The organism is Sphingomonas sp. (genome assembly GCF_036388435.1).
Lineage (GTDB): Bacteria > Pseudomonadota > Alphaproteobacteria > Sphingomonadales > Sphingomonadaceae > Sphingomonas.
This window is the reverse complement of sequence record NZ_DASVRV010000048.1, coordinates 1-55,529: the sequence shown is the minus strand read 5'-3', so window position 1 is coordinate 55,529 and position 55,529 is coordinate 1. Positions and strand designations below refer to the sequence as shown.

Genomic DNA, 55,529 nt, shown 5'->3' with positions numbered 1-55,529 from the left:
CCCGCGCGGTTGACGTGACGGAAAGCCCCGTGCGCTATAGGTCGGCCCCATGTACCGCGCCGCGTCGCCTTCCTCGCTGCTGATCGAGCCGCTCGACGACCTGACGGCGGTGTTCCACCGCGCATCGGGCATCACCCACCTGCTCGCCTCCCCGGCGCCCGAGATCCTGCGGTCGCTGCGGACAGCCGCGAGCCGCGAGCAACTTCTCGCCAGACTTGGCGACGAGTTCGACCTGGCGCAGGACGACGTTCAGGCGCTCGAGGCACGCCTCGACGAACTCGTGGCCGCCGGGCTCGTCGTGCGGGCATGAGGCATGTCCACACGGTCCGGGTCGGGCCGTACGGCTTTCGTGTCGGGTCCGACTGGCGCACGCCGATCGCTGCGCTGGAGCGGCTTTACGCCGGCTATCCGAAGCCCGACGGCATCGCCGATTTTACCGTGCGGCTGGAGGCGACGCGCCTGTGGCGTCGGTTCGTAAGGCCCGCGGTGGCGATCGCGGGCGACTGGATGCTGCCGGGCGCCGCGCCGCTGCCGCTGGCGCAGGCGCTGCTCGCGGCCGAGATGGGGATGAACCTCCAGCTCGCGCTGGGCGGGCGGCGCCACCTGCTGCTGCATGCCTCCAGCGTCGAGCGGGGCGGGCGGGCGCTGCTGATGACGGGCGAGTCGGGGGCGGGCAAGTCGACCCTGTCGGTGCTGCTGGCGGCGCGGGGCTGGCGGTTCATGGGGGACGAGTTCGCGTTGATCGACCTCGATACGGGCGAGGTACGCGCCTTTCCCCGTCCGGTCAGCCTGAAGAACGACAGCATCGGGGTCGGGCGCGCGGCCTGGCCCGGCGCGGTGGCGGGGCCGCTGCTGCGCGCGACGCCCAAGGGGGAGGTCCGGCACCTCGCGCCGGACGCGTACGCCATTGCGGCGATGGACGTGCCCGCCCGTCCGGCCCTGCTGCTATTTCCGCGTTACGGCTTCCCCGCCGAAACTCGCACCGTGCCGCCGAGCGAGACGTTCGTGCGGCTGACCCAGGCGTCGACCAACTATACGGCGCTCGGCCAGCGCGGGTTCGAGGCGCTGATCCGTCTGGTGCGCGGAGTGCCGGCGATGGCGGTCGATTACCCGGACGGCGCGGCCGGGGTCGCGGCGGTGGAGGCGTTGTGGGGCGCCCTGTGAGCCCGGCCGAGCTGCTGGTGCGCGCGCTCCGCGAGCCGGACACGGCGACCGGGCTGGACGGCGATAATTGGCAGGCGGTGATCGCGGTCGCGCGCGCGGAGCAGCTGCTGGGTACGCTGGCCTCGCGCCTCGCCGGGCTGGCGCTGCCCCTGGCGGTGCGGGCGATCCTGGCCGACGCGGCGGCGACCGCCGAGCAGGGGCGCATCGCCGCCCTGTGGGACGCGGAGATGGTCCGCCGCGCGCTGGCGCCGCTCGGCTGCGCGGTGGTGCTGCTCAAGGGCACCGCCTTCGTCGCGGCCGGGCTGGACGCGGGGCGGGGACGGTCAATCGGCGACACCGACATCCTGGTGCCGCGCGCGGCGCTGGAGGGGGTGGAGGTGGCCTTGCTCGCGGCCGGGTGGGAATGGGTGAAGCCCGACGCCTATGACGACGGTTATTACCGCCGCTGGATGCACGAGCTGCCCCCGCTGATCCACCGCGAGCGCGACCGGATGGTGGACGTGCACCACACGATCCTGCCGCCCACCGCCCGGATCACGCCGGATGCGGACGCGATGATCGCCGATGCGGTGCCGCTCGACGGCGGGCTGAGCGTTCCCGCGCCTGCCGACATGATCTGCCACGGGGCGGCGCATCTGTTCGCGGACGGCGATCTGAGCGGGGGGCTGCGCAACCTTTGGGACCTGCACTGCCTGTTGGCGGAGTTCGGCGTCGAGGGACTGCGCGCGCGCGCCGGGCGCCATGGCTTGTGGCGGGAGGTCCACCGGGCGGCGCGGCTGGCGAACGCGCTTTTCGGAACGACCATTCCCGACGCCTGGCGAGTCCGGAGCCCAGGCGACGCGCTGTTCCGCCGCCGTCTGCTGGCGCGCGACGGGTGGGGTAGGGGAACGCGGCCGGCGACGCGCTTCGGCTTCTATCTGCGTTCGCATTGGATGCGGATGCCGCCCTTGCTCCTGGCGCGGCATCTCTGGACCAAGTGGCGGCGGCGCTAGCCGCCCAGCCGTTCCAGCGCCGGGATCAGCTCGGCATAATGATCGATCACCGCGTCCGCGCCCAGCTCCTCGATCGGACCCTGGAGGAAGCCGAAGCTCACCGCGACGGTCGGCAACCCCGCCGCGCGGCCCGCCGTCACGTCGTAGATCGAATCGCCCACGAACGCCGCCCGCCCGTCGCCGCACCGCTCGACCATGAGGTGGACGAGGTCGGGCAGCGGCTTGGCGCGGCCCGGCCCGAGCGTGTCGCCGCCGACGATGCTCGCGAACCGATCGGTCAGCCCGAGCTCGCCGAGCAGGAGCCGCGCCAACCGTTCGTTCTTGTTGGTGACGATGCCGAGCGCGACCCCGCGCCGCGCGAGTTCGTCGAGCGCGTCGAGCGCGCCGGGGAAAGGCCCGGTCAGCACGGCGATGTTCGCCTCGTAGAACGCGAGCAGCCTTTGCTGGAGCAGGTCCAGCTCGGCGTCCGTGCAGCCGCCGGTCGCGGCCATGCCCTGCGCCAGCATGTGTCGCGATCCGCCGCCGATCATGGGGCGGACCCGCTCGACGGAGAGCGGCGCGCGGCCGACACTGTGGAGCGCATGATTGACCGCCGCGGCAAGGTCGCCGCTGGTGTCGAGCAGCGTGCCGTCCAGGTCGAAGCCGATGACGTCGAAGGGGAATGGGGCCATGCGCGTCCGCCTGCCAGCCCCGCTATGGCGCTGGCAAGTATCCTGTGGCAGTCGCTCGACCCCATGACGAACAGCCCGCTCGCGGCGATCGTCCTGGCCGCGGGCCAGGGCACGCGCATGAAATCCGACCTCCACAAGGTGCTCCACCCGGTCGCGGGGCGGCCGATGCTCCTTCATCTGCTGGCAAGCGTGGGCGAGCTCGCCCCGGCCCGGACCGTCGTGGTCGCGGGCGCGCGTCGCGAGCAGGTCGAGGCGGCGGTCGCGGCGATGGACGTGACGGTAGCGGTCCAGGCGGAACAGCTCGGCACGGGCCATGCGGTCGCGCAGGCGCAGGCGGCGCTGAGCGGGTTCGCGGGCGATGTGCTGATCCTGTACGGCGACGTGCCGCTGGTCGGCGCGGAGACGATGCGGCGGATGGTGGCACGGCTGCACGCCGCCGATCGGCCGGCGGCGGTGGTGCTCGGCTTCCGGCCCGCCGATCCGGGCGCCTATGGCCGCGTCATCGCCGAAGCCGACGGGTGTATCGCGCGCATGGTCGAGTTCAAGGACGCGAACCCCGCCGAGCGCGCCGAAACCTTGTGCAATTCGGGGCTGATGGCGGTCCGCTCCGCCGACCTGTTCGCGCTTCTGGCGCGCGTCGGCAACGACAACGCGGCGGGCGAATATTATTTGCCCGATATCGTCATGCTCGCCGCCGCCGACGGTCGCCATTCGGCGGTGATCGAGACCGAGGCGGGCGAGGTCGCCGGCGTCAACAGCCGCGCCGAGCTGGCGGTCGTGGAGGCCGATTGGCAGCAGCGCCGTCGTGCCCGGGCCATGGCGGACGGCGCCACGCTGCTCGCCCCGGAGACGGTGTGGTTCAGCCACGATACGGTGCTGGGCCGCGACGTGACGGTGGCGCAGAATGTCGTGTTCGGGCCCGGCGTGACGATCGCCGACGGCGTCGCCGTCCACGCCTTCAGCCACCTGGAAGGCGCGACCGTCGCGACGGGCGCCAGCATCGGCCCCTATGCCCGGCTGCGCCCCGGCGCGGTGATGGCGGAGGGGTCGCGGGTCGGCAATTTCGTCGAGATGAAGAAGGCGACGCTCGGACCCGGCGCCAAGGCCAGCCACCTGACCTATCTGGGCGACGCCGATGTGGGCGCGGACGCGAATATCGGCGCGGGGACGATCACCTGCAATTATGACGGGTTCCTGAAACACCGCACGACCATCGGCGAGGGGGCGTTCATCGGGTCCAATTCGGCGCTGGTCGCGCCCGTGACGATCGGCGCGGGGGCGATCGTGGCGGCGGGGTCGGTGATCACCGGCGATGTCGCGCCCGACGCGCTGGCGCTCGCGCGCGCCAAGCAGGAGGCGCGGCCCGACTGGGCGAAGCGCTTTCGCGATCTGATGCGGGCGCGTAAGGATGCGGCGAAGAACGGTTCGGGGACAAAAGCGTAAATGTGTGGGATCGTTGGAATATTAGGGGTCGGCCCGGTCGCCGACCGGCTGCTCGACGGGCTCAAGCGTCTCGAATATCGCGGCTATGATTCGGCGGGGATCTGCACCGTCCATCGGGGCGATTTCGATCGGCGCCGCGCGCCCGGCAAGCTCCGCAACCTCGCCGAACGGCTGCAAGAGGAACCGCTGCCGGGCGAGGGGGGCGTGGCGCATACCCGCTGGGCGACGCACGGTGCCCCGACGATCAACAACGCGCACCCGCACATCGCGGGCGACGTGGTGGTCGTCCACAACGGTATCATCGAGAATTTCAAGCTGCTTCGCGACGAGCTGACCGCGCAGGGGCGCGAACTCCAGAGCGAGACCGATACCGAGGTCGTCGCCCATCTGCTCGCGCGTGAGATCGAGGCGGGCAGGGAACCGCGCGACGCTCTGTCGGCGGTGCTGCCGCGGCTGCACGGCGCGTTCGCGCTGGCGATCATGATCCGCACTCATCCCGACCTGCTGCTCGGCGCCAGGGTCGGCTCACCGCTAGCGGTGGGGATCGGCGAGGGCGAGAATTTCCTCGGATCGGACGCGCTCGCGCTGGCGCCGTTCACCCAGCGGGTGATCTATCTGGAGGAGGGCGACCGGGTCGCGATCACGCGTGCGGGCGTCGCGGTCACCGACGCGGACGATGTCCCCGTGGAGCGTCCGATCGTCCAGTCGGGCGCGTCGGGGCAGCTGATCGACAAGGGCAATCACCGCCACTTCATGCAGAAGGAGATATACGAGCAGCCCGTCGTCGTCGCGCAGACGCTGCGCTCCTATCTCCGCCCGTTGGAGGAGCAGGTCGCGCTGCCCGACATGGCGTTCGACCTGTCGGCGATCGAGCGGGTCGCGATCGTCGCCTGCGGCACCGCATCCTATGTCGGGATGATCGGCAAATATTGGATCGAGCAGTTCGCGAGGGTGCCGGTCGAGGTCGATGTCGCCAGCGAGTTCCGCTACCGCGACCCCGTGCTGACGCCGGGGATGCTGGGCGTCGTCGTGTCGCAGTCGGGCGAGACGGCGGACACGCTGGCGGCGCTGCGCCACATGAAGCAGCACGGCGTCACTACGGCGGGGATCATCAACGTCCCCACCTCGTCCATGGCGCGCGAGGTCGACCTGCTGCTGTCGACCCATGCGGGGCCGGAGATCGGCGTGGCGTCGACCAAGGCCTTCACCTGCCAGCTCGCGGTGATGGCCGCGCTCGCGACCAACCTCGCCCGCGCCAAGGGCAAATTGTCGCGCGAGGAGGAGCGCGAGATCGTCCGCCACCTGTCCGAAGCGCCCGAGGCGATGAGCCGGGCGCTGTCCCATGACGACGAGATCGCCGCGATGGCGGGCAAGATCGCGACCGCGCGCGACGTGCTCTATCTGGGGCGCGGTCCCGATTACCCGCTGGCGCTGGAGGGCGCGCTCAAGCTGAAGGAGATCAGCTACATCCACGCCGAGGGCTATGCCTCGGGCGAGATGAAGCATGGGCCGATCGCGTTGATCGACGACCAAGTGCCGTTGATCGTGCTCGCGCCGTCGGGACCGCTGTTCGACAAGACGGTGTCCAACATGCACGAAGCCCAGGCGCGCGGCGCGCAGGTGGTGCTGATCTCCGACGCGGCGGGTATCGCCCAGGCGGGCGAGAACACGATCGCGACGATCGAGATGCCCCAGGTCCACCCGCTGATCGCGCCCCTGGTCTACGCGATCCCCGTGCAGTTGCTGGCCTATCACGTCGCGGTCGCCAAGGGCACCGATGTGGACCAGCCGCGCAACCTGGCGAAGTCGGTGACGGTGGAGTGAGGCGAACCCTCTCCCGCTTGCGCGGGAGGGGGTTACCTGGCCGCCGCTCGCTTCTGCTCGACCGGCACCACGGGCAGATGCACCGCGCTGGCGTTCGCGCCGCCGCGCTCCAGCGTCACCGTCGCCTTTTGATAATCGCCGGGCCTGGCGAAGAAGATGTTGGGCACATATTTCTGCGGGCTGCGGTCGTAAAGCGGGAACAGGGTGGACTGGACCTGGACCATGATCCGGTGCCCCGGCTGGAACACGTGGTTCACGGTGGGCAGGCGGAAGCGATAGCGCTGGACCTTGCCCGCCGGGATCGCCGCCGGCTTCTCGAAGCTGTCGCGATAGCGTCCGCGGAAGATATCCAGGCTGATCGCGAGCTGATAGCCGCCCTTTTTCGGGTCGGTCGCGACCTCGTCGGGATGGACGTCGATCAGCTTGACCACGAAATCGCCGTCGCTGCCGGTCGTGCGCGCATAGATGTCCGCGAAAGGCGCCCCCGACACGCGCACCGCCTCGGTCAGGACGGGGGTTTGATAGGTCATCACGTCGGGACGGCCGTCGACATGGCGCTGGTCGCTGACCAGCCACGCGCCCCAGCGCCCGTCGTTGAAGTTCACCGGACGCGGCAGATGCGGAACCGGCTTGGCGGGGTCCGAGACATAGGCGTCGCCGCCGGTTGCGCCCTTCGCGAAGCCGAGCCCGCCGCCCGCCTGGAGATATAGCGGCTTGAGCGGCGCGCGGCAGCCGGTCTCGCAGGCGAGCGGCCAGTCGGCGAGTTCGTCCCAGCGATTGTCGCCCGTGTTGTAGATCAGCGCCTGGGGCGGGGTGAAGGCGGGCCGGCCGGGGCGCAGATACTGGTCGAAGAAGGGGAACAGATATTCCTCGCGCCACTGGGTCGCGGTGTCCCCGCGCCATTTGAAGTCGCCCAGCGACGAGCCGTCGTAATTGGCTTGGCTGTGCCGCCAGGGCCCCATCACCAGGAAGTTGTTCGCCGCCTTGCCCTTGGCCTTGAGCGCTTCCCAGGCGACGATCGCGCCGTACATGTCCTCCTGATCCCACAAGCCCTGTTCCCACATGGTGGGGACGTTCGAGGGGTTGGCGGCGAGCAGCTTGTCGAGCGCCTGACCCTGCCAGAAGGCGTCGTAGGAGGGATGCTCGCTCATGCGGCGCCAATAGGGAAGCTGGTCGTAGCCCGACTTCTTCGCCCAATCGCCCGCGGAGCCGACCCGGCGGAACTGCTCGTAGTCGTCGTAGATGCCCGATGGTGGTTCGGTGCCCTTGCCCTTGTACCCCGTTTGCGAGCCGAGCCAGCCGATGTTCGCCAGCCGGAACGCGCCGTGATGGAACCAGTCGTCGCCCATCCACCCGTCGATCATCGGGCTTTCGGGCGCGGCGACCTTGAGCGCGGGATGGGGCTTGAGCAGTGCCATGACGACGGTGAACCCCTCATAGGACGAACCCAGCATCCCGACGCGCCCGTTCGACTCGGCCAGGTTCGCCTTATTCACCAGCCAGTCGATCGTGTCGTACGCGTCGGTCACATGGTCGGTGGTGGTGCGATTGAGCGGGCCGATCACCGGGCGGGTGACGATATAGTCGCCCTCCGACCCGTATTTGCCGCGAATGTCCTGGAACACGCGAATATAGCCGTTGCGGACGAACACCTCGTCGCCCTGGGGCAGCGCAGAGAGCATGTTGGGACCGTCGGTCCGGCTGGCGCGGCCCGCCGCGTCATAGGGGGTGCGGGTCAGCAGGATAGGGGCGGCCGTCGCCCCTTTCGGCACCATGATCACGGTGAACAGCCTGGTCCCGTCGCGCATCGGCACCATCACCTCGCGCCGGACATAGTCGCGCGCCTCGATGGGCGGCGTGAATTTCGCGGGCACGTCCCCGCCCGTGGCGCGCGTCCGCTCGTCCTTGGGCGCGCTGTCCCCGGGCAGGGTCTGCGCGGTCAGGAGGGTGAGGGCCGAGCAGAGAAGGACGAAGCGCCGCATGAACAACTCCTGATATATGATAATGCGTCATGCAGCCGGGATGGTGCTCAAGTCCAGCATGGGGGACGGCGAAATGACGAGGGGCGCGGAGCCGTTGATCGCGGGCGTCGAACTGGGCGGCACCAAATGCGTCTGTATCCTCGGCCGAGGCCCCGACGCCGTCGAGGCGGAGGTGCGACTGCCGACGGGCAGGCCCGAGGAAACGCTGGCCGCGATCGAGGCCGTGCTCGACGGGTGGAGCGGCTTCGTGGGCATCGGGATCGCGAGTTTCGGCCCGGTATCGATCGACCGGGATGCGCGCGATTGGGGGCATGTCACCGTCACCACCAAGCCCGGCTGGTCGGGAACCGACATCGCCGGTCGACTGGCGCGGCGATACGGCAAGCCCGTCGGCTTCCACACCGACGTGGTCGGGGCCGCGCTGGCGGAGGCGCGTTGGGGCGCGGCCAGGGGTTTGTCGGACATTGCCTATGTAACCGTCGGCACCGGCGTCGGCGCGGGCCTGATCGCGGACGGGCGGCCCGTGGACGGGCTGACGCACGGCGAATATGGTCATCTTCGCCCCGTCCGCCTGGCGGGCGACGACTGGGTCGGCACCTGTCCCTTTCACGGCGCGTGCATCGAGGGGCTGGCGGCCGGACCCGCCATCGCCGCGCGCGCGGGGCGAGCGGGCGACGAGGTAGCGCGGGACGATCCGCTATGGGAGGGAGTCGCCCATGCACTCGCCCAGCTCGCCCATGCGCTGGTGCTGACCGGCGTTCCGCGCCGGATCGTCTGGGGCGGCGGCGTGATGGGCGGTGGCGACCTGCTTCCCCGGATGCGCGCGCTCCTCAGGACCAGTCTGGGCGGCTATCTGCCGTTTCCGGAGATCGTGGACGGCGACACCTTCCTGGTGTCCGCCGCGTTGGGCGACCGCGCCGGGCCGTTGGGCGCGATCGTCCTGGGCGGCCAGGCGCTCGCGATCCGGTCGCGCGCCGCCGAGCCGCCCATCGGCTAAAGCGGCAGCGCCGGTTGCGCCTCCGCGCCGGGAACCACCAGCCCGGACAGCGTCAGGCCCAACAGCCTGATTCCGTTCGGCACCGGCAGCTCCCGGTCGAGCAGCAGGCGCCCCGCCGCCAGAAAAGTGTCGCGATCGCGAACAGGGTCGGCGAAGGACCGCGCGCGGGTGATCGTCGTGAAATCGGGATGGCGCAGCTTCAACGTCACCGTCCGCCCGCGCGCCTGATGACGCTCGACGCGCACCCAGGCGGCATCGGCGATCCCCGCCAGCCGATCGATAAGCTCGGCCGCGTCGGCGATGTTGGTGTCGAAGGTCCGCTCCGCGCCGATCGACTTGCTGACCCGGTGCGCGCGGACGGGCCGCTCGTCCTCGCCCCGCGCGGCGCGGTGGAGATAGCCGGCATGGGCGCCGAACCGCGCCTGGAGAAAGAGGAGGTCGCGGTCGCGCAGGTCGGCGCCGGTGCGGATGCCCAGCCGCTCCATCCTGGCCGCGGTCACCGGGCCGACCCCGTGAAAGCGCGACACGGGCAGCGACGCGACGAATGCCGCGCCCTTGTGGGGCGGGATGACGCAGAGGCCGTCGGGCTTGTTCTGGTCGGAGGCGAGCTTGGCGATGAACTTGTTGTAGCTGACGCCGGCCGACGCGGTCAGTCCCGTGACCTCGCGGATGCGCGCGCGGATCGCCTCCGCGATCGCCTGCGCCGACCCCAATCCCGCGCGATCCTCGCTCACGTCCAGATAGGCTTCGTCGAGCGACAGGGGTTCGACCAGGTCGGTATAATCGTGAAAGATCGCGCGGATCTGCCGCGAGACCTCGGCATAGACCTCGAAACGCGGGCGCACGAACAGCAGGTCGGGGCAGCGTCGCAACGCGCCGGACGACGGCATGGCGGAGCGGACGCCGAACCGGCGCGCTTCATAGCTGGCCGCCGCCACCACGCCGCGCGCGCCGCGCCCGCCGACCGCGACGGGCCTGCCCCTGAGCGCCGGATCGTCGCGCTGCTCGACCGAGGCGTAGAAGGCGTCCATGTCGATATGGATGATCTTGCGCGTCATCGCGGGCCGGAACGTAGCAGGAACGATAACTTCATACGAATCTATTTGGCAGGGTAACGTCTCGCCGTCACAAGGGCGCGGTGAAGAACGGGGTCGAAATCTGGCGGACGGCGCAGGCCGATCGCATGTCGGTGATCGTCGATGCCGACGTGTATTTCCGGACGCTTCGCCAGTCGATGCTGCTCGCGCGCAAGCGGATCATGCTGATCGGCTGGGACTTCGACGCCCGTATCGCGCTCGATCGCGGGGAAAGGCTGCCCGGCGAGCCGCGCACGGTCGGCGGCTTCGTCCGCTGGCTGGTCGACCGGTCGCCCGAACTCGAAGTCTATCTGCTCCGCTGGGATCTGGGCGCGGTCAAGTCGCTGTTCCGGGGGACCACCCTTTTCTCGCTCCTCCGCTGGATGCGGCATCCGCGCATCACGACCCTGCTCGACGGCCATCACCCGATCGGCGGATCGCATCACCAGAAGATCGTCGTGATCGACGACTGCCTGGCCTTTTGCGGCGGGATCGACGTGACTAGCGAGCGGTGGGACACCTGCGCGCATCTGGATCACCAACCCGGCCGTCGCACCGCGCTGGGCTGGCCGTACAAGCCTTGGCACGACGCGACGAGCGCGGTCGAGGGACCGCTCGCGGCGGCGCTCGGCGAGCTCGCGCGCGACCGGTGGCGGCTCGCGGGTGGGCGGACCCTGGAGCCCGTCTCGGCGACGCCCGACTGCTGGCCGCCTGACCTCCCGGTCGATTTCACGAAGGTCGAGGTCGGCATCGCGCGCACCAGCCCGGCGATGGACGATTGCGATCCGATCCACGAATCCGAGTCCCTGTTCCTGGCTCAGATCGCCGCGGCCAAGCGCCATCTTTATATCGAATCGCAATATTTCGCGTCGCGCCGCATCGCCGAGGCAATCGCCAGGCGCCTGGCGGAGCCCGACGGCCCCGAGATCGTCATCGTCAACCCGCGCCACGCGCAGGGCTGGCTCGAGCCGCTGGCGATGGACACGGCGCGTGCGCGACTGATGGCGGCCCTGTGGGAGCGCGATCCGCACAAGCGGCTGCGCCTGTATCATCCCGTCACCAGGGGCGGGAAGGACATCTATGTCCATGCCAAGATCCTGATCGCCGATACGCAGACTATCCGGCTGGGCTCGTCCAACATGAACAACCGGTCGCTCCGCCTCGACACGGAATGCGACCTGGCGCTGGAGGCCGCGGACGACGACGCCCGCCGCACGATCGCGCGCATCCGGGGCGGGCTGCTTGCCGAGCATCTGGATGTCCCGGTCGAGGAGGTCGACCGTCTGCTCGCCGAGACGGGCTCGCTGATCGAGACGGTGGAGCGGCTGCGCGGGTCGGGGAAGACGCTGGATCCCTATGAGGTGCCCGAGCTCGGCGCCGTCACCGAATGGCTGGCCGACAACGAGGTGCTCGACCCCGAAGGGCCCGACGAGATGTTCGAGTCTCTCGCCAAGCGCGGCCTGTTCCGCCGGCTGCGCTCGCCGCGCTAGCGGCGTATCCGGGCCAGCACCACGCGCAGCACCCGCGCGCAATCCGCGGGATGGGTGACGGGCAGCATGTGCCCGCCCTCGATCAGCTCGAACACGCCGCCCGCGATCATGTCGGCGGTCCTGCGTCCGTGCAGCTCGGGCTGTAGCAGCCGGTCGCCGCGCCCGAACAGGATCGATACCGGCAGCGCCAGTTCGGCATAGCGCGGCGTCATGGCGTCCAGGTCGTCGCGCGCCGCCGCGATATCGTACATTGCGGCTTCGAGCGCCGCGGGCCGCAGCGCCAACAGGCCGCCGCCGCGCGTGCCGAAATCGTCTGGCACGGGATCGGGCGCGAAGATCATCCTAAGATTGGGCTTGCTGGTTAGCCGGCCGAGCGGCACGCCGAGCGTGCGCGACACCAGCTTTCGCGACAGCGCCGAATCGCGCTGCAACTGGCGGAAGACTTCGGGGACCTGGTCCATCGGCTGGGAGAGGGGGGCGAGCAGCGACAGGCCGCCCAGCCGCCCCGGCGCAGCGAGTGCCGCCGCCAACGCCACCGCGCCGCCCAGCGAGTGGCCGACGACCAGGGGCTTGTCGAGCTTGAGCTTGTCGACGAGCCGCGCAACCAGCCGCCCTTGCGCGCGGATGTCGGGCGTCGTGCCCGCCCTGGCCTTGGAATAGCCCGAACCCGGCCGATCGACGACGATCAGCCGATATTCGCCCTCCAGCAGCTCGGACAGGGCATAGGTGAAGTTGCGGATCTGCCCGCCCAGGCCGTGCACCATGACGATCGCGGGCCCGGCGCCCCGGTCGACATAATGAAGGCGATTGCCCTCGATCTCGATGAACGTGCCGTCGGCGGGCACCTTGCGCTCCGCGTCGCGGCCGATCAGCGCCGAGGCGACGGCGAGCCCGGCGGTCGTCGCACCGACTCCGAGCGCGGCGAGCCCCGCGCGCTTCAACCAATTGGGGGAAGGGCGATGGTTACGGTCTACAGTCATGACGGTAGCAAGGTTCGGAACACGACTTTGGTTCCCCGACCGCTTCGCGGGCAAGTCGGCGGATGGTTCGGCGTCCAAAGCCCCGAACCGCCGGCGCCGATATCGGCATAGGGATGTCGCCGATAGATGTTGGTCGGGAAGAGAGGATTCGAACCTCCGGCCCCTGCCTCCCGAAGGCAGTGCTCTACCAGGCTGAGCTACTCCCCGACGGAGCTCGGCGACCGCGTGGGCGGCGGGCCGATATGCTTGGCGGGGCTATAGACACGGGCTCCGACACGCGCAAGCATCAAGCGCGCGCCGCCAGCAAAGCCGCCATGCTCACCAACTTCTCCCGCGGCGCCCCCGCGCGTGCCCCCGCGACCTCGACATCGTCGATCCGCTGCCAGTCCCGAAAGGTGACCACCTCCACTCCGCGCGCGTCGAGCAGGCGGTCGAGGCCGGCGCGACCCTGCTTGCCGCTGTCCGGCATGATATCGGCAGCGATCTGGTCGATGATCATGAAGCCGTCGGGACGGTTGGTGCCGATCGTCCCTGTCGGTCCCCGCCGCGCCCAGCCGACCGCATAGAGCCTCGGCGCGATCCGCCCATCGACGTTCGCGAAACGGCCCAGCTGCTCGTCATAAGGAACGCCGTCGATCGGCGGGGTGCGGTAGCCGATGCAGCTGACCACTAGGCTGGCGGGAACGACATAGGTCTGGCCCGTCATCGCGACCCGACCGGTGGCGTCGAGCGTCGTGCGCTCGACCACCACGCGCTGGACACGCCCTTCCCCCTCGATCCGCAGCGGGGCGGCGTGGAAGTCGAAGATGATCCGAACCGCCTTGCTCACGGCGCGCGCGGCGAAGCTGCGCAGATGGGCCACCGATTTGCGTTGACCCGGATCGAGCGCGGCGTCGGTGTCGACGGGGGGCAGATCGGCCGGATCGACTTCCGGAGCCGCGCGCGCGAGATGGCCGAGCTCGCCGAGCTCCTTGGGCGTCATCGCAATCTGGTGCGGACCGCGGCGCGCGAGGATGGTGATCGTGTCGAACCGGCCGCCGCGAAGCTGGTCGAGCGCGTGGGCGACGATATCGGAGCCGGCGAATTCCTCGTCGGTTTTGGCGAGGACGCGCGCCACGTCGAGCGCGACATTGCCCGCCCCGACGATCACCGCGCCCGCTCCCCGGAGCGGCGGAGCGAGGTCGGCATGGTCGGGATGGCCGTTATACCAGCCGACGAACGCCGCCGATCCGATCACGCCGGGCAGATCGCCGCCGGGAATGCCGACCGGCCGGTCGGACGGCGCCCCGGTGGCGAGCACGACGGCGTCGTACAGCTCGCCCAGCTCGGCGATCGTCACGTCGGGCCCGACGGTGACGTTGCCGACGAAGCGGACATTGTCCGACAACGCGGTCGCTTCGTAGCGGCGGGACACGCCCTTGATCGACTGGTGATCGGGCGCGACGCCGGTGCGGATCAGGCCATAGGGCACCGGCAGCCGATCGATGATGTCGACGCGGACCTCGTCACCCCACAGCTTCTGGGCCGCCTCGGCGGTGTAATAGCCGGCCGGCCCCGAACCGATGATGGCGATGTGGCGCATGGCGCTTCTTCTCCCGTCGCGCCCAAGTCCCTGCGCGGGCCAAGTTCGGGCGCGGGCCAAGTCTACGCACGGGAAAGTTCAAGTCCATGCCCGACATAGGCACGGGGAGCGGTCGGCCGCGGCGTCACGACATGGAGCGCCAGCCGGTCGTAAAAGGCGCAGACATCGACCAGCTGATCGGGGGAGGGCATGATCGGCGACAACAGCGGAAACAAGGCCAGCGCGTTCCCGTCGACCCCGGAAGCGGGCCAGCCGACCGTCATCCGATCGCCCCGGCCGCGATCGGGACGGTGAGCGCGGCCGTCATGGCGCCGCAGGCACAGGGTGGACCAGAATAAGGCGCGGAGTCGCTCCGCATCCGCGCCGGTCCTTCCATGCTCGGCGCACAGCGCCGCCAGCCTGACCACCGTATGGCGCGAGCGGGGCGGGAGCACGACACCTCTGTCCGACGCCGTCTCGGTAATCAGGACATAAAGAAGGCGGTCGAGTTCGGCGAGCATGTTGCCGACGACCTTGACGGAGCCGCGCCGCGCGTCGCGTCCGATCCCGGCTCTGACGAACGCGGTGCCGCGGCGGAGCGCCGCATAGGCCGATGGCGATCTCGTCCGGCCTGCGCGCGCCTCCGTCACCCCTGACGAGCGGCGCGCTCGGCCATGGCCCGTTCGACCGCGGTGAGACCCTCCGCGCTGGAGACCGCGATGTCCAGCGGACGGCCGCCAAGCGCATCGTCATGCGTGTTGAGGAACGCCATCACCGCGTCGCGGTCGCCCAACGCGGTCCAGGCGCTGCGCGCGACCTGACCTTGCCGATTCGCCTGATCGGGCGTGAGCTTCACCGCGTTGAACTTGCTGCGAAAGCGCTTGAACTCAGGCTTTTTGTTCGCGGAGGCGGTATCGTCCGGTGCGACGACGGGTTCGGTATCGGCCATCAGACGGACCGCCCCATGATCATGCCCGCGCCCAGGTCGCGTTGCAGGCAGCCGATGCGTTCCGCATAGCCCATGGCCTGCCGGTCGAAGCTATCGCGCGTCTCGTCGTCGATCGCGGCGTCGGCCCGCATCAGCGAAACCTGATGACGGTGAAAAAGACAGTTGAGGTCCAAGGACGATCCCCTCTGGCGTAAGCGGGAGCGCGTTGGTCTCTCAGTCGCCGGCGCCTACGAAAGCCGAGCCGGCGATAACGATCATATGGGGATCGGCGCCGGAATTCCTAGCCGGTCCGACCGGCCCGCTCAGGGAAGCGTGATCGGACTGATGCCGAGCCCGTCGCCGTTGCGGCCTGCCGGCAGGTGCCGCAGGACTCGCCCGCTCGCGAAATCCAGCTCCGCCACACGGTCGGTGCCCGTCTGGGCGATGTAGAGGCGCGCGCCGTCCCGCGAGAACAGCATCGTCACTTGTTGCGACGCGGGGTCGCCGACCGGGACCGTTCGGATCGGCTGCATCGTTGCGGCATCGAACACGCTGACGGTGCCCGCGCCGAAGTTCGACGTGATCGCGTAGCGGCCGTCGGGCGAGATCGCGACGCGGATCGGTGTCCTGCCCGTGGGCTGCCGCGCGACCTCGCGACCGGTCGCGAGGTCGATCACATGCACCATGTCCCCCGCCCGGTCGGCGACCCACAGGCGTCTGCCGTCCGACGTCAGCGCGATCCCTTCCGGTTGTCCGGTGGCCGCTATGTCGCGCAGCTTCCGACCCCGCGCGAGGTCGATCACCCCGACGCTGCCCGATCCCATGTTCGCGACATAGGCGAGACGCCGGTCGCCCGACACCGCGACCATATGCGACCCCTTCGCCCCGGTCGCCACGCTCACGATCCTCGGCGCCCGGCGAGGAGGCAGGGTGATGATCGCCAGCGCGCCGCGCCCCTCCATCGTCGCGACGATCCGGCCGTCGCCGAGCCATAGCAGCCCATGAGGACGCGCGTTCGCGCCCAGGTCGATCGTCCCGACGCGGCGGGCGGTCGCCAGGTCGAACATCTCGATGGTGCGGCCGCCATAGGCCACGACGGCGGCGCGGTCGCCCTTGGGCGAGATCGCGACCTCGTGCGGCATGCGCCCGGTGGGAACCCGGCGGCGTTCGCGGCCGCTGGCGAGGTCGACGAAACTCAAGCTATCCTCGCCCTTGTTCCCGACGAGCAAGGTGCCTTGCGTGCCGACCGGCGCGGCGGCCAGCATTATCGACAGGGTCAGGGCCAGAAGGCGCATCGGTCTCTCCCGCGATGAAGGCCAGTGGCTAGCACCGGGGCCATGGCTGCGCTAGGCGCGGGCGATCATGGCAACACCGCTCGACCGCATCCGTAACTTCTCCATCATCGCGCATATCGACCATGGCAAATCGACCCTGGCCGATCGGCTGATCCAGACGACGGGCGGGCTGACCGAACGCGAGATGTCGGCGCAAGTTCTTGATAACATGGACATCGAGCGCGAGCGCGGGATCACCATCAAGGCGCAGACCGTCAGGCTCGACTACAAGGGCTATGTTCTCAACCTGATGGACACGCCGGGGCATGTCGACTTCGCTTACGAGGTCTCGCGCAGCCTGGCGGCGTGCGAGGGCGCGCTGCTGGTCGTCGATGCGGCGCAGGGGGTCGAGGCGCAGACGCTGGCCAATGTCTACCAGTCGATCGAGCACGACCATGAGATCGTGCCCGTCATCAACAAGATCGATCTGCCCGCCGCCGAGCCCGAAAAGGTGCGCGCGGAGATCGAGGAGGTGATCGGCCTCGACGCGTCGGAGGCGGTGCTCGCCTCCGCCAAGTCGGGAATCGGGATCACCGAGATACTGGACGCGATCGTCCGGCGCATCCCGCCGCCCAAGGGCGACGTGACCGCGCCGCTCAAGGCGATGCTGGTCGACAGCTGGTACGACCCGTATCTGGGCGTCGTCATCCTGGTGCGCGTGATCGACGGGTCGCTGAAAAAGGGCCAGGAGATCCAGTTCATGCAGGCGGGCACGCGCCACTTGGTCGACCGGGTCGGGTGCTTCCGCCCCAAGATCGAGCAGCTTCCCGATTTGGGACCGGGCGAGATCGGCTTCATCACCGCGCAGATCAAGGACGTGGCGCAGGCGCGTGTCGGCGACACGCTGACCGACGCGAAGCGCCCGGCGAAACAGGCGCTGCCGGGCTTCAAGGAAGTCCAGCCCGTCGTGTTCTGCGGGATGTTTCCCGTCGATGCCAACGACTTCGAAAAGCTTCGCGAGTCGATCTCGAAGCTGCGGCTGAACGATGCCAGCTTCTCGTTCGAGGCGGAGTCCTCGGCCGCGCTCGGCTTCGGCTATCGGTGCGGGTTCCTGGGGCTGCTGCACCTGGAGATCATCCAGGAGCGGCTGACGCGCGAATATGACCTGGACCTGATCACGACCGCGCCGAGCGTCGTCTACCAGATCGAGCTGACGCATGGCGAGGGACATCTGGAGCTCCACAACCCCGCCGACATGCCCGACCCGAACAAGATCGCGAGCATCGCCGAGCCGTGGATCGAGGCGACCATCTATGTTCCCGACGAATATCTCGGGTCGATCCTGAAGCTTTGCCAGGACCGGCGCGGCATCCAGAAGAACCTGACCTATGTCGCGGGGCGCGCGCAGGCGGTGTACGAGCTGCCGCTCAACGAGGTGGTGTTCGACTTCTACGACCGGCTGAAGTCGATCAGCCGGGGCTATGCCTCGTTCGATTATCACCAGATCGGCTACCGCGAGGGCGACCTCGTCAAGATGGGCATCCTGGTCAATGCCGAGCCGGTCGACGCGCTGTCGATGATCGTCCACCGGGCCACCGCCGAGGTGCGGGGGCGGGGGATGTGCGAGCGGTTGAAGGACCTGATCCCGCGCCACCTGTTCAAGATCCCGATCCAGGCGGCGATCGGCGGCAAGGTGATCGCGCGCGAGACGATCGCGGCGATGAGAAAGGACGTCACCGCAAAATGCTATGGCGGGGACATCTCACGCAAGAAGAAGCTGCTCGACAAGCAGAAGGAAGGCAAGAAGCGGATGCGGGAATATGGATCGGTGCAGATCCCGCAAGAGGCCTTCATCGCCGCCCTGCGCATGGGCGACGACGCCTGAACGCCGAAAAGCACAGCGACCGATTGGCGGTCGCCGTGCTCTTGTAAGCGCAATATCCGCGCCGACGCTTACGGGCTGTCGGGCGAGTCGTCGTTATCGTCGATGATGAGATAAGCGATCAAAGCCGCAGCCGCGATGCCGGCGATGATCGCGAAGGCACCGATGCCGCCGGCGGTTGCGGTTTCGGCAGCGACCGGTGCGACGGCTTCGGGAGCCGAGACCGGCGGGGCAGGCGGAGCGCCGATCGGGAGCAGACAACCGGCCGTACCCGCCTGGCAGGTGGCGGCGTCGGCAGCGGTCGGCGCAAAGGCGAGGGTCAGACCCGTCACCGTGGCGGTCATCCCGCGCAACAACTTCGAAGATACCATGAATAGTCCTTTTTATACGATTGAGTGAAAATCGGGCCTGCCCTGCCGGACAGATTGTTCGGCAGGGCAGGCGATGATCAGCCGCGCTCGCCGGCGCGCTGCGTCTGGACGGGCGGCGGCGCGGGCTGAGCGGTCGAGACCGGGGTCCAGCGCGTGGCGGCGCCGCAATCGCTGACCAGATCGACCGGCTGGCCGGCCTGGAAGGCGGCCTGATACGGCCAGCACTCACGGGCGCTGCTGGCGGACAGGCAGATATTGCCGTTCTGTACCGCCCAGTTGGCCGCAACTTCCTGGCCGCCGGTGCCGACGATCCGGGCCGTCCCGCCCTGGTCGAAATACACGGTGTTCACGGTCCCGGCCGAGTCGACCTGAACCGAATGACCCGCCAGCTCGGAACCGGTGGGAGCGCCCGACTGCGCCAGTGCTCCGGTGAGCGGCAGAACCGCTGCGGCGACGAGCGAAAAGCCCAAACGGGCCGCCATGGACTTAGCTTTCATCAAACACTCCCTTGTTGAACAACCCATTTAACCATATTCTCACCATCGGGAAAACTGCATTTCGTGTAACGATGTCAGCACAAAACGCTAATTCGCCACAACACATATCAGTTCCCGGTCGTACCGGACCGGTCCAGCGATGCGGACTCGGCCCTGACGGCAGTCTTGTCCCGGCCGTAAACATCCGGCCGGAGCGCGAAGGTCGACCGGTCCCATCCCGCGGTGAGATAGGTCAGATAGACGGGTACGGGACGCGCAAGCGCCACGCTTTGTTCCGGCCCCGCAGACTTCGCCGATGGAATAGTCCCGAACAGCCATTTGGCCAGTCGTGGTGCATCTTCCAGCCGCACGCAGCCCGAACTCAGATTACGATCCGCTTCGGAAAACAGCGCCTTGTCGGGGGTGTCGTGAAGATAGACGCCGAAATTGTTGGGAAAAAGGAATTTCATCGCGCCCATCGCATTGTCCGCGCCGGGCAGCTGGCGGACCCTGATCGACTCACGTCCGTCGGCCACCGCCGCCCAGTCGACCGTTCCGGGGTCGATCACACGGGCGTCGGCGTCCCATCCGGACAACACCTCGAACCGGGCCTGACGAATATAGCCGACACCCTGCTGGAGCACCTTTGCCGCGACGCGCTTGCGGATGAGATCGGGCGGAACATTCCAATAGGGATTGAGCACCATGGTCCGGATCAATCCGGCGGCCATCGGGGTCTGCTCGCCGGGCTTGCCGACGACGACCTTCATGCTGCCCTGAACCACCCCATCCTCATATAAATAAAGGCGCGCGCTCGCGGCATCGACGACGATGTACTTGCCGGCACCGGCGCGAGGAAGCGCACGCAAGCGATCGAGGTTCAACCGCAACTGCGCCTCGACACTCGCCGGATCGCGGTTGAGCATCGCGAGTGTGTCGGCGTCGACCGTCGGCGCGTCGCCGAGCCCGTGCGCGACGCGGAATGCGGAAACGGTGCGGGCGGTGGTCTGATCGAACAGGTCGCCCGCGGGCAGGCCGAGCCGCGCGCGCAGCGCCCGAACGCGCGGGCCCTCGGCGCCCGATTTGAGCACCGGTCCGGCTGGCACCGTTACCTGGGGGAGACCGGCCCACTGACTCCGCCAACGCAGCAGCCCGTCACGCATCCGATCATAAAGCGGGTTGAGCGCGGCGTTCGCATCGAGATGGTCGGTGAGCGACGGCGCCGTCGCGGCAGCGGTGAGGATCGCCGCCGGAAAGGGCGCGGCGGGTCGTAGCGATGCATCGATATAGGTCATCCCGACATCGACGTCGCGCGACATGGCACGGACATGATCGATCCACGCGCTCGACAGCATGAATTCGGCACGTGCCACGTTTGACGGATCGCCGGACCCGGCGCTCGCCACCGCCCGCTCGAGCAGCTCGATCCGGCTCGGGTCGATCGTCGTGCCGTCGGCGCCCGCGTTCCGGAATATGGCGATCATTCGCCTCGCCGCAGTGCCCGGGCGACCGTCGACGAACCACAAGGGCCGATAGTCACGCTGGCGGTAGAAATTGCGAACCCCGTAATCCGCCTTCGCCGCGACCAGGTTCTGAAGAGTCTCGCCAGCCCGGGCCGGCGCCGGGCTGGCGATCACCGCGAGACCGATGATCGCTGGAACGAACGATCGACGCAGACCTTCGACGCGGAAAACCACGGTGCACACCCCTGAACTATTGGTCGGCGGGCTGGTCGGTGCCGTGGCACCCGATCCCGTCTCGTCAGCCCCAAACGTCTGTTCCAACAAGGAAGTTGCATGATCCGCGATAATTCATGACCGGTGGAGTGCTTCGCTCGGGGAAGCACCCCATGCTTGCTCGCGAGCGGGGGAGGCCCCAGCTTCGCCAGGTGCGCAGGTATCACGCCCCGTTTCAGGATCGAGCGGCGTCGGCCGTCATGTCGGGCGGCGTGGTGGCGGCGCTCGCCTGGATGCTGTTCGCCGGTCTCGGCGTGCCGATGCCGCGGGCGATGGAGCGCGGTCTGCAGACGTTCGAGGTGGCGAGTCCGCCCGCCCCTCCGAGACGGGTCATACCCGAACGCAGCCGCAGCCGACGCCCGGAGGGAGAGGCCGCCCCGCCTAATCGGCGATCGAGGGCGACGCGGGTGGCCGCGCCGGTGCCGGTCGTCTTTCTGCCCGTGACGTCGCCGTTGATCACCGCTCCGGTCGCCGGGCTGGGAAGCGACCCAAGTCAGGGCGCCGCGCCCCTGCCCGGCCCCGGAACGGGCGCCGGCGGAGTGGGTGAGGGGACGGGAAGCGGTGGCCGGGGCGATGGTGGTGGATGGGGCGACGAAACTCCGCCCCGCCGGCTTCGAGGGCGGATACGCGATTCGGATTATCCCGAGGAAGCGGCCCGAGCCGGAGCGGGTGGGGTGGTGTCGGTGCGCTACGCGGTCGAGGTGGACGGGCGCGTGTCGGGATGCCGGATCACACGGTCGAGCGGCAACGCGGCGCTCGACGCGATCACGTGCCGGCTGATCACCGAACGATTTCGGTATCGCCCGTCGCTGGACGGAAGGGGACAGCCGGTGCGATCGATGGTCGTCGTCGATCATGAGTGGATCGCGGAAGCGGCGGCTCCGATGGCTGCCCCGCCGGCCCGCTAGGCGAGCGGCATCGGGCGGGCGCTCGCCGGAAACAGGGGAAACGCGGTTCTTCATGTGCGTGGACGGGCCGGAATCATTCCCCCGCGCGGCGGAGGTCCGGACAGCCGTGAGTGGTCACGACGGCGCATTCCGGGTGGCGCGGCGCGCACGGGCGCGGCATGGCCGCGCGTGATGAAAGCGAACAGGCTTGAGGTCGGGCCGGGAGCGCCGCCGATTCCCTTTCCAGGGCAACGTCGCGTCGCGCTGGCGAACAGGGGACTGGCGCAGGCCTGGCACAGGGGATGGTCGCCGGTGCCGGTGTTGGAACCCGATGCGCTGGTCGCGGCGGCACGGGCCCGGACGGGGCTCCACGACCTGGGTGACGCGGGCGTGTGGCAGGTCAATCTGGAACGCTTGTGTGTCGCACTGGCGGACGAGGCAGCATTGTCGCCGCTCGGGCGGACGATGGCGTGGGGGCAGTTGACGGCGGCGTTGCGCGACCGGTTGCGGGCGCACGCCTTATGGACGCGGCATCCCGAGATCGCCCAGGTTCCGTTGCCCGCCCCCGTGCTGGTGTTGGGGCAGATGCGGTCGGGAACGACGCGAATGCAGCGCTTGCTGGCCTGCGATCCCCGGCTGCGCTGGACACGGTTCTTCGAGAGCTGGTGCCCGGTGCCGGCGATGCGGTCGCCGGTGGACGATCGGCGCTGGCGGGCGCGGGGGATGTTGGCGGCGATGCGGGCGCTCAACCCGCAATTCGCGGTTATCCACCCGACGGGGGTGGACGAGCCCGACGAGGAGATCGGGCTGCACGCCTTGTCCTTCCACGGATCGGTGTGGGAGGCGCAATGGTGCATCCCCAGCTTCGCGCGACATTGCGAGGCGGCGGACTTGTGGGGCGTTTACCGCGAGTTCCGGTTGATGCTTCAGACGCTCGCCTGGCTCCGGCGCGACACGGGCACACGGCCCTGGGTGCTGAAGGTGCCGCAATTGACCCAGGATCTGGAGGCGGTGCTGAGCGTGTTCCCCGATGCGCGGGTGGTGCGGGTCGAGCGCGAGCCGGTCGCGGTGGTGACGTCGGCGGCTTCGCTGGTGCGCAATCAGATGCGGGTGCAATCCGACACGGTCGACGATCGGTGGATCGGGCGGGAATGGCTGCGCAAGGTCGCGCTGCGCCGGGAACGGGTCGAGGCGGCGTTGTCGGCGCGGCCCGCCCTCGCGCAGGTCAGGGTCGGCTTCGACGCGATGAACCAGGATTGGCGCGGCGAGATGCGGCGCGTCTATGCGATGCTGGGTCTAGAGCTTGCCCAGGGGCTGGAGGATCGGATGGCGGCCTATCTCACCCGCGCGTCGCGCGGCGGGCTGGACCGGCACCGCTATACCGTCGAGGAATTCGGGTTGAGCGCCGCGGAGGTCCGCGCCGCCCTTTAGAACAGGGCGGCGACGAGTTGCTCGAAGGCGCGGGCGCGGTGGCTGACCGAATGCTTGTGGTCGGGATCGATCTCGCCAAAGCTCTCGGTCATGCCGTTCAGGACGAACATGGGATCATAGCCGAAGCCGCGCGCCCCGCGCGGGGGCCAGACGAGCGTACCGTCGACCCGACCTTCGAACCATTCGACGTGACCGTCGGGCCAGGCGAGCGCGAGCGCGCAGACGAAATGGGCGTCGCGGGACGCATCGGGGCCGGCAGCGGCGAGCGCGTCCTCGACCCGGCGCATGGCGAGGTCGAAATCCTTCTCCTCGCCGCCCCAGCGCGCGGAAAAGATGCCGGGGTCGCCGTTCAGCGCCGCGACGCACAGCCCGCTATCGTCGGCGAGCGCCGGCAGGCCGGACAGGTCGGCGGCGGCGCGCGCCTTGAGTTCGGCATTGGCGACGAAGGTCGTGCCCGTCTCCTCGGGCTCGGGCAGGTCGAGCTCGGCGGCCGAGACGGGCTCGACGCCATGGGGGCCGAGCAGCGCCCGGATCTCGCGCACCTTGCCGGGATTGTGGCTGGCGATGACGAGCCTGCCCGGCCGGAGCTTGCGGACGGCCTGGGGGCCGGGGAAGTCCAGGTTCATGTCCCCACTCACGCCAATGCGCGCGCCTGGGCGGCGAAGATGTCGGTGCATCCGATCCGCGCCAGGCGGAGCAGCCGGAGCAGCGCCTCCTCGTCATAGGTCGCGCCCTCGGCGGTCGCCTGCGCCTCGGCGATGTGACCGTTTTCGAGCAGGACGAAATTCGCATCGGCGTCGGCGGCGGAATCCTCGGGATAGTCGAGGTCGAGGACCGGGGTGCCCTGGAAGATGCCGCAGGAGACGGCGGCGACTTTCTGGCGGATGGGATCGGCCGTCAGCTTGCCGTCGCGCAGCAGGCCGTCGACCGCGAGGCGGAGCGCGACCCAGGCGCCGGAGATCGACGCGGTGCGGGTGCCGCCATCGGCCTGGAGCACGTCGCAGTCGAGCGTGATCTGCCGTTCGCCCAGCAGCTTCATATCGGTGACCGCGCGCAAGGAGCGCCCGATAAGTCGCTGGATTTCCTGGGTACGCCCGGACTGCTTGCCCTTTGCCGCCTCGCGATTGGAGCGGGTATGGGTGGCGCGCGGAAGCATTCCATATTCGGCGGTGACCCAGCCTTCGCCCTTGCCGCGCAGAAAGGGCGGCACGCGCTCCTCGACCGAGGCGGTGACGAGCACGCGGGTGTCGCCAAAGCCGATCAGCACCGACCCTTCGGCATGGCGGGTATAGCCGGCCTCGATCGTGATCGGGCGCATCTGGTCGGGCGCGCGGCCGCTGGGGCGCATATAGGGGACTCCTGTGGTTCGGTCGGGTGCCTAGCGGGGTTGGGGATGGTGGGGAAGAGCGGGCGGCGCGACTTCCGCTGGCGGGCCCGACGTCCTACACCTGGATCATGACCGCACCTCCGGTATCCGAACTGAGCGAGCGCGCGCGGGAGATCTTCCGGGCGGTGGTGGACGGCTATGTCGCCACGGGTGCGCCGGTGGGGTCCAAGACGATCGCCTCGGGCTCCGGGCTGAACCTGAGCCCCGCCTCGATCCGGAACGTGATGCAGGAGCTGGAGGAACGCGGGCTGCTGAGCTCGCCGCACGTCAGCGCGGGGCGGATGCCGACCGATCGTGGGCTGCGGCTGTTCGTCGACGGCATGATGCATGCGCTGGAGCCCTCGGCGGAGGAGCGCGCGGCGCTGGAAGTCGGGATCGGCGCGGCACGGGGCCCCGTGGAGGAGGCGCTGGCGGCGACGACCGCGGCGCTGTCGGGGCTGTCGGCGTGCGCGGGGCTGGTGATGGTGCCCAAGCGCGAGGCGCGGCTGCGGTCGATCGGCTTCGTGCCGCTGGGGCCGTCACAGGCGCTGGCCGTGCTGGTGAGCGAGGACGGATCGGTCGAGAATCGCGTGCTGGCGTTGCCCGGCGGCATGACGTCGTCGGCCTTGGTCGAAGCGGGGAATTACATGTCCGCGACGCTGTCGGGGCTGACGCTGGCTGAAGCGCGCGCACGGGTGGAGCGCGAGCTGGCCGAGGGGCAGGCGGCGATCCAGGGTGCGGCGCGCGACCTGGTCGAGCGCGGGCTGGCGGTGTGGAGCGAGGATGGCGACCGGCGGCCGGTGCTGATCGTGCGCGGCCAGTCGCGCCTGATCGACGAGGGCGCCGCGGCCGACCTGGACCGGGTGCGCGAGCTGCTCGACGATCTGGAGGGGAAGCAGGAAGTGGCGGGGTTGCTGGAGGCGGCGCGGGCGGGCGACGCGACGCGCATCTTCATCGGCGCGGAAAACAAGCTGTTCGCGTTGTCGGGCTCGTCGGTGATCGCCAGGCCGTTCCGCGGGATCGACGGCCGCGTCGTCGGTGTCGTCGGCGTGATCGGCCCGACGCGGTTGAACTATGCGCGCGTCGTGCCAATGGTGGATTTCACGGCGGCGACGCTGGCCAGATTGATGGGGTCCGCTTGATGGGGCTCCGATCCACACCTAATTGGGACGACCATGACCGAAGACACGATCGAAACCGACGCCGAAGCCCTGCGTGAGGAGACCGCGCAAGCCTCTCCCGAACTCGCCGAGCATGACCGCGCGGCCCAGCTCGAAGCCGAGCTGGCCGAAGCCAGGCAGGCGGTGCTCTATGCTCAGGCCGAGGTGCAGAATGTTCGCCGCCGCGCCGAAAAGGAGGCGGCGGACGCGCGCACCTATGCCGCGACGGCATTCGCGCGCGACATCCTGTCCGTGGCCGACAATCTGGCGCGTGGGCTCCAGGCGATCCCGGAGGAGCTGCGCGGTGACGACAAGTTCAAGGGGCTGGTCGTCGGCCTGGATGCGACCGGGCGCGAACTGGAAAGCGTGTTCCAGCGGCACGGCATCACCAAGATCGCGGCCCTGGGCGAGATGCTCGACCCCAATAAGCATCAGGCTATGCTGGAGATGCCGAGCGATCAGGCGCCGGGGACGATCGTCCAGGAGATGCAGTCGGGCTACATGATCCGCGACCGGCTGCTGCGCCCGGCGCTGGTCGGGGTGGCGAAGGCGGGGGAGTAGGGCGGCTTACCGCCCGTCCTCAAGGCGAGACGGACCGGAGGGCGTCGTTAATCCGCGATTGCCAGCCAGGCCCTGTGGCGCGGAACTTGGCCAGGATGTCCTGATCGAGGCGGAGCGTGACCTGCTGCTTCGTCGGCGCTCGCTGCGCTCCGCGACCGCGCTGTTCCCGTTCGCGAAGCGCCTGCAGCAGGACAGCCTCGGTGACATCGCGATCCTCCCCGTCGTTGGGATCAGCCGGGATGGCGATGATATGCTCGAATTTCCGCGTCATTGCTCTTCCTCACCGGGATGAACCGAGTCGACTCGCCGCGCCGGACGACGATGGCGGTCCATAATCTACCCCCGACCAGCCCGAGCGTCTTCTGCCGCTCCTCCCCGTCTTCCGCCCGTATCGTCGCAAGAACCAGATGATCCGGATCTTCGAACACATGCTCACCGAAACGCAGCGGTACGCCATGCTTTTCGCGGTTGATCGCGTCCTTGTCCGGATCGAATTCGATATCCACAACTAAGTGTAGCTACGATCTGTCACGGATCAAGTGGACGTCGGCGCGCGCGAAACGCTAGAAGCAGGCGCATGAACGAGAACCTGATCGCCGACCGCCCGACCTTCGTCTCGCACCTGGAATGCTCCATGACCGGGGAGCGGTACGAGGCCGACCGGCTGCACGGATTGTCGCGCGTGGGGCGGCCGTTGCTGGTCCGCTACGATCTGGACGCGGTGGGCGCGGCGCTGTCGCGCGACGCTTTGTCGACGCGGGCGACCGACCTGTGGCGCTGGCGCGAGCTGCTGCCGGTGCGGCGGACCGGGTCGATCGTCTCGCTGGGCGAGATCGAGACGCCGCTCGTGCCGATCCCGAGATCGGGCGGGCCGAACGTGCTGGTCAAGGACGAGGGGCGGTTGCCGACGGGATCGTTCAAGGCGCGCGGGCTGGTGATGGCGGTGGCGATGGCGCGCGAGCTGGGCGTGACGAAGATCGCGATGCCGACCAACGGCAATGCGGGCGCGGCACTGGCCGCCTATGCGACGCGCTGCGGGATCGAGACGATCGTCTTCTGCCCGGAGGAGACGCCGGAGATCAATGTGCGCGAGATCGCCGCCCAGGGCGCGCGGGTGTGGCGGGTCAACGGCCAGATCGATGATTGCGGCGCGATCGTCGGGCGCGGCGCCGCCGAGGGACGCTGGTTCGACTTCTCCACGTTGAAGGAGCCGTACCGGATCGAGGGCAAGAAGACGATGGGGCTGGAGCTGGCCGCGCAGTTCGGTTGGGACCTGCCCGACGCGATCTTCTATCCGACCGGCGGGGGCACCGGCCTGATCGGCATGTGGAAGGCGTTCGACGAGCTGGAGCGACTGGGCTGGATCGGCCCGAAACGCCCCCGCATGTATGCGGTCCAGGCGTCCGGCTGCGCGCCGATCGTGCGTGCGTTCGAGGCGGGGGAGGAACATGCGGAGCGCTGGGAGGACGCCGCGACCGTCGCTGCCGGTATTCGGGTGCCGCGCGCGGTCGGCGATTTCCTGATCCTGCGCGCGGTGCGCGAATCGGGCGGCCGGGCGCTGGGCGTGGGCGACCCGGCGATCCTGCGCGCGGTGGACGAATGCGCGCGGCGCGATGGCCTGCTGATGTGCCCGGAGGGCGGGGCGACGCTGGCCGCCTATACCCAGGCGGTGCGCGACGGGCTGGTCGACGAGGAGGAGCGGGTGGTCCTGTTCAACTGTGCGACGGGCCTGAAATATCCGCTGCCGGAAGCGCCGCAATGGCTGGACCGCCATTCCGAAATCGACTTCGGAGCCTTTTGAACCGATCGGTCGCGGAGCGGCTCAGTCCTTGGGAAAGAACCGGTCGACGACGTTGGCGGCGAGGCGGGCGGGGCGCAACGTCTGCGCGTCGAGGCAGCACCAGCTCGACTTCACCTCGGCGAGCACGTCCTCGCCGCGGCGGATGACCGTTTCGTAAAAGGCGCGGGCGCCCTGGACCTTTTCGAGGAGCACGGTGGCGATCACGTCGTCGTCGAGAAAGGTCGGCTTGCGATAGGTGATCTCGTGCTTGAGCGCGACCCAGAGGTGCGTGGCGACCGCCTCGGCGGGGGCGATGCGCTGCCAATGGCTGATCACCGCTTCCTGCACCCATTTCAAATAGCTGGCGTTATTGACATGACCCATGAAGTCGATGTCGGCCGGATCGATGCCGACCCGGTAGCTGTGCGGGATGCTCGCGCTCACGGCGAAGCCCTTAGCAGTCGCAGCATCCACTGGGAACAGCGTTGAATTCGATCTTCTCCGACGCGGTTCGGCGCGTTTCCGTTGCGCAGCAGGAACAATCCGGTCCCGCCTTTCGTTCGGGCGGTTAGCGTAACAGGAGGATTTCATGACCGATTACCGAGGCGACGGACCCAACCGGACCGACGGCGTCAATACCGACCATGGCGCGCGGCGCGTGGATGTGGGACCGGGCACCCATACCCACACCGACCATGTGGTCGAGCGCAAGAGCGGCGGGATCGGCCGGACGCTTCTCATCCTCGCGGCGATCGCGGCGATCATCGCGGCGATCCTGTTCGCCACCGGCTTCTTCCGGGCCGATGTGGGCGGGGGTCGTCTCCCCAGCGTCGACGTGAACGTCAAGGGCGGCGCGATGCCCGATGTCGACGTCGATTCGAAGGATGTCGATCTGGTCACCGAGAACACGGTGGTCGAGGTGCCCAAGCTCAAGGTCACCGAAGGCGCGGACGACAAGGACGGCGCTGACAACAACTGATCGGACGTAATGACGGGCGGGCGGGAGAACTTCCTGCCCGCCCGTTCGCGCGTCCGGGCTCAACCGGCGCGGAAGGGCAGGAGCGAGGCGTATTGCGCCGGATCGGGTGCCCCCGCGACCTGTCCGCCGCGGCGTAGCAGAAAGGCGTGACGGACGATCTCCGCCTGCTGCTCGATGCCATAGCGCGAAAAGGCTTGGCCCGGTTTCAGGCTGTAGCCGTAGCGGCAGAAGGGGTGGCGAGCGAGCGGCAGGTAGATGCCGCGCTGGTGCTGCCACACATGCACCATCTCATGGATGAACAGCCCCTGGTCGATCAGCGCGGCGGCGGCGAAATCGTCGCGCCACAGATTTCCGCCCGGGTGGAAGTGGATGCAGCCCCGCGGCGCCATGACGGTGCGCCGCGGCTGGAAGAACGCCCATTTCCGGTTGGCGAGCGCCACCTGCGCATAGTCGATCGCGTCGCCGAAGACCGAACGGGCGAGCGCGACTTCTCCGGCGGTGAGCGAGCGGCGTTCGGTCGCGCTCACTCGGGCGCCGGGGCGCCCGGCGCGATGATATAGGCCTTGCGATACAGACGCTGGCCATTCTCGAAGGTGAGCGTCAGCAACGTGCTTCCGCCCGGCTTGGCGCGCGGGTCGAGGCCGTACAGCATCAGGTGGCGACCGCCGGGTTCGAACACGACCTCTTCCCCGGCGGGGATCGCGACATCGGCGAGCGGGCGCATCGTCATGCGCCCGCCGCCCGCCATCGACTCGTGCATTTCGGCACGCAAGGCGTAATCGGCGGTGACGCGGACCAGGGTGCGCGGAGTGGCGCCGCCGTGCACGGTGAAATAGCCGGCCCCCGGACGCCCCGGTGCGGCGGGAAGCCGGACCCAGGCCTCGTCCACATCCACCTCGGTCGGCTTGGCGCAGCCGAGCAGCAGCAGCGCCGCCGATCCCGAAACGATCCATTTGAACAAGGCGCGCGCACTCCTCCGACGATCCGCCGGACCTAAGCGCCCGCAAATCTTGTCGCAAGCGCAAGCCGACCTATATCGCCGCCGTCATCAAGGAAGGTTGCGCCGCCGTAACGGGGTGCGACCATGTGTTTGTAATCGAGGGGCATCAAGGCAACATGGCTAAAGTAATCGGCATCGATCTGGGCACCACCAACAGCTGCGTCGCGGTGATGGAGGGCGGCAAGCCCAAGGTGATTGAGAATGCGGAAGGCGCGCGCACCACGCCGTCGATCGTCGCCTTCGCCAAGGACGGCGAGCGGCTGGTCGGCCAGCCGGCCAAGCGCCAGGCCGTCACCAACGGCGACAATACGATCTTCGCGGTGAAGCGGCTGATCGGGCGGCGCTTCGACGACCCGGTGACCAAGAAGGACACCGAGCTGGTCCCGTACAAGATCACCCGCGGTCAGAACGGCGACGCCTGGGTGTCGGCGGGCGGCAAGGATTATTCGCCCTCCCAGATCAGCGCCTTCACGCTTCAGAAGATGAAGGAAACCGCCGAATCCTATCTCGGCGAGACGGTGACCCAGGCGGTCATCACCGTGCCCGCTTACTTCAACGACGCGCAGCGCCAGGCAACCAAGGACGCCGGTCAGATCGCGGGTCTGGAGGTGCTGCGCATCATCAACGAGCCGACGGCGGCGGCCCTGGCCTACGGGCTGGAGAAGCAGGACGGCAAGACGATCGCGGTCTATGATCTGGGCGGCGGCACGTTCGACGTGTCGATCCTGGAGATCGGCGACGGCGTGTTCGAGGTGAAGGCCACGAACGGCGACACCTTCCTGGGCGGCGAGGATTTCGACAACAAGATCGTCGAGTTCCTGGCCGAGGGCTTCAAGAAGGACGAGGGCATCGACCTCGCCAAGGACAAGCTGGCGCTTCAGCGGCTGAAGGAGGCCGCGGAGAAGGCGAAGATCGAGCTGAGCTCGGCCGCGTCGACCGAGGTCAACCTGCCCTTCATCACCGCCGACCAGAACGGCCCCAAGCATCTCGTCAAGGCGATCACCCGCGCCGACCTGGAGCGGATGGTCGAAGACCTGATCAAGCGGACGCTGGAGCCGTGCCGCAAGGCGCTGGCCGATGCGGGCATGAAGGCCGACGAGATCTCGGAAGTGGTGCTCGTGGGCGGCATGACCCGGATGCCGCGCGTGCGCGAGGTCGTGAAGTCCTTCTTCGGCAAGGAGCCGCATACGGGCGTCAACCCGGACGAGGTCGTCGCCATGGGCGCCGCCATCCAGGCGGGCGTGCTGCAGGGCGACGTGAAGGACGTGCTGCTGCTCGACGTGACGCCGCTGTCCTTGGGCATCGAGACGCTGGGCGGCGTGTTCACCCGGATGATCGACCGCAACACGACGATCCCGACCAAGAAGTCGCAGACCTATTCGACGGCCGAGGACAATCAGGGCGCGGTGACGATCCGCGTCTTCCAGGGCGAGCGCGAGATGGCGGCGGACAACAAGATGCTGGGCCAGTTCGATCTGGTCGGCATTCCCCCCGCGCCGCGCGGCGTGCCGCAGGTCGAGGTCACCTTCGACATCGACGCCAACGGCATCGTCAACGTGTCCGCCAAGGACAAGGGCACGGGCAAGGAGCAGCAGATCCGCATCCAGGCGTCGGGCGGCCTGTCGGACGCCGACATTGACCAGATGGTCCGCGACGCCGAGCGCTTCGCCGAGGAGGACAAGAAGCGCCGCGCGGGCGCCGAGGCGAAGAACAACGCCGAATCGCTGATCCACACGACCGAGCGTCAGCTCGTCGACAATGGCGACAAGATCGACGCGTCGCTGAAAGGCGAGATCGAGGCGGCGATCGCCGATGCCAAGACCGCGGTCGAAAGCGGCGACGCCGATCGCATGACGGAGAAGAGCCAGGCGCTTGCCCAGGTGGCGATGAAGATGGGCCAGGCCATCTATGAGAAGCAGGCGCAGGACGATGCCCAGGGCGCGACCGGGGCCGCGCAGGGCGCCGAAGCCGGTGCCGGCGAGGAAGTCGTCGATGCCGAATTCTCCGAAGTCGACGACGAGCGCAAGGCGTAACTCCTTCTCCCTCTCCCCGCCTGCGGGGAGAGGGTCGGGAGAGGGAAGGGTCGAGACCGCGGTCCGCCGAGGCCCGGCTCCCCGACCTTCTTTCCACGGGGGAGAGGGAGTAAGGGCGTATGACCACAGATATCGATTTCTACGAACTGCTCGAATGCGAACGAACCGCGGATGCTGGGACGATCAAGTCGTCCTACCGCAAGCTCGCGATGAAGTTTCACCCCGACAAGAATGCGGGTTGCAAGGAGTCGGAGGCCAAGTTCAAGGCCGTCAGCGAAGCCTATGACGTGCTGAAGGACCCGCAAAAGCGCGCCGCCTATGACCGGTTCGGCCATGCGGCGTTCCGCCAGGCGGCAGGCGGCGGTGGTGGCGGACAGGATTTTTCCGGCTTTTCCGACATCTTCGAAAGCGTCTTTGGCGAGTTCATGCAGGGACGCGGCGGCGGTGGCCGTCAGGGCCAGCGGCGCGGCGCCGATCTGCGCTACGACATGGAGATCGGGCTGGAGGACGCCTATCACGGCAAGGCCACCGAGATCACGGTGGACGTGTCGGCACAGTGCGATAGCTGTCAGGGATCGGGCGCGAAGGCCGGCACCAGCGCGCGGACCTGCGGGACCTGCGCGGGGCACGGCAAGGTGCGCGCGCAACAGGGCTTCTTCGTCGTCGAGCGCGCCTGCCCGGCCTGCCAGGGATCGGGTCAGGTCATCGCCGATCCGTGCGCCGAATGCCGGGGCGACGGCCGCGTCGAGCGGACTAAGACGCTGGAGGTCAACATACCCCCCGGCGTCGACGAGGGTACGCGCATCCGCCTGAGCGGGGAGGGCGAGGCCGGCGCGCGGGGTGCACCGGCCGGCGACCTGTACATCTTTCTCCACATCAGGCGGCACGCCTTTTTCGAGCGCGAGGGCACGACGCTGTTCGCGCGCGCGCCGATCAGCTTCACGACCGCGGCGCTGGGCGGGACGCTCCAGATACCGGGGCTCGACGGCCGACATCACGATATACGCATCCCCGCCGGCATCCAGTCGGGCAAGCAGCTTCGCCAGCGCGGCGCGGGGATGCCCGTCCTGCAGGGCCGGGGCGCCGGCGATCTGGTTGTGCAGATCGAGGTGGAGACGCCCACCAAGCTGTCGACGCGGCAGCGCGAACTGCTGGAGATGTTCCGCGAGACCGAGACGGGCGACGAATGCCCGGCGAGCCAAGGGTTCTTCGCCAAGCTGAAAGCCGCGATCGCGGGCTGATTTTACGGACCCCGCCCTTGCCGCCCCTTTGTAAAAAGGGGCGGATGGGCCGATGGATCAGAAGGTGGTGACGACCACCCCGACCACCAGCGCCTGCACCGCGAGCACCAGCAAGGTGCTGGCCACGGTTTCCAAACTGCGCATGGTGTGGTCTCCTGGCCGGAAAGGTCCGGCACGGAGCTATGTAGCTTTCATTACATGCTCGCGCAATTTTGTTGCGCGCGATCACGATTGCGGATTCTGCATTCCTGGTGGGCGACAGACGCGATCAGATCACCTATCCGCGCGGGTCTTGTACGTGGTCGTGCCGTTCAGGCGGCCCTGACGGGCTTGGGCGCCATCGATCTCGCGCTGGAGAAAGAAGTTGAGCGCCGTCCGCAGAACCGCGATCGCGGCCAGCTTGGCAATCTCGTCCCAGGAAGGCGCGACCGCGGTGCGCAGGATATCGGCGGCGAGCGCGAATTCCAGCGAGAGCGCGAGCCAGCGGCCGAGCTTCAGCCGGATCTCCTCCTTGACGTCGTGCGATCCCCGGTCGTCGTGATCGGGTTCGCGCACCGAGCGATGGAGGAAAAGGCGCAGCGCGCGAAGGGTCGCTTCCAGGATTGCCAGCGCAATGATCAGCGCCGCCGCCGTTTCCGTCGCGGAAGCGAGCCAAAGGGTGATCTGCTTGAGAAAGTCCATCGCGATCCGGTCGCCTATTCCGCCGATAAGGTGGACGGGTGGCCGAACACCCGCGCGAAGATCGTGTCGACATGCTTGAGGTGATAGCCCAGATCGAAATTGTCCTCGATCTCGTCGGCCGAGAGCAGCGCGGTCACGTCCGGGTCCGCCAGGAGAAGGTCGCGCAAGGATAGCGCGCCGTCGGAATCCCACACTTTCATCGCGTTGCGCTGGACGAGCCGGTACGCATCCTCGCGCGGAGCACCCGCCTGGGTCAGCGCGAGCAGGACGCGCTGCGAGTGGATCAGGCCGCCCATGCGGTCAATGTTGCGCCGCATCCGCTCGGGATAGACGAGCAACTTATCGATCACCCCGGTCAGCCGCGCGAGCGCGAAGTCGAGGGTGATCGTCGCGTCGGGGCCGATATAGCGTTCGACCGAGGAATGACTGATGTCGCGTTCGTGCCAGAGCGCGACATTCTCGAGCGCGGGGGTGACATAGCCGCGCACCATGCGCGCCAGTCCGGTCAGGTTTTCCGTCAACACGGGGTTGCGCTTGTGCGGCATCGCCGAGCTGCCCTTCTGGCCGGGGGCGAAATATTCCTCGGCCTCGAGCACCTCGGTGCGCTGGAGATGGCGGACCTCGGTGGCGAGGCGCTCGACCGATCCGGCGATGACGCCCAGCGTGGCGAAGAACAGCGCGTGGCGATCGCGCGGGATCACCTGGGTGGATACGGGTTCGGGGGTCAGGCCCAGCTTGCCCGCGACATATTCCTCCACATAGGGGTCGATATTGGCGAAGGTGCCGACCGCGCCGGAGATGGCGCAGGTGGCGATGTCGGCGCGCGCGGCGACCAGCCGGGCGCGGTTGCGCGCGAATTCGGCATGGGCCTGGGCGAGCTTCAGCCCGAAGGTCACGGGTTCGGCGTGGATGCCGTGGCTGCGCCCGATGGTCGGAGTCAGCCTGTGCTCGCGCGCGCGGCGTTCCAGCACGACGAGGAGTTCGTCGAGATCGGCGAGCAGGATGTCCGACGCGCGGGCGAGCTGGACCGCGAGGCAGGTGTCGAGCACGTCGGACGAGGTCATGCCCTGGTGCAGGAAGCGCGCGGGCTCGCCCGTCCGCTCGGCGACATGCGTCAGAAAGGCGATCACGTCATGCTTTGTCTCCGCCTCGATCGCGTCGATGCGGGCGATGTCGAACGGGCCGGCCCTGGCGTCCGCCTCCCAGATCGCCTGCGCCGCGGCGCGGGGGACGACGCCGAGTTCGGCGAGCGCGTCGGTGGCATGGGCCTCGATCTCGAACCAGATACGCAGGCGCGACTCAGGCGACCAGATCGCGGCCATGGCGGGGCGGGAATAGCGCGGGATCATGGACGTTCCTTGGGAGACGGGAGGGAGCCGGGCAGGACGGGCCGGGCGTTAGCAGGGACGGGCGGGGGGCTGCAAACGCGGCACCGGGGCAACTATATGCTAAGCATCGCCGTATCTCGAACGCACCCCCTCGCCGTCCGGTGCGCGTCGCCCGAGTGTTCGCGCCGGACCAGGTCGGAAAGGTTTGAAGATGAAGATGTCCTTGCTCGCCGCCATGACGTTCGCCGTCGCCCCCGCTTCGGCGCAGACCGTTCCGTCACCTGCGCCGATCACGGCCGCGCCTGCACCGGTGGCGCCGGTGACTTCGCCGGCTTCGCCCGTGACTTCCACGTCCGCTGCGCCGCAGCCCGCATCCAGCGACGCGGAGGTGGCGGCGATCGTCGCGCGCGAGTTCCCGGCCTATGACAAGGACGCCAGCGGCGGCTTGAGCGCGGGCGAGTTCGGGGCGTGGATGGTGCGGCTGAAGGCGATCGCCGATCCCGCGCTCCAGCCCGACGCGCCGTCGACCCGGACCTGGCTGGGCGCGGCCTTCGCGCAGGCCGATCTGGACAAGTCGCGGTCGGTGACCCTGGCCGAGCTGACCGGATTCCTGTCGCCGGCGCGATCTTAGCGTCGATTCCCGTCAGAGCAGGCCCTGCGCCCGGAGGCTGACATGGCCCTTGGCGCCGACGATCAGGTGATCGTGGACGACGACGTTGAGCGGCTTGCCCGCCGCGGCGATGGCGCGGGTCAGGTCGATATCGGCGCGGCTCGGTGACGGATCGCCGCTGGGATGGTTGTGGACCAGGATGATGGCGGCGCTGCCCAGGTCGATCGCGCGGCGGATCACCTCGCGCACATGGACCGCCGCCTCGTCGATCGAACCGCGGCTCATCAGCTCGTCGCGGATCAGCATGTTCTTCGTGTTGAGGTGGAGCACGCGGACATGCTCCACCGCCTCATGCGCCATGCGGCCGCGCAGATAGTCGAGCAGCGCCTGCCAATTCGCGAGCACCGGGCGGTCTGCGACCGGGGCCTGGAGCAGGCGGATCGCCGCGGCCTGGGCGATCTTGATCGCGGCCACCGAGGTCTCGCCCATCCCCGGAATGCGCGCCAGCGCGTCGCCCGGCGCGGTTAGCACCCCGCCGATCCCACCGAATTCGCGCAGGAGCTGTTTCGCGAGCGGCTTGGTGTCGCGGCGCGGGATGGCGAGGGCGAGCAGATATTCGATCAGCTCGTGATCGAGCAGCGCGTCGCCGCCGCCGGCCGCCAGGCGGTGGCGCAGCCGGGCGCGGTGGCCGGTGCCGTCGCCGCTGCGCTCGCCGCTGCCGTCATTGTCGCCGGGGTCGCTATCGGCCATCGTCGCCCAGCGTAAGGCGGCGGTTCACGCGATTGCAAGCCGGGAAGCACCATGGCTATGGACTTGGGCGCGCGCTGGTGGAGTGAAAACGGGTGACGGAGGATAGCGACGGGCCGTCCGGCCGCCCCGCCCGCCGCGTTTGGCGCGTCGCCGGGGTTCTTTTCGGACTGCTCGCGCTGGCGATCCTGGGACTCTGGATGCTGCGTCGGCCGATCGCGGGCGAGGTTATCGATCGCGCGCTGGCGGCGGCGGGCGTTCCCGCGCGCTACGGGGTCGCCGATCTCGGCTTCGGGCGGCAGCGCCTGGTGAACGTCGTGATCGGCGATCCCGCGCGGCCCGACCTGGTCGCCGACTGGATCGAGACGGGGATGAGGCTGACGTGGAGCGGCGCCGGCGTCACCGCGATCCGCGCGGGACGGGTGCGGATACGGGGGCGGATCGTCGACGGGCGCGTGTCGCTCGGCGCGATCGACCGGCTGCTTCCTGCGCCGTCGGGCAGGCCCTTCGCGTTGCCTCGCCTGTTCGTGGATGTGAGCGACGCCCGGATGCGGCTGGAGACCCCCGCGGGCGTGATCGGGCTGCGGCTGGCCGGACGCGGACGGCTGGACGACGGGTTCGACGGGCGGCTCGCGGCGGTCGCGCCGCGGATCGCCGGCGGCGCCTGCGTGGCCGAGCGGGTCACGGCGGCGGTGCGGCTGCGGGTCGCCGATGCGGCGCCGACGGTGACGGGGCCGCTGCGCGCGGGGCGGATCGCCTGCGACGGTGGCGAGGCGCGTGGCGTCGGCGCGCGGGTCGATGCGGCGTTCACCCCGGCGCTCGACGGCTGGCGCGGCGGGGGGCGGATCGCGACAGGCGCCGTTGCGGGTAGTGGGATACAGGCGGCGGCACTCGCGGGGACGATCACCTTCGCCGGAAACGCCCGCGAGACGACCGGCCGGACGGATCTGGCGTTCACCGACGTGCGCGCACCGGATGCACGGGCGCGGCGAGCCGGGCTGGTCGGGGAGTACCGCGTCGGCGACGGCCTGCGCTTCGCCGGGCGGGTACGAGCGGACGGGGGGCAGGTCGCGCCGTTGCGCCTGGAGGCGGCGGCGCTCGCCGGAACGCCGCTCGGGCCGGTGGCGGACCGGATCGCGGCGGCCGTCGATCGCGCCGCGCGGGATTTCTCGGTCGGGGCCGATCTCGCCCTCGACACGCGCGGGGGCGTGGCGGTGAGGGTCGCCGGGCTGGACGGGCGGTCGGCGAGCGGGGCGCGGATCATGCTGGGTGGCGGTGAGGGCGTGTTCTGGTCGCGTGCCGGGCTGCGGCTCGATACGGTCGCGGCGGTGACCGGGGGCGGGCTGCCGACGATCGACGTGACGCTAGGCCAAGCCGCGCCCGGCAGGCCGGTACGCGGCCTGGCGCGGATCGAGCCTTACGGCGCCGGTGGTGCGACGATCGCGCTCACGCCGGTGGCGTTCACCGCGACGCCGGGCGGGGCGACGCGGATCGCGACGGTGGCGACCGTCTCCGGACCGCTCGGTAAGGCGCGCGTGGACCGGCTGACGCTGCCGCTGACGGTCGACTGGGACGGGCGCGCGCGTCTGGCCGTCAACCCGGGCTGCGCGCCGGTCGCGTTCGAGCGGCTGGCTGTGGCGGGGCTGGTACTGGCGCCGACGCGGCTGCGCCTGTGCCCGGCCGCGGGCGCGCTGGTGCGGCTGGAGAGTGGACGGGTGAGCGGCGGCGCGTCGATCGCCGCGCCCCGCCTCGCCGGGATGCTCGGCGCGACGCCCGTGACGCTGGCGGCGAGCGGGGCCGAGGTCGCACTCGGGGCCCAGGGATTCACGATGCACGACATGTCGGCACGGCTCGGCGGGGCCGGACGCGTCACGCGGATCGATGTCGGGCGGCTGGACGGCCGGATCGCGGGTGGTGCGGTCGCGGGTCGCTTCGCCGAAACGGGCGGACAGATTGCGAACGTGCCGCTGCTGCTGGCGGGTGCGGCGGGGAAGTGGCGATTGGCGGACGGGGTGCTGACGCTAAGGGCGGCGACGACGGTCAGCGACGGGACGGCCCGACGGTTCGAGCCGCTGCGGAGCGAGGACCTGGCCTTCCGTCTCCAGGACGGGCGGATCGCGGTGACGGGTTCGCTGGTCGAGCCCGCGACGCGTGCGATGGTGGCACGCCTGCGCATCGGCCACGACCTTGGGCGCGGGGTCGGCGAAGCGCTGCTGAGCGTTCCGGGCGTCACGTTCGACGATCGCCTCCAGCCCGAGGCGCTGACGCGGGTCGCCTTCGGGGTCGTCGCCGACGTGCGCGGCCGGGTGGCGGGCGAGGGGCGGATCGCGTGGAACCCCGCCGGCGTCACGAGCGATGGCGCGTTCGCGACGGAGGGGCTCGACCTGGCGGCCGCGTTCGGGCCGGTTACGGGGCTGAAGGGGCGGATCGTCTTCGACGACCTGCTCGCCTTGCGCAGCGCGCCCGGACAGGTGGCGACCGTGGGGACGATCAACCCCGGCATCCCGGTCACCGACGGCGTCGTACGCTACCGGACGCTGCCCGACGCGCGGATCGCGATCGAGGGCGCGCGCTGGCCGTTCGCGGGCGGGACGCTGCTGCTCGCGCCCACGATGCTCGACTTCTCGCGGCCGGTCGACCGCCGGCTCACCTTCCGGATCGAGGCCATGGCGGCGGACCAGTTCCTGCAGCAGTTCGACTTCGACAATCTGAACGCGACGGGCGTGTTCGACGGGGTGCTGCCGATGATCTTCGACGAACGCGGCGGGCGGATCGAGGATGGGCGGCTGCAGGTGCGGCCCGGGGGCGGCACGATCGCCTATGTCGGCGCGATCAGTCAGGAGAAGCTCGGCACCTGGGGAGATTTCGCGTTCCAGGCGCTTAAGGCGTTGCGCTACCAGCGGCTCGGCATCGTTATGAACGGGCCGCTCGCGGGCGAGATGGTCACCGATGTGCGCTTCGAGGGCGTGAGCCAGGGGGCGGGGACCAAATCCAACTTCATCATCCGCCGCCTGCAGCGGCTGCCGCTGGTGTTCAACATCCGCATCACCGCGCCGTTCCGTGGGCTGATCGACTCGGCGCGCAGCTTCTACGACCCGCAGCGGCTCATCCGGCGCAACCTGCCCGCCCTGATCGAGGAGCAGGAACGCCGTACCCGCCCGGCCCCTCCCGTCATTCAGCCACAAGCAAGCAGGAACATGCCATGAGGATGAAGATGACGCTTATGGGGATGCTCATGATCGGATCGGTCGGGGGGTGCGTCAACGTGAGCGCCCCCGACAAGCCGATCGTGATCAACCTGAACATCAATGTGACGCAGGAAGTGGTGTACAGGCTCGACAACGAGGCCAAGTCGGTCATCAAGCAGAACCCGGGGATATTCTGATGCGCAAGATCTGGTTGACGGCGGTGCTGGCGACGGTGGGTGCCGCGGGCGCGGTGTGGGCGCAGCGCGACCCGGCCTATGCCGCGGCGCGGGCGGCGGGGCAGGTGGGCGAGCAGCCCGACGGTTACCTGGGCGTGGTCGGCGGCGGCGGCGGCGGCGACGCGGAGCTGCGCGCGCTGGTCAGCAAGATCAACATCCAGCGCAAATCCGCCTATACCCAGCGCGCGGGCGAAAGCGGCGCGACCGTGGAGCAGTTCGCCTTCACCAGCGGGTGCAACCTGATCGCGCAGACCGCACCCGGCGAGAAATACCAGACGCCCGGCGGTGCCTGGCGGACGCGCGGGACGGAAGCCCCGGAGCGCGATCCGCGCTGCGTGTGAGGTGACGCTCCGGGCCGCGCCCGCGCCCGGATGCCCGATCGCGCCGCTGCCGCGCGCGGTTCGCGACGGTTGACACGAAACCGACCGCTGCTAAACGGACCGCGCCTTGGCGGGGTCTGTCGCCGCCCGCGCGTTCCCTTGTTCGCAACAGCTTATAGGAGGGCCGCGTGGCGGAATATGATCCCGACCGGGACATCCATGACGTGGAGGATCCACGGCTGACCGCGCTTGATCGCAAGCTGCGCGACGCCAAGGCTCGCGAAGCGGCGCGGACGGGGCAGGTGCCGACGAGCGGCGATGGCGGCTATTCGCTGGGAAACCGCGTCTTGTCGGCCATGATCGGCAGCCTGGTCGGCGGCGCGTTAATCGGCTGGGTCATCGACCGCCTGTTCGGGACCGCGCCATGGGGGTTGATCGTGATGCTGTTCCTGGGGATCGGCGTCGCGTTCAGGCAGATCATCAAGATGTCAGGCGAGCGCCCGAAATGATCGGGCATTCGGCGCATCCGGGGCAAAATAAGGGTTAGCCAAGTGGCGGCGGAAGCAGTGGCGGCGGAACGGGGCAGCAAGATCGACCCCATGCACCAGTTCCTGATCGAGCCCGTGCTCGGTCAGCGCTGGATCGTGGGCGGGTACGACCTGTCCTTCACCAATTCGGCCTTGTGGATGGTGCTGACGCTCGGCGCGCTGTGGCTGTTCATGCTGGCGGGGATGAAGCGCGAGCTGATCCCAGGCCGCGCGCAGATGGCCGTCGAGACCTTCACCGGCTTCATCCAGACCATGTTGATCTCGAACATCGGGCCGGAGGGCAAGCGCTTCCTGCCCTATGTCTTCTCGCTGTTCATGTTCATCCTGTTCGCCAACATCTTGGGATTGCTGCCCTTCGGCGTGATCCCCGGCGTCCATCCCTTCACCGTGACCAGCCATCTGACCGTCACGGGCGTGCTGGCGATCATCTCGTTCGCGATTGTGCTGATCGTCGGCTTCGGGCGGCACGGCTTTCACTTCTTCTCGCTGTTCGTGCCTAACGGCACCCCGGCGCTGATGGTGCCGCTGATCTTCGTGGTCGAGCTGATGAGCTTTCTGGTGCGGCCGTTCAGCCTGGGGCTGCGGCTGTTCGTGGCGATGACCGCGGGGCATATCCTGCTCAAGGTGCTCGCGGCGTTCGTGATCAACGGCGTCAACCTGGTCGACGGCGCCAATGCCAGCCTGGGCTATATCGCGCTGGTGAGCATTCCGTCCTTCGTCCTGATGGTCGGGATCACGCTGCTCGAGCTGCTGGTCGCGGCCATTCAGGCCTATGTGTTCGCGCTGTTGACGTCGGTCTATCTGAACGACGCCGTCAACCTGCACTGAGCCTTACCCCTTTCCCTCAACGACATTTCTCAAGGAGTTTCATCATGGACGCAGAAGCCGCAAAGCTGTTGGGTGCCGGTCTGGCCGCGATCGGCATGGGCATCGCCGCGTTGGGCGTAGGCAACGTCTTCGCCAAGTTTCTCGAAGGAGCGTTGCGCAATCCGGGTGCCGCCGACAGCCAGCAGGGCCGGCTGTTCATCGGCTTCGCGGGCGCCGAGCTGCTCGGCCTGCTCGCTTTCGTGACCATGATCATCCTGGTGTTCGTGGCCTGAGTCGACCGGGCGGTTTCGGCCGCCCGATCGACCGGCCGGCCGTGGCGGCTCGCCGTCCCGGTCCGACGCCGCTGGAGTTGCAATGCCTCAGATCGAACAGCTCGCCTCGACCTACGCATCCCAGATCTTCTGGCTGCTGATCACCTTCGGCATCCTGTATTTCGGGATCGGCAAGGCGATGGTGCCCCGGATCCAGGCGACCGTTGATTCGCGCGATGCGCGGATCGCCGCCGACCTGCGCGCCGCGGAGACCGCTCGCGCGGCCGCCGACGCGACCGAGGAGGCATGGCGGGGCGAGATGGAGGCGGCCCGCGTCGCGGCCCAGGCGGAGACCGCCGCGGCCAAGGCGCGCGCCACCGCCGCGTTCGAGACCCAGGTGCGCCAAGCCGATGCCGACCTGGCGATGCGCGCGTCGCATCACGACCGCACCGTCGCCGAAGCCAAGTCGGCGGCGATGGGCAATGTCCAGAACATCGCCGCCGACGCGGCGCGCGATCTGGTGGTCAAATTGTCGGGCGCGCAGGTCAGCGCCGATGCCGCGTCCGCGGCCGTGCGCAAGGTGATGAACGATGGTTGACCCCGACGCGAGCGCGACCGTGGCCGCCAATCTGGCCGACGCCGCCGAAAGCCAGCCGCTCGCCCCGGCGAATGTCCGCGACGGCAGCGCGCTGACCGAAGAGATCCACGAGGCCGGCGGGGCCGAGCATGTGGTCGAGCCGACGGCGCTCGGCTTCAACACCACGGGCTGGGTCGCGATCGCGGCGCTGGTCGTGCTGCTGATCATGCTGGCCAAGGGCGTGCCCGCGATGATCGCCCGGTCGCTCGACGGGCGGATCGCCGATATCCGCCGCCAGCTCGACGAGGCCGCGCGGCTCCGCGCCGAGGCCGAGGCGTTGCGCGCGGAATATGAGAGCAAGGCCGCCTCCGCGCATCAGGACGCGGAGACGGTCCGTGCCCATGCCCATCAGGAAGCCCATGCGATCATCGCCAAGGCCAAGGCCGATGCCGAGGCGCTGATGGACCGCCGCGCCAAGATGACCGAGGACAAGATCGCCGCCGCCGAGCGCAGCGCGCTCGCCGAAGTCCGCGCCACCGCCGCCGACGCGGCGGTCAAGGCAGCCGCGCTGCTGATGCGCGACAGCCTCGACGCGCGCGTCGACCGCCCGCTGGTCGACCGTACCATCGCCGGGCTGGGTCGTCCCAACTAGGCGCCGGCGCGTCGCGCTGCCGCAATTTCGATACGCTTCCCCGGCGAGAGCCGGGGGAGCGGTATCCGTCTGATAGGTACATCATGTCCTGGCTCATCCTCGCCCTGGCCATCGTCGCGGAGATCTGCTGGGCGCTCAGCCTGAAATGGGCGTCGATGGTCGGCACCTGGGTCGCCGGGATCGTGCCTATCGTGCTCAGCTTCGTGACCATGGGGATGCTCGCGCTGGCGATGCGCGGGCTCGCGGCGGGCACGGCCTATTCGATCTGGAGCGGGCTGGGCGCGGTCGGCGTGATCGTCGGCGGCGTGATCCTGTTCGGAGAGCGGGTGACGCTGGTCCAGGGCTGCTTCATGGCGCTGACGGTGGTGGGCGTGGTCGGGACCAAGCTCTTCTCGCCCGCCTGATCGCGCCCGTCCGGTTGGACAGGACGCACCGGCGCTCCTATTCCCCTTCGCACTAGCGAAGAAGGAGCGGACCGGGATGGATCGTCGTCAGTTCATGGCCGGGGCAGGCGCCGCGGCGCTCGCCTCGACCGGCGTGGCGCAGGTCGCGCCCGGTGCCACCGCCGATGCGCGCCTGCGGGCGCTGCTCGACCGTTTCTTCTACGACCGGCTGAACGACAGCCCGGAAGGGGCGACCAGCCTGGGGCTGGACACGGGCGAGCGCGCGGGGCTCCGTTCGCGACTGTCCGACCGATCGGCGGCGGGACGTGCGCGCGACCTGAGCCGCGCCAAGGCTGAGCGCGCCGAGCTGCGCCGGATCGACCGCGCCGGCCTGTCCGCTTCGGCCAAGGTCGACCACGACGTCGTCGCTTATCAGCTCGATCGCGGGATCGCGGGGGGCGAGCGCTTCACCTACGGCTCCGGCTCCGGGCGCTACGCCCCCTATGTGCTCACCCAATTGACGGGCGCTTACCGTGACGTGCCCGATTTTCTCGACGGCCAGCATCCCGTCAAGACCGCTGCCGATGCCGACGCTTATCTGGCGCGGCTCTCCGCTTTTTCGAAAGCGATCGACGACGATAGCGCGAAGCAGCGCGCCGACGCTGCGCGCGGGGTGTTCGCGCCCGACTTCCTGCTCGACACCACGCTCCGGCAGATGGCGTCGCTCCGCGACCAGCCCGCCGCAAACACGACAATGGTCGTCGCGCTGGCGACCAAGCTCAAGGCCGCCGGGCTACCCGACGACCGGGTCGCGCGCGCGGCCGCGATCGTGGGGCGCGAGGTCTATCCCGCGCTCGACCGCCAGCGGGCGCTGGTGACGGAACTGCGCGCCAAGGCGACGCACGATGCGGGCGCTTGGCGACTGCCCGACGGCGACGCCTATTATGCCGGGGCGGCGGAGGCGGCGAGCACCGTCGCGATGACCGGTGACGAGATCCACCGCATGGGGCTGGAGCAGGTCGCCGAGATCAGCGGGCGGATAGACGCGATCCTGAAGGCGCAGGGAATGTCCCAGGGCACGGTCGGCGACCGGCTGGTCGCGCTCAACAAGCGTCCCGACCAGCTCTTCCCCAACACCGATCCCGGCCGCGAGGCGCTGCTCGCCGAGCTCAACGGGCAGGTGCGGGCGATGCAGGCGCGGTTGCCCGAGGTCTTCTCGGTCGTTCCCAAGGCGCCGGTCGAGGTCCGCCGCGTGCCGCCGTCGATACAGGCGGGGGCGCCCGGCGGCTATTATCAGAACGCCACGCTCGACGGGGCGCGGCCGGGCATCTATTTCATCAACCTGCGCGACACGTTCGATCGGCCGAAGTTCGGGCTGGCGACCCTGTCCTATCACGAAGCCGTGCCGGGCCATCATCACCAGGTGATGACCGCGCTCGAATCGGCGTCGATCCCGCTGATCCGGCGGCGCGGCGGGTTCAGCGGCTATTCGGAGGGCTGGGCGCTCTATTCCGAGCAGCTTGCCGACGAGATAGGCATCTATGACGGCAACCCGCTCGGGCGCGTCGGCTATCTTCAGTCGCTGCTGTTCCGCGCCACACGGCTGGTAGTCGATAGCGGCCTTCACGCGAAACGGTGGAGCCGCGAAAAGGCGACCGATTACCTCATCGCCACCACCGGCATCGCACGCGGCCGCAGCCAGGGAGAGATCGACCGCTATTGCGCCTGGCCGGGTCAGGCGACCAGCTACAAGATCGGCCATTCGGTGTGGGTGCGTCTGCGCGACGAGGCGAAGAAGCGTCCGGACTTCGACCTGAAGCGCTTCCACGACGTGCTGTCGCTCGGCGCCATGCCGCTGACGGTGCTGGAGCAGGTGGTTCGGGAACGCATGGCATAGCGGAACCGGGCCGGACTCCCTAGATTCCGCCTGTCATGTCCACGTCCACCACCGACCGGTTCAACGAGGAAAAGTCCAGCTTCACCGTTCGGGGCTCGGAGACGCCCGACCTCGAGGCGGGCGTAGCGGCGATCCGTAACGTCCTGCAGACATTGCCGCTGCGCCCCGGCGTCTACCGGATGCAGGACGCGCGCGGCGAGGTGCTGTATGTCGGCAAGGCGCGGCAGCTCAAGCAGCGCGTGGCCAATTATACCCAGGTGACCGCGCTGCCCCGCCGGCTCCAGCGGATGGTGTCGCAGACGCGCGGCATGACGATCGTCACGACCAACAACGAGGCGGAGGCGCTGCTGCTCGAGGCGCAGCTCATCAAGCGCTATCGCCCGCCCTATAATGTGCTGCTGCGCGACGATAAGTCGTTCCCGTTCATCCTGCTGCGATCCGACCATGATTTCCCGCGCGTGCAGAAGCATCGCGGCGCGCGCCGGGCGGTGGGCAATTATTACGGACCCTTCGCGAGCGCGGGATCGGTGACCAACACGCTCAACGCGCTGCAGAAACTGTTCCTGCTCCGGTCGTGCACCGACCCGTTCTTCCGCTCGCGCGACCGCCCTTGCCTGCTTTATCAGATCAAGCGCTGCTCGGCCCCGTGCACCGGGCGGATCGACAAGCAAAGCTATGCCGAGCTGGTCGAGGACGCGAAAAGCTTTCTCGCGGGCAAGTCGACCCAGGTCCAGGCCAAGCTCGGCGTGCAGATGCAGGCGGCGGCGGAGAATATGGACTTCGAGCTGGCGGCGTTGCTGCGCGATCGGCTCAAGGCGCTGACCTTCGTCCAGGGCACTCAGGCGATCAACGCGGAAGGGATGGGCGACGCCGACATTTTCGCGCTCGCCTCGCGCGAGGGGATCACGGGCATCCAGGCCTTTTTCATCCGTGGCGGGCAGAATTGGGGGCATCGCAGCTTCTTCCCCCAGCACAGCAACGACGTGCCCGAGGAAGAGGTGTTCACGAGCTTCCTGATGCAGTTCTACGAGGAGGTCCCGCCGCCCAAGACGATCCTGCTCGACCGGGATCTGCCCGAGGGCGAATTGCTCGGCCAGGCCCTCGGCGACCGGGTGGGGTTCAAGGTCACGCTCTGCACGCCGCAGCGCGGCGACCGTCGGCGACTGATGGAACAGGCGCGGCGCAACGCGATCGAGGCGCTGGAGCGCCGCGCGGCCGAGTCGACGACGCAGGCCAAGCTGCTGCGCGAGGTCGCCGAGCTGTTCGATTTGCCCGAGCCGCCCGATCGCATCGAGGTCTACGATAACAGCCACATCCAGGGCACCAACGCGCTGGGCGGGATGATCGTCGCGGGGCCGGAGGGGTTCCGCAAGGGCCAGTATCGCAAGTTCAACATCAAGCGCGCGGAGACCGCGCCCGGCGACGATTTCGCGATGATGCGCGAGGTGTTCGAGCGTCGCTTCTCCCGCGCCCAGGCCGAAGACCCCGACCGGGACGGCGAGACCTGGCCCGACCTGGTGCTGGTCGATGGCGGGCGCGGGCATCTGAACGCCGCGAAGGCCGTGCTGGAGGATATGGGCATCGAGGATGTGTGTCTGGTCGGCGTCGCCAAGGGGCCGCATCACGGGCGCGAGGGACGCGAGGTCTTCCACCTGCTCGACGGGCGGGAGTTCCAGCTGCCGGTGAACGCTCCGGTACTCTTCTACCTCCAGCGGCTGCGCGACGAGGCCCACCGATTCGCGATCGGCGCCCACCGCGAGAAGCGGCGCAAGGCGATCGGCGCCAGCCCGCTGGACGAGGTGCCGGGCATCGGCCCCGCGCGCAAGAAGGCGCTGCTGATGCATTTCGGCACGGGCCGGGCGGTGCGCAACGCCAGCCTGGAGGACCTGCAACGCGCGCCCGGCGTATCGGCGGCGGTCGCGCAGCAGGTCTACGACTTCTACCACGCGCGCTGACGCGACGGTTCGGCGGGTGAGAGGCACACCGTAGCGTTGCGGCGCGGGCGCGGGCACGCCATTTCGGATACATGCACATCCGTGCCGACGCGATCATCCTGTCCACCCGCAATCACGGCGAGCACGGCGTCGTCGCGCGCGCACTGACGCGTGAGCACGGCGTCCAGCCCGGCTATGTCCGGGGCGGGCGATCCCGACGGCTGCGCCCGGTGCTCCAGCCGGCGAACCTCGTGCTCGGCGAGTGGCGCGCACGCACGGGCGAGCAACTGGCCGGGCTGACCGTCGAGCTGATCGCCAGCCGCGCGGCGCTCCACGACCAGCCGCTCGCGGCGGCCGCGCTGCAATGGGCGACGACCCTGGCCGCCGCCGCCCTGCCCGAGGCGCAGCCCTATCCCTATATCCATGACGCGCTGGGCGGTGTGCTCGACGCGATCGAGGCGGCGCCGTCGGCGCGCGGCTGGGCGGCGGCGCTGGCGCGGTACGAGCTGGTGGTGCTCGCCGAACTCGGCTTCGGCCTTGATCTGGAGCGATGTACCGTGACCGGCGAGGAGGGGGCGCTCGCCTATGTCAGCCCGCGTAGCGGCGCCGGCGTATCGCGTGCGGGTGCAGTGGGTTACGAGTCGAAGCTGCTACCGCTTCCGGGCTTTCTGACCGAAGGCGGCGAGGCCGACTGGCCCGACATCTTCGCCGCATTGCGCTTGTCCGAACATTTCCTGTCGCGCGACATCCTCGTCGATCGTATCGCGGACACGCTGGCCGCCCGCGCGCGGCTGATCGACCGACTGGGGAGGACGATGGCGTGATGGATCGACGAGCGGCGAGACGGCCCGCGCCGGTGGGAAGGGTGACGCACCGGCTGGTCGCGGTCTTCGGCGGCGACGGTATCGGCCCCGAAGTCGTGGCGCAGGCCCGGCGCGTGCTGGACGCGCTCGATCTCGGCCTGACGTTCGAGGAAGGACTGGTCGGCGGCGCCGCCTATGGCAGGACGGGTCATCCGCTGCCGCCCGAGACGCTGGCGCTCGCCAGGCGGGCCGATGCCGTGTTGTTCGGCGCGGTCGGGGCGCCGGAATATGACGCGCTGGAGCGCGCGCTCCGCCCCGAACAGGCGATCCTGGGCCTGCGCAAGGAATTGGGGTTGTTCGCCAATATCCGCCCCGCGCGGCTCTTCGCCGGGTTGGAGGACGCGTCGGCGTTGCGGCCGGAGATCGCGCGGACGATCGACCTGGTGATCGTGCGCGAACTGACCGGCGACGTTTATTTCGGCGACAAGGGCCGGCGCCGCACCAAGAAGGGCCTGCGCGAGGGATATGATCTCATGCGCTATGACGAGGTCGAGGTCGCCCGCATAGCGCGGGTCGGCTTCGAGACCGCGGCGTCGCGGTCGGGACGGTTGCTGTCGGTCGACAAGGCGAATGTCCTCGACACGTCGCAGCTCTGGCGCGACGTCGTCAACGAGGTCGCGCTCGATTATCCGGCGATCAAGCTCCAGCACATGTATGTCGACAACGCCGCCATGCAGCTCGTCCGCGCGCCCGGCCAGTTCGACACGATCGTGACCGGCAATCTGTTCGGCGATATTCTGTCCGATCAGGCGGCGATGTGCGTGGGGTCGATCGGGATGCTCCCCTCGGCCGCGCTCGGCGAGACGGGGGTGGGGCTTTACGAGCCGATCCACGGCTCCGCGCCCGACATTGCCGGGCAAGGCAAGGCCAACCCCTGCGCCGCCATCCTGTCGGCGGCGATGATGCTGCGCCACTCGCTCCGTCTGCCCGAACCCGCCGAGCGGATCGAGCGCGCGGTGGGCGCGGCGATCGCGGGCGGCGCGCGGACCCCCGACCTGGGGGGCGAGTGCACGACCGGCGCGATGGGCGACGCGGTTCTCGCCGCGCTGTGACCGCCCGGCCGCTGGAGCTGGCGATAGTCGTGCCCGTGTTCAACGAGAGGGCGAACGTACCGCTGCTGATCGCCAAGCTGGAACAGGCACTTGCGGGCCTGTCCTGGGAGACGATCTTCGTCGACGACGACAGCCCGGACGGCACGGGCGACGCCGCGCGTGTGCTGGCCCTCACCGATCCGCGCGTTCGCGTGATCCAGCGCATCGGGCGGCGCGGCCTGTCCTCCGCCTGTGTCGAGGGCATGTGCGCGACCGCCGCACCGGTGGTGGCGGTGATCGACGGCGATCTCCAGCATGACGAGGCGTTGCTGCCCCGGATGCTGGCCGCGCTGCAGGGGGACCCGGCGCTCGACCTGGTGGTCGGATCGCGCTTCGTGCCTGGTGGCGGAACGGGTGAATGGGACCGCGACCGGGTCGCGAAATCCGCCCTGGCGACAAGGCTTTCGCGCCGGGTGCTCAAGGCCGATCTCAACGATCCCATGAGCGGCTTCTTCGCGATCCGCACCGATATCGTCCGCCGCCTCGCGCCCGACCTTTCGGCGATCGGCTTCAAGATCCTGCTCGACCTGATGACCACCGCCAAAAGGCCGCTGCGCTTCGTCGAGCTGCCTTATGTTTTTCGCGTCCGCACCGTGGGCGAGAGCAAGCTCGATCACGTGGTGGCGATGGAATTCCTGATCGCGCTGTACGACCGGCTGATCGGGCGGGTGGTTCCGGTCCGCTTCGCGCTGTTCTGCATCATCGGGCTGGTCGGCGTGCTGCCGCACATGGCGGTGCTCAGCCTTCTGTTCCTGGCGATCGGGACCAGCTTCCTGGCGGCGCAGATCGTCGCGACCGGGGCGGCGATGACGTTCAATTTCTTTCTGAACAACGCGCTCACCTATCGCGACCGCCGGCTGAAGGGCGGACGGGCGTTGTTCGACGGCTGGGTCTCGTTCTGCCTGGTCTGCTCGATCGGGGCGATCGCCAATATCGGCGTGGCCGCTTTCCTCCATGATGTCCGCCAGGGCGCCTGGATCGCGTCGGCCTTGGTCGGGATCGCGGTCAGCGCGGTATGGAACTACGCGCTCTCGTCTCGCTTCGTCTGGGGACGTTACTAGATCCAGGAGCCGAACCAGGTCCACCGCCGGAACAAGTCGGGGCCGGCCAGCGGGGCGGCGGACAGGATCGGGTAGAAATACAGAAACGTCCCGACCGCGACGATCAGGAACGTCTCGTCCCAGTCCTTCCATCGGCTCTGTGCCAGGCGGTGGCAAATTGCCGCGATCGCGACGCACAGCCAGATGCTCGGTAGATAGTAATAATAGAAGAAGCCCAGCGACTTGGGGATGATTGCCCATATCGTATAAGAGCCCAGCCACAGCATCGCGGCCCCGCCCAGCCGCGCGTCGCGCTCGCGGATGAAGGCCCAGCCGCACCCCGCCACCGCCACCAGACCGCCCCACATCACCGCCGGGTTGCCGACGAGCAGCACGCCGCGCTGGGCGTCGTCGACGCGCTCGTACAGATACCAGATCGGCCGCAGCAACAGCGGCCAGCCCCACCATTGCGACTGATAGCCATGCACCGGGAGCACCTGGGTCTGCTGGCGATACATGTCGAGCTGGAAGGGCAGGATCGTAGCGAGGGTCAGCGGGCGCTCGGCATAGAAGAAGGCGGGGACGAAAGTCAGCAGATAGGCGGCCGCGCTCGCCACGCCCAGAATGGCGAACGCCGCGGACCAGCCCAGCTTCGGCCAGCGATCGGGCCGGCGCCATTTCAGCAGCAGGAACGCCGCCCCGGCATAGGCCAGATAGGGCACCGCCGCCCATTTCACGCCTACCGCCAGCCCCAACGACACGCTCCCCAGCGTCCACCAGAGAAGCGGCCGCTCCCGCATTCCCCAGAGCATGGCGGCCACCGCGAGGACGACGAAGGCCGCCATGAACCCGTCCAGCATCCCGATCCGCGCCTGCACGAACACCGTGCCGTTGACGATCGCGAGCACCCCGCCGATCGCGGCGGTGCGCACGCGGCCGAACAGGCGCCACCCGATCGCGTATACCCCCAGCACGGTCGCCGTGCCGGCCAGCGCCGACATCGCGCGCCAGCCGATCGCATCGTCCCCGAACAGCATGATCCCCAGCGCGATCAGGGCTTTGCCGAGCAGCGGATGCTCCGTGTTGACCGGATGCGACAGCGCCAGCAGCGTGCGGGCGGCGGGTACGTAATGGACCTCGTCGAACATCAGCGTCGACGGCGTGCCGAGGCGAAAGGCGAACAGCGCCAGCGCGACGACCGCCAGCAGCATCGCCATGGGCAGGGGGCGGGATAGGGCACGCACGGCCGCTTCCTTCGACCACCTCTCCCATTCCCGCAAGGCTATGGGCTTGCTCCCCGGCGCCCGCCCCGGCAAAGGCTGGCGGCATGAAGCGCTTGACCGGGCAGGACCGTGCGACGACGGCGACGTGGCGCCCCGCCACGCGGGCGATCCGCGGCGGCACCGCGCGCACCGAATATGGCGAGACTTCCGAGGCGTTGTTCCTGACCTCCGGCTACACCTATGACCGCGCGGCCGACGCCGCCGCGCGCTTCGCGGGCGAGCAGGCGGGGATGACCTATTCCCGCCTCCAGAACCCGACGGTCGAGATGCTGGAACAGCGGATCGCATTGCTGGAAGGGGCGGAGGCCTGCCGCACCATGGCGACCGGCATGGCCGCGATGACGGCCGCCCTGCTCTGCCAATTGAGCGCGGGCGACCATCTGGTCGGCGGACGCGCGGCGTTCGGGTCGTGCCGCTGGCTGACCGACACGCTGCTGCCCAAGTTCGGGATCGAGACCACGATCGTCGATGCGCGCGATCCCCAGCAATTCGCCGACGCGATCCGGCCCGATACGAAGGTGTTCTTCTTCGAAACGCCCGCCAACCCGACCATGGACGTCGTCGACCTGCGCGCGGTGTGCGACCTGGCGCGCGCGCACGGGATCACCAGCGTCGTCGACAACGCCTTCGCAACGCCCGCGCTCCAGCGGCCGATGGAATGGGGGGCGGACGTGACCGCCTATTCCGCGACCAAGATGATGGACGGGCAGGGCCGCGTCCTCGCCGGCGCGGTATGCGGGACCGAGGACTGGATCACCAACACGCTGCTACCCTTCACGCGCAACACCGGGCCGACGCTGTCACCCTTCAACGCCTGGGTGGTGCTGAAGGGGCTGGAGACGCTGGACCTGCGCATCCGCCGCCAGTCGGAAAATGCGCTGGCGGTCGGGCGCTTTCTGGAGGGCCGGGTGCCGCGGATGCTCCACCCCGGCCTGCCCAGCCATCCGCAGCACGCCCTGGCCATGTCGCAGATGGACGCGTGCGGCCCGATCTTCGCCTTCGAAGTCGAAGGCCGCGAGCAGGCGCACGCATTGCTCGACGGGCTCGCGCTGGTCGATATCTCCAACAATATCGGCGATTCGCGCTCGCTGATGACGCATCCCGCCTCGACCACTCATGCCAGCGTGTCGGAGGAGAAGCGCGCCGAGATGGGCGTGACCGAGGGGCTGCTCCGCCTTAACGTGGGGCTCGAGGACCCGGCCGACCTGATCGAGGATCTCGACCAGGCGCTGGCGCAGGCCGGGCTGTGAAGGCGTTCTTTCCCCATGCGGAGACCACGCGCGGCGTGACGGTGCGCGTGTCGGTCAGCTATCTGCCCGAACAGTCGGAGCCCGCGCGCGGCCGCTGGTTCTGGGCCTATCACATCCGCATCGAGAATGGTGGCGACGAGATGGTCCAGCTCCTGACCCGCCACTGGATCATCACCGACGGCCGCGGCGCGCGCCACACCGTCGAGGGCGAGGGCGTGGTGGGCGAACAGCCGCTGATCGAGCCGGGATCGAGCTATGATTACGTGTCCGGCTGCCCGCTCGCGACGCCGACCGGGGCGATGCAGGGCAATTACCATGTGATTGCTGGCGACGGCGAGACGTTCGACGTGGCGATCCCCCGCTTTGCGCTCCTGGCGCCGGCGATCGCCGGTTGAGGACCGGGGAGTGAAGCGGACCCACCTGCCGCTGAACGGTCTGCGCGTGCTCGACGCCGCCGCGCGGCACCTGTCCTTCACCCGCGCCGCCGACGAGCTGGCGGTGACCCCGGCCGCGGTCGGCCAGCAGATCCGCGCGCTGGAGGATACGCTGGGGGTCGTCCTGTTCCGCCGCACCGCGCGCGGGCTGGAGCTGACCGCCGAGGCGGAGGCGGGGCTGGCGGCGTTGCGGGGTGCCTTTCTCAATTTCGAGGAGGCGGTGCAGGCGATGCAGGCGGGCCAGTCCTCCAAGGCGCTGACGATCGCCGCGCCGCGCGACCTGACCGCCAAATGGCTGCTCCCCCGCCTGGCCGCCATCTCCGTGGCGGATGGCGAGATGCGCTTCGCCGTCATGGCGTCGGACGAGGCGCTGGACTTCACCGAGGCCAATCTCGACCTGGCGATCCGCTGGGCCGAAGGGCCCGGCAACCTGGAAGGCGAGGCGCTCGAGTCGGACGGCTTCGTCACGATCGCGCGACCGGGCGGCGGGGCGGACGTCGAGATAGGCTGGCCGGGCTGCCCCGGCGAGGACGCGACCACGCCGGTGCGCGTCGCCGATGCCGGGCTCGCTATCGATGCGGCCGCGGCGGGACTGGGCCGCGCGGTCGTGCCCGAACTGCTCGCCGGGGGCGATATCGCGAGCGGGCGCGTGGTCGTGCTCGGCGAGGCGCGGCCGTCGCGGCTCGGTTATTGGCTCGTGGCGCCGGTCCCGCAATGGCGCCAGAAGAAGGTGCGCGCGCTGATCGATGCGCTGACGATTTGAGCGAGCGGTTCGAGAGCGAGCGGCTGCTGTTCCGCCCGCAACGGATCGACGACGCCGCCGCGCTGTTCGACGTCTATGGCGATGTGGACCTGATGCGCTTCTGGTCGAGCGCCCCGCACGGCTCGGTCGCCGAAACGATCGTCTATCTGACGCCGGGAGCCCGTTCGAGCGATTGGCGAGGCTGGGCGATCACGATGGGAGGGTCCGACCGGGCGATCGGCACCGTGGCGGCGGGCCGCCGGCGCGAAGGGGTGGCCGAGCTCGGTTACATGCTGGCCCGCGCGTATTGGGGGCGGGGTATCGCGCGCGAAGCGGTGACCCGGCTGCTCGACCTGCTGTTCCTGGAAGAACGGCATCGCCGCGTCTTCGCCGATATCGATCCCGGCAATGCGCCGTCCACCCGGCTGGTCGAGGCGCTGGGCTTCCGCCGCGAGGGCCTGCTGCGCGCCGAGTGGGAAACGCATATCGGCGTGCGCGACAGCGCGATCTGGGGATTGCTGCGCGACGAGTGGCGTCGCTAGTTCTTCAGTTTCCACCCGCGCTGGAGCAGCGCGTAGCAGAGCAGCCCCAGCGCGACGTCGATGGCGAGGATGACGAAGCTGCCCAGCAGCACGGGCGAGTCGGCGATGCCCAGAAACCCGTAGCGGAAGCCCGAGATGATGTAGAAGAACGGGTTGGCATGGCTGATCGCACGAAAGGCGGGGGCGAGCCGGTCGACCGAGTAGAAGGTGCCCGACAGCAGCGCGAGCGGGGCGACCACGAAATTCTGTACCGCCGCGGCGTGGTCGAACTTCTCCGCCCAGATCGAGGTGAGGACGCCGACCAGCGCCAGGAACACCGACCCCAGTAGCCCGAACCACAAGGCCGCGAGCGGATGGACGGGCGTGACGTTCACCCCCGGCCACAGCGCCATCGCCAGCCACACCGCGCCGCCGACGCAGAAGGCGCGGGTGACGGCGCCGCCGACCATCGCCGCCAGCAGCTCGGCGGTCGACAAGGGCGGCATCAGATAGTCGACGATGGTGCCCTGGATCTTGCCGACCAGCAGCGAGAAGCTGGCATTGGCGAAGGCGTTGGTGATCATCCCCATGACGATCAGCCCGGGCGCGATGAAGTCGGCGAAGGGCACGTCGCGCCCGTCCACCGTGACCGCGTGGCGCGCGCCGAGCGCGACCGTAAAGATGACGAGGTAGAGGAGCGTGGTGATCGCGGGTGCCCAGACCGTCTGGAGCTGCACCTTGAAGAAACGGCGCACCTCCTTCACATAGAGCGTCTTGAGGCCGCCCCAGTTGACGTTGCGGATGACGGGCACCCCGGGGGCGCTACGTACCGCCGATCGG

General features: G+C 69.1%; 59 protein-coding genes and 1 tRNA gene. 35 read left to right on the top strand and 25 right to left on the bottom strand.

All coding sequences use genetic code 11. From position 1 onward, the window contains the following. Window positions 1-49: 49 nt before the first annotated feature. From VF592_RS11825 to VF592_RS11815, 3 genes are read left to right on the top strand one after another with little or no spacing between them, the layout of a single operon-like run. The gene (locus VF592_RS11825) at window positions 50-310 is read left to right on the top strand and encodes an HPr-rel-A system PqqD family peptide chaperone (protein ID WP_331005828.1); all 261 of its coding nucleotides are present in this window, start codon (window positions 50-52) and stop codon (window positions 308-310) included. Continuing rightward, on the top strand, window positions 307-1,164 hold the full coding sequence (locus tag VF592_RS11820; RefSeq protein WP_331005827.1) for an HprK-related kinase A: 858 nt from the start codon (window positions 307-309) through the stop codon (window positions 1,162-1,164). The genes VF592_RS11825 and VF592_RS11820 overlap by 4 nt, the downstream gene beginning before the upstream one ends. Continuing rightward, on the top strand, window positions 1,161-2,156 hold the full coding sequence (locus tag VF592_RS11815; RefSeq protein ID WP_331005826.1) for a nucleotidyltransferase family protein: 996 nt from the start codon (window positions 1,161-1,163) through the stop codon (window positions 2,154-2,156). The genes VF592_RS11820 and VF592_RS11815 overlap by 4 nt, the downstream gene beginning before the upstream one ends. On the opposite strand, the gene VF592_RS11810 is transcribed toward VF592_RS11815, so the two are convergent. Continuing rightward, window positions 2,153-2,827, bottom strand: coding sequence for an HAD-IA family hydrolase (locus VF592_RS11810; protein WP_331005825.1), 675 nt, complete (start codon window positions 2,825-2,827; stop codon window positions 2,153-2,155). The two genes, VF592_RS11815 and VF592_RS11810, sit on opposite strands and share 4 nt — an antisense overlap. Window positions 2,828-2,890: 63 nt before the next feature. Between VF592_RS11810 and glmU the strand changes: the two genes are divergently transcribed. Together glmU and glmS are read left to right on the top strand one after the other, a co-directional pair. After that, window positions 2,891-4,270, top strand: coding sequence for a bifunctional UDP-N-acetylglucosamine diphosphorylase/glucosamine-1-phosphate N-acetyltransferase GlmU (glmU, locus tag VF592_RS11805; RefSeq protein WP_331005884.1), 1,380 nt, complete (start codon window positions 2,891-2,893; stop codon window positions 4,268-4,270). After that, on the top strand, window positions 4,271-6,094 hold the full coding sequence (gene glmS / locus VF592_RS11800; protein WP_331005824.1) for a glutamine--fructose-6-phosphate transaminase (isomerizing): 1,824 nt from the start codon (window positions 4,271-4,273) through the stop codon (window positions 6,092-6,094). A gap of 32 nt (window positions 6,095-6,126) precedes the next feature. Here glmS and VF592_RS11795 read toward each other — a convergent pair whose 3' ends face one another. After that, complete coding sequence (locus VF592_RS11795) at window positions 6,127-8,076, bottom strand: CocE/NonD family hydrolase (RefSeq protein ID WP_331005823.1); 1,950 nt, start codon at window positions 8,074-8,076, stop codon at window positions 6,127-6,129. A 58-nt stretch (window positions 8,077-8,134) separates the two neighbouring features. Between VF592_RS11795 and VF592_RS11790 the strand changes: the two genes are divergently transcribed. Next, complete coding sequence (locus VF592_RS11790) at window positions 8,135-9,073, top strand: ROK family protein (protein WP_414714216.1); 939 nt, start codon at window positions 8,135-8,137, stop codon at window positions 9,071-9,073. Here the strand turns inward: VF592_RS11790 and dinB are convergent. Continuing rightward, window positions 9,070-10,131, bottom strand: coding sequence for a DNA polymerase IV (gene dinB / locus VF592_RS11785; RefSeq protein ID WP_331005822.1), 1,062 nt, complete (start codon window positions 10,129-10,131; stop codon window positions 9,070-9,072). The genes VF592_RS11790 and dinB overlap by 4 nt on opposite strands. 125 nt (window positions 10,132-10,256) lie before the next feature. Between dinB and VF592_RS11780 the strand changes: the two genes are divergently transcribed. Then, window positions 10,257-11,639 carry a phospholipase D-like domain-containing protein gene (locus tag VF592_RS11780; RefSeq protein WP_331005882.1) on the top strand — a complete coding sequence of 461 codons (1,383 nt, stop codon included), beginning with the start codon at window positions 10,257-10,259 and terminating at the stop codon, window positions 11,637-11,639. On the opposite strand, the gene VF592_RS11775 is transcribed toward VF592_RS11780, so the two are convergent. The 7 genes from VF592_RS11775 to VF592_RS11745 form a co-directional block, all read right to left on the bottom strand. After that, on the bottom strand, window positions 11,636-12,619 hold the full coding sequence (locus tag VF592_RS11775; protein ID WP_331005821.1) for an alpha/beta hydrolase: 984 nt from the start codon (window positions 12,617-12,619) through the stop codon (window positions 11,636-11,638). The two genes, VF592_RS11780 and VF592_RS11775, sit on opposite strands and share 4 nt — an antisense overlap. Before the next feature lie 130 nt (window positions 12,620-12,749). Further along, window positions 12,750-12,826 (bottom strand) — tRNA-Pro (locus tag VF592_RS11770). Window positions 12,827-12,905: 79 nt separating this feature from the next. Continuing rightward, window positions 12,906-14,201, bottom strand: a complete 1,296-nt coding sequence (locus VF592_RS11765) for an FAD-dependent oxidoreductase (protein WP_331005820.1) — start codon at window positions 14,199-14,201, stop codon at window positions 12,906-12,908. 62 nt (window positions 14,202-14,263) lie between these two features. Further along, window positions 14,264-14,830 carry a hypothetical protein gene (locus VF592_RS11760; RefSeq protein ID WP_331005819.1) on the bottom strand — a complete coding sequence of 189 codons (567 nt, stop codon included), beginning with the start codon at window positions 14,828-14,830 and terminating at the stop codon, window positions 14,264-14,266. After that, complete coding sequence (locus VF592_RS11755) at window positions 14,827-15,129, bottom strand: antitoxin Xre/MbcA/ParS toxin-binding domain-containing protein (protein ID WP_331005818.1); 303 nt, start codon at window positions 15,127-15,129, stop codon at window positions 14,827-14,829. The genes VF592_RS11760 and VF592_RS11755 overlap by 4 nt, the downstream gene beginning before the upstream one ends. Beyond that, the gene (locus tag VF592_RS11750) at window positions 15,129-15,260 is read right to left on the bottom strand and encodes a hypothetical protein (RefSeq protein WP_331005817.1); all 132 of its coding nucleotides are present in this window, start codon (window positions 15,258-15,260) and stop codon (window positions 15,129-15,131) included. Before VF592_RS11750 ends, VF592_RS11755 begins: the two co-directional genes overlap by 1 nt. 171 nt (window positions 15,261-15,431) lie before the next feature. Next, complete coding sequence (locus tag VF592_RS11745; RefSeq protein ID WP_331005816.1) at window positions 15,432-16,403, bottom strand: YncE family protein; 972 nt, start codon at window positions 16,401-16,403, stop codon at window positions 15,432-15,434. Between the two features lie 67 nt (window positions 16,404-16,470). On the opposite strand from VF592_RS11745, the gene lepA reads away from it, so the two are divergent. Next, window positions 16,471-18,267, top strand: a complete 1,797-nt coding sequence (gene lepA, locus VF592_RS11740; protein WP_331005815.1) for a translation elongation factor 4 — start codon at window positions 16,471-16,473, stop codon at window positions 18,265-18,267. A 68-nt stretch (window positions 18,268-18,335) separates the two neighbouring features. Here lepA and VF592_RS11735 read toward each other — a convergent pair whose 3' ends face one another. The 3 genes from VF592_RS11735 to VF592_RS11725 form a co-directional block, all read right to left on the bottom strand. After that, a complete protein-coding gene (locus tag VF592_RS11735; protein WP_331005814.1) occupies window positions 18,336-18,608 on the bottom strand; it encodes a hypothetical protein in 273 nt (90 codons plus the stop codon). 104 nt (window positions 18,609-18,712) lie between these two features. Then, window positions 18,713-19,132, bottom strand: coding sequence for a hypothetical protein (locus VF592_RS11730; RefSeq protein WP_331005813.1), 420 nt, complete (start codon window positions 19,130-19,132; stop codon window positions 18,713-18,715). 107 nt (window positions 19,133-19,239) lie between these two features. Next, complete coding sequence (locus VF592_RS11725; protein WP_331005812.1) at window positions 19,240-20,748, bottom strand: L,D-transpeptidase family protein; 1,509 nt, start codon at window positions 20,746-20,748, stop codon at window positions 19,240-19,242. A 251-nt stretch (window positions 20,749-20,999) separates the two neighbouring features. Here VF592_RS11725 and VF592_RS11720 point away from each other — a divergent pair, with 251 nt between their 5' ends. Together VF592_RS11720 and VF592_RS11715 are read left to right on the top strand one after the other, a co-directional pair. Then, complete coding sequence (locus VF592_RS11720) at window positions 21,000-21,755, top strand: energy transducer TonB (RefSeq protein ID WP_331005811.1); 756 nt, start codon at window positions 21,000-21,002, stop codon at window positions 21,753-21,755. Window positions 21,756-22,046: 291 nt separating this feature from the next. Next, entirely contained in the window at window positions 22,047-23,165 is a 1,119-nt protein-coding gene (locus VF592_RS11715) for a sulfotransferase (RefSeq protein ID WP_331005810.1), read from the top strand. On the opposite strand, the gene rdgB is transcribed toward VF592_RS11715, so the two are convergent. Both rdgB and rph read right to left on the bottom strand, forming a co-directional pair. Continuing rightward, window positions 23,162-23,791 carry an RdgB/HAM1 family non-canonical purine NTP pyrophosphatase gene (gene rdgB / locus VF592_RS11710; RefSeq protein ID WP_331005809.1) on the bottom strand — a complete coding sequence of 210 codons (630 nt, stop codon included), beginning with the start codon at window positions 23,789-23,791 and terminating at the stop codon, window positions 23,162-23,164. The two genes, VF592_RS11715 and rdgB, sit on opposite strands and share 4 nt — an antisense overlap. A gap of 8 nt (window positions 23,792-23,799) precedes the next feature. After that, window positions 23,800-24,513: a ribonuclease PH gene (rph, locus tag VF592_RS11705; RefSeq protein ID WP_331005808.1), complete on the bottom strand. Its 714-nt coding sequence runs from the start codon at window positions 24,511-24,513 to the stop codon at window positions 23,800-23,802. Between the two features lie 107 nt (window positions 24,514-24,620). On the opposite strand from rph, the gene hrcA reads away from it, so the two are divergent. Further along, window positions 24,621-25,673 carry a heat-inducible transcriptional repressor HrcA gene (hrcA, locus tag VF592_RS11700; protein WP_331005807.1) on the top strand — a complete coding sequence of 351 codons (1,053 nt, stop codon included), beginning with the start codon at window positions 24,621-24,623 and terminating at the stop codon, window positions 25,671-25,673. A 33-nt stretch (window positions 25,674-25,706) separates the two neighbouring features. Then, window positions 25,707-26,252: a nucleotide exchange factor GrpE gene (gene grpE / locus VF592_RS11695; protein WP_331005806.1), complete on the top strand. Its 546-nt coding sequence runs from the start codon at window positions 25,707-25,709 to the stop codon at window positions 26,250-26,252. A gap of 19 nt (window positions 26,253-26,271) precedes the next feature. Here grpE and VF592_RS11690 read toward each other — a convergent pair whose 3' ends face one another. Then, window positions 26,272-26,523, bottom strand: a complete 252-nt coding sequence (locus VF592_RS11690) for a BrnA antitoxin family protein (protein WP_331005805.1) — start codon at window positions 26,521-26,523, stop codon at window positions 26,272-26,274. Next, window positions 26,483-26,758, bottom strand: a complete 276-nt coding sequence (locus tag VF592_RS11685; protein WP_331005804.1) for a BrnT family toxin — start codon at window positions 26,756-26,758, stop codon at window positions 26,483-26,485. The genes VF592_RS11690 and VF592_RS11685 overlap by 41 nt, the downstream gene beginning before the upstream one ends. A 71-nt stretch (window positions 26,759-26,829) precedes the next feature. Here VF592_RS11685 and VF592_RS11680 point away from each other — a divergent pair, with 71 nt between their 5' ends. After that, on the top strand, window positions 26,830-28,053 hold the full coding sequence (locus VF592_RS11680; protein WP_331005803.1) for a threonine synthase: 1,224 nt from the start codon (window positions 26,830-26,832) through the stop codon (window positions 28,051-28,053). 21 nt (window positions 28,054-28,074) lie between these two features. On the opposite strand, the gene VF592_RS11675 is transcribed toward VF592_RS11680, so the two are convergent. After that, a complete protein-coding gene (locus VF592_RS11675; protein WP_331005802.1) occupies window positions 28,075-28,476 on the bottom strand; it encodes a thioesterase family protein in 402 nt (133 codons plus the stop codon). 145 nt (window positions 28,477-28,621) lie between these two features. Between VF592_RS11675 and VF592_RS11670 the strand changes: the two genes are divergently transcribed. Then, window positions 28,622-29,011: a hypothetical protein gene (locus VF592_RS11670; RefSeq protein WP_331005801.1), complete on the top strand. Its 390-nt coding sequence runs from the start codon at window positions 28,622-28,624 to the stop codon at window positions 29,009-29,011. Window positions 29,012-29,070: 59 nt separating this feature from the next. Here the strand turns inward: VF592_RS11670 and VF592_RS11665 are convergent, their stop codons facing one another. Continuing rightward, the gene (locus VF592_RS11665; protein ID WP_331005800.1) at window positions 29,071-29,538 is read right to left on the bottom strand and encodes a vgr related protein; all 468 of its coding nucleotides are present in this window, start codon (window positions 29,536-29,538) and stop codon (window positions 29,071-29,073) included. Next, window positions 29,535-29,972: a copper chaperone PCu(A)C gene (locus VF592_RS11660; protein ID WP_331005799.1), complete on the bottom strand. Its 438-nt coding sequence runs from the start codon at window positions 29,970-29,972 to the stop codon at window positions 29,535-29,537. Before VF592_RS11660 ends, VF592_RS11665 begins: the two co-directional genes overlap by 4 nt. Window positions 29,973-30,127: 155 nt before the next feature. Between VF592_RS11660 and dnaK the strand changes: the two genes are divergently transcribed. After that, a complete protein-coding gene (gene dnaK, locus VF592_RS11655; RefSeq protein WP_331005798.1) occupies window positions 30,128-32,044 on the top strand; it encodes a molecular chaperone DnaK in 1,917 nt (638 codons plus the stop codon). Window positions 32,045-32,163: 119 nt separating this feature from the next. Then, entirely contained in the window at window positions 32,164-33,285 is a 1,122-nt protein-coding gene (gene dnaJ, locus VF592_RS11650; RefSeq protein ID WP_331005797.1) for a molecular chaperone DnaJ, read from the top strand. A gap of 273 nt (window positions 33,286-33,558) precedes the next feature. Here the strand turns inward: dnaJ and VF592_RS11645 are convergent, their stop codons facing one another. Together VF592_RS11645 and purB are read right to left on the bottom strand one after the other, a co-directional pair. Beyond that, a complete protein-coding gene (locus VF592_RS11645; protein ID WP_331005796.1) occupies window positions 33,559-33,966 on the bottom strand; it encodes a DUF1622 domain-containing protein in 408 nt (135 codons plus the stop codon). Window positions 33,967-33,980: 14 nt separating this feature from the next. Then, on the bottom strand, window positions 33,981-35,315 hold the full coding sequence (gene purB / locus VF592_RS11640; protein ID WP_331005795.1) for an adenylosuccinate lyase: 1,335 nt from the start codon (window positions 35,313-35,315) through the stop codon (window positions 33,981-33,983). Between the two features lie 190 nt (window positions 35,316-35,505). Between purB and VF592_RS11635 the strand changes: the two genes are divergently transcribed. After that, window positions 35,506-35,925, top strand: coding sequence for an EF-hand domain-containing protein (locus VF592_RS11635; protein ID WP_331005794.1), 420 nt, complete (start codon window positions 35,506-35,508; stop codon window positions 35,923-35,925). A gap of 12 nt (window positions 35,926-35,937) precedes the next feature. Here the strand turns inward: VF592_RS11635 and radC are convergent, their stop codons facing one another. Then, on the bottom strand, window positions 35,938-36,654 hold the full coding sequence (gene radC / locus VF592_RS11630) for a RadC family protein (RefSeq protein ID WP_331005793.1): 717 nt from the start codon (window positions 36,652-36,654) through the stop codon (window positions 35,938-35,940). A 92-nt stretch (window positions 36,655-36,746) separates the two neighbouring features. On the opposite strand from radC, the gene VF592_RS11625 reads away from it, so the two are divergent. The 14 genes from VF592_RS11625 (at window position 36,747) to VF592_RS11560 (ending at window position 50,480) form a co-directional block, all read left to right on the top strand. Further along, window positions 36,747-39,857 carry a YdbH domain-containing protein gene (locus VF592_RS11625; protein WP_331005792.1) on the top strand — a complete coding sequence of 1,037 codons (3,111 nt, stop codon included), beginning with the start codon at window positions 36,747-36,749 and terminating at the stop codon, window positions 39,855-39,857. A gap of 2 nt (window positions 39,858-39,859) precedes the next feature. Further along, the gene (locus tag VF592_RS11620) at window positions 39,860-40,036 is read left to right on the top strand and encodes a YnbE family lipoprotein (protein WP_331005791.1); all 177 of its coding nucleotides are present in this window, start codon (window positions 39,860-39,862) and stop codon (window positions 40,034-40,036) included. Continuing rightward, window positions 40,036-40,416: a YdbL family protein gene (locus VF592_RS11615; protein WP_331005790.1), complete on the top strand. Its 381-nt coding sequence runs from the start codon at window positions 40,036-40,038 to the stop codon at window positions 40,414-40,416. The genes VF592_RS11620 and VF592_RS11615 overlap by 1 nt, the downstream gene beginning before the upstream one ends. Before the next feature lie 167 nt (window positions 40,417-40,583). After that, window positions 40,584-40,904, top strand: coding sequence for an AtpZ/AtpI family protein (locus tag VF592_RS11610; protein WP_331005789.1), 321 nt, complete (start codon window positions 40,584-40,586; stop codon window positions 40,902-40,904). 57 nt (window positions 40,905-40,961) lie between these two features. Beyond that, the gene (locus tag VF592_RS11605) at window positions 40,962-41,771 is read left to right on the top strand and encodes a F0F1 ATP synthase subunit A (protein WP_331005881.1); all 810 of its coding nucleotides are present in this window, start codon (window positions 40,962-40,964) and stop codon (window positions 41,769-41,771) included. A 44-nt stretch (window positions 41,772-41,815) separates the two neighbouring features. Then, window positions 41,816-42,043, top strand: coding sequence for a F0F1 ATP synthase subunit C (locus VF592_RS11600; protein WP_331005788.1), 228 nt, complete (start codon window positions 41,816-41,818; stop codon window positions 42,041-42,043). An 82-nt stretch (window positions 42,044-42,125) separates the two neighbouring features. Then, a complete protein-coding gene (locus VF592_RS11595; RefSeq protein ID WP_331005787.1) occupies window positions 42,126-42,620 on the top strand; it encodes an ATPase in 495 nt (164 codons plus the stop codon). Further along, window positions 42,613-43,251, top strand: coding sequence for a hypothetical protein (locus tag VF592_RS11590; protein WP_331005786.1), 639 nt, complete (start codon window positions 42,613-42,615; stop codon window positions 43,249-43,251). Before VF592_RS11595 ends, VF592_RS11590 begins: the two co-directional genes overlap by 8 nt. Window positions 43,252-43,334: 83 nt before the next feature. Next, window positions 43,335-43,655, top strand: a complete 321-nt coding sequence (locus VF592_RS11585) for a DMT family transporter (protein ID WP_331005785.1) — start codon at window positions 43,335-43,337, stop codon at window positions 43,653-43,655. A gap of 76 nt (window positions 43,656-43,731) precedes the next feature. Beyond that, window positions 43,732-45,531, top strand: a complete 1,800-nt coding sequence (locus VF592_RS11580; RefSeq protein ID WP_331005784.1) for a DUF885 domain-containing protein — start codon at window positions 43,732-43,734, stop codon at window positions 45,529-45,531. Between the two features lie 35 nt (window positions 45,532-45,566). Beyond that, window positions 45,567-47,486, top strand: a complete 1,920-nt coding sequence (gene uvrC / locus VF592_RS11575) for an excinuclease ABC subunit UvrC (protein WP_331005783.1) — start codon at window positions 45,567-45,569, stop codon at window positions 47,484-47,486. Window positions 47,487-47,557: 71 nt separating this feature from the next. After that, window positions 47,558-48,289 (top strand): DNA repair protein RecO, encoded by a 732-nt coding sequence (recO, locus tag VF592_RS11570; protein ID WP_331005782.1) that lies wholly within the window; start codon window positions 47,558-47,560, stop codon window positions 48,287-48,289. A gap of 41 nt (window positions 48,290-48,330) precedes the next feature. Continuing rightward, on the top strand, window positions 48,331-49,380 hold the full coding sequence (leuB, locus tag VF592_RS11565; RefSeq protein WP_414714211.1) for a 3-isopropylmalate dehydrogenase: 1,050 nt from the start codon (window positions 48,331-48,333) through the stop codon (window positions 49,378-49,380). A 35-nt stretch (window positions 49,381-49,415) separates the two neighbouring features. Further along, on the top strand, window positions 49,416-50,480 hold the full coding sequence (locus VF592_RS11560; RefSeq protein ID WP_414714210.1) for a glycosyltransferase family 2 protein: 1,065 nt from the start codon (window positions 49,416-49,418) through the stop codon (window positions 50,478-50,480). Here the strand turns inward: VF592_RS11560 and VF592_RS11555 are convergent. Further along, window positions 50,477-51,703: a phospholipid carrier-dependent glycosyltransferase gene (locus VF592_RS11555; RefSeq protein WP_331005780.1), complete on the bottom strand. Its 1,227-nt coding sequence runs from the start codon at window positions 51,701-51,703 to the stop codon at window positions 50,477-50,479. The two genes, VF592_RS11560 and VF592_RS11555, sit on opposite strands and share 4 nt — an antisense overlap. Before the next feature lie 83 nt (window positions 51,704-51,786). On the opposite strand from VF592_RS11555, the gene VF592_RS11550 reads away from it, so the two are divergent. Genes VF592_RS11550 through VF592_RS11535 form a run of 4 tightly spaced genes read left to right on the top strand, consistent with a single transcriptional unit; the run spans window position 51,787 to window position 54,710 of the window. Next, window positions 51,787-52,992: a trans-sulfuration enzyme family protein gene (locus VF592_RS11550; protein ID WP_331005779.1), complete on the top strand. Its 1,206-nt coding sequence runs from the start codon at window positions 51,787-51,789 to the stop codon at window positions 52,990-52,992. Beyond that, window positions 52,989-53,387 (top strand): Co2+/Mg2+ efflux protein ApaG, encoded by a 399-nt coding sequence (gene apaG / locus VF592_RS11545; protein WP_331005778.1) that lies wholly within the window; start codon window positions 52,989-52,991, stop codon window positions 53,385-53,387. The genes VF592_RS11550 and apaG overlap by 4 nt, the downstream gene beginning before the upstream one ends. A gap of 10 nt (window positions 53,388-53,397) precedes the next feature. Continuing rightward, window positions 53,398-54,189: a LysR family transcriptional regulator gene (locus tag VF592_RS11540; protein WP_331005777.1), complete on the top strand. Its 792-nt coding sequence runs from the start codon at window positions 53,398-53,400 to the stop codon at window positions 54,187-54,189. Further along, the gene (locus VF592_RS11535; protein WP_331005776.1) at window positions 54,186-54,710 is read left to right on the top strand and encodes a GNAT family protein; all 525 of its coding nucleotides are present in this window, start codon (window positions 54,186-54,188) and stop codon (window positions 54,708-54,710) included. Before VF592_RS11540 ends, VF592_RS11535 begins: the two co-directional genes overlap by 4 nt. Here the strand turns inward: VF592_RS11535 and VF592_RS11530 are convergent. After that, the gene (locus tag VF592_RS11530) at window positions 54,707-55,501 is read right to left on the bottom strand and encodes an ABC transporter permease (RefSeq protein WP_414714214.1); all 795 of its coding nucleotides are present in this window, start codon (window positions 55,499-55,501) and stop codon (window positions 54,707-54,709) included. The two genes, VF592_RS11535 and VF592_RS11530, sit on opposite strands and share 4 nt — an antisense overlap. Between the last annotated feature and the right edge of the window lie 28 nt (window positions 55,502-55,529).

Excerpts from the sequence above, each read along its gene's own strand:
- VF592_RS11775 (WP_331005821.1), bottom strand. The coding sequence starts at position 12,619 with ATGACTGTAGACCGTAACCATCGCCCTTCCCCCAATTGGTTGAAGCGC.
- VF592_RS11745 (WP_331005816.1), bottom strand. The coding sequence starts at position 16,403 with ATGCGCCTTCTGGCCCTGACCCTGTCGATAATGCTGGCCGCCGCGCCG.
- VF592_RS11790 (WP_414714216.1), top strand. The coding sequence starts at position 8,135 with ATGGGGGACGGCGAAATGACGAGGGGCGCGGAGCCGTTGATCGCGGGC.
- VF592_RS11755 (WP_331005818.1), bottom strand. The coding sequence starts at position 15,129 with ATGGCCGATACCGAACCCGTCGTCGCACCGGACGATACCGCCTCCGCG.
- dnaJ (WP_331005797.1), top strand. The coding sequence starts at position 32,164 with ATGACCACAGATATCGATTTCTACGAACTGCTCGAATGCGAACGAACC.
- grpE (WP_331005806.1), top strand. The coding sequence starts at position 25,707 with ATGACCGAAGACACGATCGAAACCGACGCCGAAGCCCTGCGTGAGGAG.
- VF592_RS11690 (WP_331005805.1), bottom strand. The coding sequence starts at position 26,523 with ATGACGCGGAAATTCGAGCATATCATCGCCATCCCGGCTGATCCCAAC.
- dinB (WP_331005822.1), bottom strand. The coding sequence starts at position 10,131 with ATGACGCGCAAGATCATCCATATCGACATGGACGCCTTCTACGCCTCG.
- VF592_RS11765 (WP_331005820.1), bottom strand. The coding sequence starts at position 14,201 with ATGCGCCACATCGCCATCATCGGTTCGGGGCCGGCCGGCTATTACACC.
- VF592_RS11780 (WP_331005882.1), top strand. The coding sequence starts at position 10,257 with ATGTCGGTGATCGTCGATGCCGACGTGTATTTCCGGACGCTTCGCCAG.
- VF592_RS11585 (WP_331005785.1), top strand. The coding sequence starts at position 43,335 with ATGTCCTGGCTCATCCTCGCCCTGGCCATCGTCGCGGAGATCTGCTGG.
- rdgB (WP_331005809.1), bottom strand. The coding sequence starts at position 23,791 with ATGAACCTGGACTTCCCCGGCCCCCAGGCCGTCCGCAAGCTCCGGCCG.
- VF592_RS11825 (WP_331005828.1), top strand. The coding sequence starts at position 50 with ATGTACCGCGCCGCGTCGCCTTCCTCGCTGCTGATCGAGCCGCTCGAC.
- VF592_RS11750 (WP_331005817.1), bottom strand. The coding sequence starts at position 15,260 with ATGCGGGCCGACGCCGCGATCGACGACGAGACGCGCGATAGCTTCGAC.
- VF592_RS11645 (WP_331005796.1), bottom strand. The coding sequence starts at position 33,966 with ATGGACTTTCTCAAGCAGATCACCCTTTGGCTCGCTTCCGCGACGGAA.
- rph (WP_331005808.1), bottom strand. The coding sequence starts at position 24,513 with ATGCGCCCCAGCGGCCGCGCGCCCGACCAGATGCGCCCGATCACGATC.
- VF592_RS11580 (WP_331005784.1), top strand. The coding sequence starts at position 43,732 with ATGGATCGTCGTCAGTTCATGGCCGGGGCAGGCGCCGCGGCGCTCGCC.
- VF592_RS11590 (WP_331005786.1), top strand. The coding sequence starts at position 42,613 with ATGGTTGACCCCGACGCGAGCGCGACCGTGGCCGCCAATCTGGCCGAC.
- VF592_RS11595 (WP_331005787.1), top strand. The coding sequence starts at position 42,126 with ATGCCTCAGATCGAACAGCTCGCCTCGACCTACGCATCCCAGATCTTC.
- glmU (WP_331005884.1), top strand. The coding sequence starts at position 2,891 with ATGACGAACAGCCCGCTCGCGGCGATCGTCCTGGCCGCGGGCCAGGGC.
- VF592_RS11600 (WP_331005788.1), top strand. The coding sequence starts at position 41,816 with ATGGACGCAGAAGCCGCAAAGCTGTTGGGTGCCGGTCTGGCCGCGATC.
- dnaK (WP_331005798.1), top strand. The coding sequence starts at position 30,128 with ATGGCTAAAGTAATCGGCATCGATCTGGGCACCACCAACAGCTGCGTC.
- VF592_RS11620 (WP_331005791.1), top strand. The coding sequence starts at position 39,860 with ATGAAGATGACGCTTATGGGGATGCTCATGATCGGATCGGTCGGGGGG.
- hrcA (WP_331005807.1), top strand. The coding sequence starts at position 24,621 with ATGACCGCACCTCCGGTATCCGAACTGAGCGAGCGCGCGCGGGAGATC.
- VF592_RS11820 (WP_331005827.1), top strand. The coding sequence starts at position 307 with ATGAGGCATGTCCACACGGTCCGGGTCGGGCCGTACGGCTTTCGTGTC.
- radC (WP_331005793.1), bottom strand. The coding sequence starts at position 36,654 with ATGGCCGATAGCGACCCCGGCGACAATGACGGCAGCGGCGAGCGCAGC.
- VF592_RS11680 (WP_331005803.1), top strand. The coding sequence starts at position 26,830 with ATGAACGAGAACCTGATCGCCGACCGCCCGACCTTCGTCTCGCACCTG.
- VF592_RS11795 (WP_331005823.1), bottom strand. The coding sequence starts at position 8,076 with ATGCGGCGCTTCGTCCTTCTCTGCTCGGCCCTCACCCTCCTGACCGCG.
- purB (WP_331005795.1), bottom strand. The coding sequence starts at position 35,315 with ATGATCCCGCGCTATTCCCGCCCCGCCATGGCCGCGATCTGGTCGCCT.
- uvrC (WP_331005783.1), top strand. The coding sequence starts at position 45,567 with ATGTCCACGTCCACCACCGACCGGTTCAACGAGGAAAAGTCCAGCTTC.
- VF592_RS11810 (WP_331005825.1), bottom strand. The coding sequence starts at position 2,827 with ATGGCCCCATTCCCCTTCGACGTCATCGGCTTCGACCTGGACGGCACG.
- VF592_RS11615 (WP_331005790.1), top strand. The coding sequence starts at position 40,036 with ATGCGCAAGATCTGGTTGACGGCGGTGCTGGCGACGGTGGGTGCCGCG.
- VF592_RS11730 (WP_331005813.1), bottom strand. The coding sequence starts at position 19,132 with ATGAAAGCTAAGTCCATGGCGGCCCGTTTGGGCTTTTCGCTCGTCGCC.
- VF592_RS11735 (WP_331005814.1), bottom strand. The coding sequence starts at position 18,608 with ATGACCGCCACGGTGACGGGTCTGACCCTCGCCTTTGCGCCGACCGCT.
- VF592_RS11635 (WP_331005794.1), top strand. The coding sequence starts at position 35,506 with ATGAAGATGTCCTTGCTCGCCGCCATGACGTTCGCCGTCGCCCCCGCT.
- lepA (WP_331005815.1), top strand. The coding sequence starts at position 16,471 with ATGGCAACACCGCTCGACCGCATCCGTAACTTCTCCATCATCGCGCAT.
- VF592_RS11670 (WP_331005801.1), top strand. The coding sequence starts at position 28,622 with ATGACCGATTACCGAGGCGACGGACCCAACCGGACCGACGGCGTCAAT.
- recO (WP_331005782.1), top strand. The coding sequence starts at position 47,558 with ATGCACATCCGTGCCGACGCGATCATCCTGTCCACCCGCAATCACGGC.
- glmS (WP_331005824.1), top strand. The coding sequence starts at position 4,271 with ATGTGTGGGATCGTTGGAATATTAGGGGTCGGCCCGGTCGCCGACCGG.
- VF592_RS11550 (WP_331005779.1), top strand. The coding sequence starts at position 51,787 with ATGAAGCGCTTGACCGGGCAGGACCGTGCGACGACGGCGACGTGGCGC.